This is a genomic window from Ihubacter massiliensis (genome assembly GCF_024125305.1).
Taxonomy (GTDB): Bacteria; Bacillota; Clostridia; order Peptostreptococcales; family Anaerovoracaceae; genus Hominibacterium; species Hominibacterium faecale.
Genome location: NZ_JAMXVH010000001.1, coordinates 114,564 through 172,234 on the forward strand (window position 1 = coordinate 114,564; position 57,671 = coordinate 172,234).

General features: G+C 46.2%; 47 protein-coding genes (2 of these 47 cut by a window edge). 42 read left to right on the forward strand and 5 right to left on the reverse strand.

The window, feature by feature from the left end:
* From NIA71_RS00565 to NIA71_RS00640, 16 genes are all read left to right on the forward strand, one after another.
* Positions 1–56: the 3' end of an ABC transporter ATP-binding protein gene (locus tag NIA71_RS00565; RefSeq protein ID WP_148396702.1), read on the forward strand. It extends 712 nt beyond the left edge of the window; only the last 56 of its 768 coding nucleotides appear in the window; the start codon falls outside the window, past its left edge; it ends in the stop codon at positions 54–56.
* Complete coding sequence (locus NIA71_RS00570; protein ID WP_227754863.1) at positions 46–2,088, forward strand: FtsX-like permease family protein; 2,043 nt, start codon at positions 46–48, stop codon at positions 2,086–2,088. The genes NIA71_RS00565 and NIA71_RS00570 overlap by 11 nt, the downstream gene beginning before the upstream one ends.
* Positions 2,089–2,144: 56 nt before the next feature.
* Positions 2,145–3,515, forward strand: coding sequence for a YjiH family protein (locus NIA71_RS00575; RefSeq protein ID WP_253019361.1), 1,371 nt, complete (start codon positions 2,145–2,147; stop codon positions 3,513–3,515).
* A gap of 144 nt (positions 3,516–3,659) precedes the next feature.
* Positions 3,660–4,949 (forward strand): O-acetylhomoserine aminocarboxypropyltransferase/cysteine synthase family protein, encoded by a 1,290-nt coding sequence (locus NIA71_RS00580; protein ID WP_148396699.1) that lies wholly within the window; start codon positions 3,660–3,662, stop codon positions 4,947–4,949.
* A 397-nt stretch (positions 4,950–5,346) separates the two neighbouring features.
* Positions 5,347–6,264, forward strand: coding sequence for a homoserine O-acetyltransferase MetA (gene metA / locus NIA71_RS00585; protein ID WP_148396698.1), 918 nt, complete (start codon positions 5,347–5,349; stop codon positions 6,262–6,264).
* A 187-nt stretch (positions 6,265–6,451) separates the two neighbouring features.
* Positions 6,452–7,366, forward strand: coding sequence for a hypothetical protein (locus NIA71_RS00590; RefSeq protein WP_253019362.1), 915 nt, complete (start codon positions 6,452–6,454; stop codon positions 7,364–7,366).
* Between the two features lie 540 nt (positions 7,367–7,906).
* Complete coding sequence (locus NIA71_RS00595) at positions 7,907–8,710, forward strand: MBL fold metallo-hydrolase (RefSeq protein WP_148396697.1); 804 nt, start codon at positions 7,907–7,909, stop codon at positions 8,708–8,710.
* 435 nt (positions 8,711–9,145) lie between these two features.
* Positions 9,146–9,598 carry an isochorismatase family cysteine hydrolase gene (locus NIA71_RS00600; protein WP_148396696.1) on the forward strand — a complete coding sequence of 151 codons (453 nt, stop codon included), beginning with the start codon at positions 9,146–9,148 and terminating at the stop codon, positions 9,596–9,598.
* A 125-nt stretch (positions 9,599–9,723) separates the two neighbouring features.
* Entirely contained in the window at positions 9,724–10,164 is a 441-nt protein-coding gene (locus NIA71_RS00605; RefSeq protein ID WP_148396695.1) for a GNAT family N-acetyltransferase, read from the forward strand.
* Position 10,165: 1 nt separating this feature from the next.
* Positions 10,166–10,762 (forward strand): DUF6434 domain-containing protein, encoded by a 597-nt coding sequence (locus NIA71_RS00610; protein WP_367177827.1) that lies wholly within the window; start codon positions 10,166–10,168, stop codon positions 10,760–10,762.
* Positions 10,763–11,238: 476 nt separating this feature from the next.
* Positions 11,239–11,571 carry a DUF3795 domain-containing protein gene (locus NIA71_RS00615; protein ID WP_148396694.1) on the forward strand — a complete coding sequence of 111 codons (333 nt, stop codon included), beginning with the start codon at positions 11,239–11,241 and terminating at the stop codon, positions 11,569–11,571.
* 387 nt (positions 11,572–11,958) lie between these two features.
* Entirely contained in the window at positions 11,959–13,908 is a 1,950-nt protein-coding gene (locus tag NIA71_RS00620) for a fructose-1,6-bisphosphatase (protein ID WP_148396693.1), read from the forward strand.
* Between the two features lie 16 nt (positions 13,909–13,924).
* Positions 13,925–14,512, forward strand: a complete 588-nt coding sequence (locus tag NIA71_RS00625; protein ID WP_148396692.1) for a hypothetical protein — start codon at positions 13,925–13,927, stop codon at positions 14,510–14,512.
* On the forward strand, positions 14,509–16,149 hold the full coding sequence (locus tag NIA71_RS00630; RefSeq protein ID WP_148396691.1) for a GH3 family domain-containing protein: 1,641 nt from the start codon (positions 14,509–14,511) through the stop codon (positions 16,147–16,149). Before NIA71_RS00625 ends, NIA71_RS00630 begins: the two co-directional genes overlap by 4 nt.
* Entirely contained in the window at positions 16,142–18,703 is a 2,562-nt protein-coding gene (locus NIA71_RS00635) for a diguanylate cyclase domain-containing protein (protein ID WP_253019363.1), read from the forward strand. Before NIA71_RS00630 ends, NIA71_RS00635 begins: the two co-directional genes overlap by 8 nt.
* Before the next feature lie 79 nt (positions 18,704–18,782).
* Positions 18,783–21,242: a DsrE/DsrF/DrsH-like family protein gene (locus NIA71_RS00640; RefSeq protein ID WP_253019364.1), complete on the forward strand. Its 2,460-nt coding sequence runs from the start codon at positions 18,783–18,785 to the stop codon at positions 21,240–21,242.
* 142 nt (positions 21,243–21,384) lie between these two features.
* Here NIA71_RS00640 and NIA71_RS00645 read toward each other — a convergent pair whose 3' ends face one another.
* Together NIA71_RS00645 and NIA71_RS00650 are read right to left on the reverse strand one after the other, a co-directional pair.
* Positions 21,385–22,056 carry a Crp/Fnr family transcriptional regulator gene (locus NIA71_RS00645; RefSeq protein ID WP_148396688.1) on the reverse strand — a complete coding sequence of 224 codons (672 nt, stop codon included), beginning with the start codon at positions 22,054–22,056 and terminating at the stop codon, positions 21,385–21,387.
* A gap of 107 nt (positions 22,057–22,163) precedes the next feature.
* Positions 22,164–22,814 (reverse strand): hypothetical protein, encoded by a 651-nt coding sequence (locus tag NIA71_RS00650; protein ID WP_148396687.1) that lies wholly within the window; start codon positions 22,812–22,814, stop codon positions 22,164–22,166.
* A gap of 285 nt (positions 22,815–23,099) precedes the next feature.
* Between NIA71_RS00650 and NIA71_RS00655 the strand changes: the two genes are divergently transcribed.
* From NIA71_RS00655 to NIA71_RS00750, 20 genes are all read left to right on the forward strand, one after another.
* Positions 23,100–24,242 (forward strand): acyl-CoA dehydrogenase, encoded by a 1,143-nt coding sequence (locus NIA71_RS00655; protein ID WP_148396686.1) that lies wholly within the window; start codon positions 23,100–23,102, stop codon positions 24,240–24,242.
* Positions 24,243–24,262: 20 nt separating this feature from the next.
* Positions 24,263–25,060: an electron transfer flavoprotein subunit beta gene (etfB, locus tag NIA71_RS00660; RefSeq protein WP_148396685.1), complete on the forward strand. Its 798-nt coding sequence runs from the start codon at positions 24,263–24,265 to the stop codon at positions 25,058–25,060.
* 19 nt (positions 25,061–25,079) lie between these two features.
* Complete coding sequence (locus tag NIA71_RS00665; protein WP_148396684.1) at positions 25,080–26,360, forward strand: electron transfer flavoprotein subunit alpha; 1,281 nt, start codon at positions 25,080–25,082, stop codon at positions 26,358–26,360.
* A gap of 130 nt (positions 26,361–26,490) precedes the next feature.
* Entirely contained in the window at positions 26,491–28,407 is a 1,917-nt protein-coding gene (locus tag NIA71_RS00670) for a leucine-rich repeat protein (RefSeq protein ID WP_253019365.1), read from the forward strand.
* 19 nt (positions 28,408–28,426) lie between these two features.
* Positions 28,427–29,884, forward strand: a complete 1,458-nt coding sequence (locus NIA71_RS00675; protein WP_253019366.1) for a 4Fe-4S dicluster domain-containing protein — start codon at positions 28,427–28,429, stop codon at positions 29,882–29,884.
* Positions 29,885–29,990: 106 nt separating this feature from the next.
* Entirely contained in the window at positions 29,991–30,446 is a 456-nt protein-coding gene (locus tag NIA71_RS00680) for a MarR family winged helix-turn-helix transcriptional regulator (RefSeq protein WP_253019367.1), read from the forward strand.
* A gap of 15 nt (positions 30,447–30,461) precedes the next feature.
* Positions 30,462–31,889: an MDR family MFS transporter gene (locus NIA71_RS00685; protein WP_227754873.1), complete on the forward strand. Its 1,428-nt coding sequence runs from the start codon at positions 30,462–30,464 to the stop codon at positions 31,887–31,889.
* 21 nt (positions 31,890–31,910) lie between these two features.
* The gene (locus tag NIA71_RS00690; RefSeq protein ID WP_148396680.1) at positions 31,911–32,393 is read left to right on the forward strand and encodes a CBS domain-containing protein; all 483 of its coding nucleotides are present in this window, start codon (positions 31,911–31,913) and stop codon (positions 32,391–32,393) included.
* 260 nt (positions 32,394–32,653) lie between these two features.
* A complete protein-coding gene (gene speB, locus NIA71_RS00695; protein ID WP_148396679.1) occupies positions 32,654–33,577 on the forward strand; it encodes an agmatinase in 924 nt (307 codons plus the stop codon).
* Positions 33,578–33,760: 183 nt separating this feature from the next.
* Positions 33,761–35,134, forward strand: a complete 1,374-nt coding sequence (locus NIA71_RS00700; protein ID WP_227754874.1) for a sigma-54 interaction domain-containing protein — start codon at positions 33,761–33,763, stop codon at positions 35,132–35,134.
* A 257-nt stretch (positions 35,135–35,391) separates the two neighbouring features.
* Positions 35,392–36,912: a BCCT family transporter gene (locus NIA71_RS00705; RefSeq protein WP_227754875.1), complete on the forward strand. Its 1,521-nt coding sequence runs from the start codon at positions 35,392–35,394 to the stop codon at positions 36,910–36,912.
* Between the two features lie 29 nt (positions 36,913–36,941).
* Positions 36,942–37,862 (forward strand): agmatinase, encoded by a 921-nt coding sequence (speB, locus tag NIA71_RS00710; RefSeq protein ID WP_148396676.1) that lies wholly within the window; start codon positions 36,942–36,944, stop codon positions 37,860–37,862.
* A gap of 203 nt (positions 37,863–38,065) precedes the next feature.
* Positions 38,066–38,521 (forward strand): hypothetical protein, encoded by a 456-nt coding sequence (locus tag NIA71_RS00715; protein ID WP_227754876.1) that lies wholly within the window; start codon positions 38,066–38,068, stop codon positions 38,519–38,521.
* A 116-nt stretch (positions 38,522–38,637) separates the two neighbouring features.
* Positions 38,638–39,663, forward strand: a complete 1,026-nt coding sequence (locus NIA71_RS00720) for a carbon-nitrogen hydrolase family protein (RefSeq protein WP_253019368.1) — start codon at positions 38,638–38,640, stop codon at positions 39,661–39,663.
* 288 nt (positions 39,664–39,951) lie between these two features.
* The gene (locus NIA71_RS00725) at positions 39,952–41,361 is read left to right on the forward strand and encodes an MFS transporter (RefSeq protein ID WP_148396673.1); all 1,410 of its coding nucleotides are present in this window, start codon (positions 39,952–39,954) and stop codon (positions 41,359–41,361) included.
* Between the two features lie 42 nt (positions 41,362–41,403).
* Complete coding sequence (locus NIA71_RS00730) at positions 41,404–43,023, forward strand: amidohydrolase (RefSeq protein ID WP_148396672.1); 1,620 nt, start codon at positions 41,404–41,406, stop codon at positions 43,021–43,023.
* 231 nt (positions 43,024–43,254) lie between these two features.
* The gene (locus NIA71_RS00735) at positions 43,255–44,010 is read left to right on the forward strand and encodes a helix-turn-helix domain-containing protein (protein WP_148396671.1); all 756 of its coding nucleotides are present in this window, start codon (positions 43,255–43,257) and stop codon (positions 44,008–44,010) included.
* A gap of 212 nt (positions 44,011–44,222) precedes the next feature.
* On the forward strand, positions 44,223–45,644 hold the full coding sequence (locus NIA71_RS00740; protein WP_227754878.1) for an MFS transporter: 1,422 nt from the start codon (positions 44,223–44,225) through the stop codon (positions 45,642–45,644).
* 42 nt (positions 45,645–45,686) lie between these two features.
* The gene (locus tag NIA71_RS00745) at positions 45,687–46,976 is read left to right on the forward strand and encodes a M28 family peptidase (RefSeq protein ID WP_253019369.1); all 1,290 of its coding nucleotides are present in this window, start codon (positions 45,687–45,689) and stop codon (positions 46,974–46,976) included.
* A gap of 175 nt (positions 46,977–47,151) precedes the next feature.
* The gene (locus tag NIA71_RS00750; protein WP_148396668.1) at positions 47,152–48,723 is read left to right on the forward strand and encodes a Na+/H+ antiporter NhaC family protein; all 1,572 of its coding nucleotides are present in this window, start codon (positions 47,152–47,154) and stop codon (positions 48,721–48,723) included.
* 128 nt (positions 48,724–48,851) lie between these two features.
* Here the strand turns inward: NIA71_RS00750 and NIA71_RS00755 are convergent, their stop codons facing one another.
* A complete protein-coding gene (locus NIA71_RS00755; RefSeq protein ID WP_253019370.1) occupies positions 48,852–49,988 on the reverse strand; it encodes a DUF1002 domain-containing protein in 1,137 nt (378 codons plus the stop codon).
* A 497-nt stretch (positions 49,989–50,485) separates the two neighbouring features.
* Between NIA71_RS00755 and NIA71_RS00760 the strand changes: the two genes are divergently transcribed.
* From NIA71_RS00760 to NIA71_RS00770, 3 genes are all read left to right on the forward strand, one after another.
* Positions 50,486–51,487, forward strand: coding sequence for a reverse transcriptase family protein (locus NIA71_RS00760; protein WP_253019371.1), 1,002 nt, complete (start codon positions 50,486–50,488; stop codon positions 51,485–51,487).
* The gene (locus tag NIA71_RS00765) at positions 51,474–51,914 is read left to right on the forward strand and encodes a GNAT family N-acetyltransferase (protein WP_253019372.1); all 441 of its coding nucleotides are present in this window, start codon (positions 51,474–51,476) and stop codon (positions 51,912–51,914) included. Before NIA71_RS00760 ends, NIA71_RS00765 begins: the two co-directional genes overlap by 14 nt.
* 229 nt (positions 51,915–52,143) lie before the next feature.
* Complete coding sequence (locus NIA71_RS00770; protein ID WP_253019373.1) at positions 52,144–54,504, forward strand: S8 family serine peptidase; 2,361 nt, start codon at positions 52,144–52,146, stop codon at positions 54,502–54,504.
* A 17-nt stretch (positions 54,505–54,521) separates the two neighbouring features.
* Here NIA71_RS00770 and NIA71_RS00775 read toward each other — a convergent pair whose 3' ends face one another.
* Complete coding sequence (locus NIA71_RS00775) at positions 54,522–55,121, reverse strand: Maf family protein (RefSeq protein WP_332108600.1); 600 nt, start codon at positions 55,119–55,121, stop codon at positions 54,522–54,524.
* Positions 55,122–55,323: 202 nt separating this feature from the next.
* Between NIA71_RS00775 and spoVAC the strand changes: the two genes are divergently transcribed.
* The 3 genes from spoVAC to spoVAE are packed head-to-tail and all read left to right on the forward strand — an operon-like array spanning position 55,324 to position 57,247.
* A complete protein-coding gene (gene spoVAC, locus NIA71_RS00780; RefSeq protein ID WP_148396661.1) occupies positions 55,324–55,800 on the forward strand; it encodes a stage V sporulation protein AC in 477 nt (158 codons plus the stop codon).
* A 9-nt stretch (positions 55,801–55,809) separates the two neighbouring features.
* The gene (spoVAD, locus tag NIA71_RS00785) at positions 55,810–56,892 is read left to right on the forward strand and encodes a stage V sporulation protein AD (protein ID WP_148396660.1); all 1,083 of its coding nucleotides are present in this window, start codon (positions 55,810–55,812) and stop codon (positions 56,890–56,892) included.
* Position 56,893: 1 nt separating this feature from the next.
* The gene (gene spoVAE, locus NIA71_RS00790; RefSeq protein ID WP_148396659.1) at positions 56,894–57,247 is read left to right on the forward strand and encodes a stage V sporulation protein AE; all 354 of its coding nucleotides are present in this window, start codon (positions 56,894–56,896) and stop codon (positions 57,245–57,247) included.
* 51 nt (positions 57,248–57,298) lie between these two features.
* Here the strand turns inward: spoVAE and NIA71_RS00795 are convergent, their stop codons facing one another.
* Positions 57,299–57,671 carry the final stretch of a transglycosylase domain-containing protein gene (locus NIA71_RS00795; protein ID WP_253019375.1) on the reverse strand. It continues 2,600 nt past the right edge of the window, so only the last 373 of its 2,973 coding nucleotides appear in the window; its start codon lies beyond the right edge, outside the window; its stop codon occupies positions 57,299–57,301.

Consider the following 57,671-nt stretch of genomic DNA (forward strand, 5'->3'; position numbering starts at 1 on the left):
GTCAAATCCTGGATGTTTTGTCCCTTACGGGAGGTGACCTTTCCCATGTTGAATAAACTAGCTGTTCGCAACGCCCGCCGCTCCATGGGGGACTATCTCATCTATCTGGTTACCATGGCGGTGATTGCCGCATTGATGTTCGCCTTTGACTCCATGATTTTTTCCAAGGATTTGGTAAAACTCTACCGGGAAGGCGGAGCGATGATGGCCGTTATGCTCAGTTTGGCGACGTTCTTTATTATTTTTATCATCGCCTGGCTGATTCACTATATCATCCGTTTTATGCTGGAGAAACGGAGCCGGGAACTGGGGACCTACATGCTCCTGGGAATGACCAAAAAGCAGATCAGCCGTCTGTTCATGCGGGAAAACGGGGTTTTGGGAACCGCGGCTTTTCTGCTGGGACTTTTGCCGGGTCTCTTTTTCCAGCAGGTTCTGACCTCGATCATTTACAGCCTTTTCGATAAGCCGTACCACTTATCCCTTGATTTCAGCGGCTGGGGCCTGCTCATGACCGTGTGTCTGTATTTCCTGGTTTATTTTTTTGCCCTTTTAAAAAATAAAAAGCAATTTAAAAAGATGAACATCCACGATTTGATTTATCTGGATAAACAGAATGAGAAGCTTCACAAAAAGACGCGCAAGCTCTCCGGGATCTGGCTGATCGTTTCCCTGGTCTATTTTGCAATCTTTGCTGTCTGTCTCTTTACAGGAGCAATTACATTGGCCGCTGCGCTGCCCATGGTCCTGGGATTGATCGTCTGCATCTATCTGTTTTACATTGGTCTTTCCGGTATGCTGGCCGCTTACATCCATAGAAAAGGCAAGCGGATTTATAAAGGAGCCGGCCTGTTCCTTCTCCGCCAGATGGCTTCCAAGATCAAGACCATGAGCTTTACCATGGGTTCTCTGACCATCCTTTTCACAGCGGCGATGATCGGCTGTTCCATCGCAATGATGTTCAACGATTTTCAGAAAACGGAGCTGGACGCCCGCCTTCCCTTTGATGTGATCGTGTTCAGCGACAAGACGGATGATGATTTTTCAGCCCAGCGGGATATCCTGAGAAAAGAAAACCAGGTAAAGGAAGAACTGGTCTACCGCATCTATGAGAACGGAAACGATCCGGTAAACCAATATCTCTACGATCATCTGCCCTATTTTGATCATGTGACCCCGATGAAAGAAAAGAAGCCGGAATACGGACAGGGGGAATATTTTGATTATGATACCTACATGAAGCTGTCGGACTACAATAAGCTGCGCCGCATGCTGGGATATGAGGCGGTCCGCTTGAAAGAGGATCAGTATCTGATTCAAACCCAGGACCGGGACCGGGATACGCTGGAAGGCTTTGCTTCTTCCCAGACTCTGGCAGCCGGCGGAAAACACCTGCGCTGCCAGGGAATTTCCACTATTCCCTTTTCCCAGTGCGGAGAAAACGGCGCAGACTATGTGCTGGTGGTTCCCGACAGCGCGGCTGCGGGGATGAAACCCTTTTATTCACTTCTGGCAGCCGACCTTGAGGGAGATGCGCCGCAGGGTCTGCAGGAGAAGCTGAGCGCTCTTCAGGATTATGAAGATGAGGAGACGGGTGATATGAAGATGGACATTACCTGGGGATTTGGCACGAATCAGGTGATCTCCATGGAGGATACGGTTCTGGTCAGAACCAATCTGCTGGAAGAAACCCGGTTCGTCATTACGGCAGTCTCTTATCCGCTCTTATACATCGGCATTGTGTTCTTGTGCGTAGCCATGACCATCCTGTCTGTGCAGCAGCTGGGAGATTCGGCTAAATATAAGTTCCGCTACCGGGTGCTGAGCAAACTGGGGCTTACGGAGCGGGAGATCAACCGGGTAGTGCTAAGGCAGCTTTTGATCTATTATCTGTGTCCGGCTTTGGCGGCGGCCTTTCTCAGCGGAGCGGTTTCTGTGTTTGCCAGCCATAAATTTATCTTTTATACGGGGACCCACACGCCGGTGCTGTATTACTATGGAGTCTCGCTGGTCCTTTTCCTGGCGGTATACCTGCTGTATTTCCTAGCAACTTATATTGAGTTTAAAAAGAACATAACCCAGGATTGATCTGGGTGAATAGTATGCTATAATATAGGTGTATGGTTATACGAAAGGAGGTATCTATGGAGAACAATAAGAAGAGCAATCGGCTGGTTAAGTTTTTAGTTCCTTCAATTGTCGGCATTATTCTGTTTATGATTCCAGTCAAGTACGACGGAAGCTGGACGATCTTTGTAAAAATCATAGCGGATATGATCGGCAGTGCATTAGGCGGCGTTCTGCCTATTTTATGTGTTATCATTGTAACCGTTTCAGCAATCATGTCATTAATTTCTTTAGGCAAGCCGAAGTTTATCACAGAACATGTGGTTTTGAAGGATACGTTTTCAGTAAGTATTGTTTGGGTAATTGTGAGAATCCTGGGAGCCGTGTTCATCTGGCTGACGTTCCTGGAAATCGGCGCTGGAGAAGGCGAGACCGGGATCCTGCATATGATTACCGACGGCGGAGCCGGAGGCTTTGTACTGGGAGAGCTGCTCACGGTACTGGTTATCATCTTCCTGATTGCGGCACTGCTGCTGCCTTTGCTGCTGGATTTCGGCCTGCTGGAATTTGTCGGCGCCCTTTTGACAAGAATTATGCGGCCGCTATTCAAGATTCCGGGACGTGCGGCAGTAGACTGTATCACCTCCTGGATCGGAGACGGCACCCTGGGCGTTATGCTGACCTGCAATCAATATGAAAGCGGTTACTATTCCACCAGAGAGGCTTCTGTTATCTCAACGACGTTCTCAGCAGTATCCATTACATTCAGTATCGTTGTCCTGGCTCAGGTAGATCTGATGCAGTATTTTGGTCTGTACTATCTGCTCATTTGTCTGGTAGGCGTAATTTGCGCCATTATCGTTCCCAGAATCCCGCCGCTGTCCCTGAAAAAGGATACATATGTGGTGGAAGGCAAGGCTATGCCGGAAACGATTCCATCCCAGTATAAATCAACCAGAGAATATGGACTGGACCTGGCATTAAAGAGAACCGACGAGCAGAAGGGCATCGGCCATTTCTTCCAAAACGGCATGAAGAATGCTGTTGGAATGTGGTTCGGCGTACTGCCCACTGTTATGGCCATCGGTACGGTGGCTCTGGTGCTGGCAAACAACACCCCGATTTTTGAGATTCTGGGCAAGGTGTTCCTGCCGCTTCTGGAAGTATTACAGGTTCCTGAAGCTGTTGAAGCTTCAAAGACGATGATCGTAGGCTTTATCGATATGTTCACGCCTTCGATTATCATCGCAGAAAGTGTTACCGACGCCATGACAAAGTTTATCGTCGCAGTGGTATCCGTAACACAGCTTATCTATCTATCTGAAGTGGGCGGCCTGATTTTGGCTTCCAAGCTCCCTGTAAGACTGTGGGAGTTATTCTTGATCTTCCTGGAAAGAACTATTATCAGCTTGATTATCGTATGCCCAATCGCACACTTAATCTTTTAAGTCGTTATCACAAATAAGATACGAAAAAGTATACCATACATACAGAGAAGGCAGTTTGGAAACGAACTGCCTCCTTCTTGTTTTTTATATGTAAATAGTGTAATATATTCAATATCTATAATAAGGAACAGGAGAAATACAATTATGACAAAGGAACGGAAACCGGCATTTGAAACAAAATGCGTACACGGGGCGTACAAGGCTGGCAGCGGCGAGCCGCAGGTACCTCCGATTGTTCAGAACACCACTTACCGCTATTATAATGCGCAGGACGTTGCGGAGCTCTTTGATCTGGAAAGTCCCAATTTCATGTATACAAGGCTGGCAAGCCCGACCGTTAAAGTTTTAGAAGAGAAAATGGCTCTCCTGGAGGGGGGAACAGCCGGCATCGCGACTTCGTCCGGGCAGGCGGCAACGTTGATTACCGTCCTCAACCTGTGCAATGCGGGCGACCATGTCATTTCCGCCTCCAATATTTATGGGGGAACTCACAACCTGCTGGGCGTTTCCCTGAAAAAGCTGGGCATTGATGTGGATTTCGTGGACCAGGATCTTCCTGCCGAAGAAATCCTCAAGCTGGCAAAGCCCAATACGAAGGCCGTATTCGGCGAATCTCTGGGAAATCCGGCGCTCAGTATCCTGGATTTTGACAAATTTTCCAAAGTCGCAAAGGAGATCGGCGTACCTCTGGTTGTGGACAACACGCTGGCGACTCCGGCTCTGTGCCGGCCGCTGGAGCTGGGCGCGGATATCGTGATTCAGTCCACCACCAAGTATTCGGACGGCCATGCCAGCTGCGTGGGCGGCATGATTGTGGAAGGCGGCAAATTTGACTGGGCGGCTTCCGGTAAATTCCCAGGACTGACTGAGCCGGATGAAAGCTATCACGGCCTGCGGTTTTATGAAAAATTCGGACCGACTGCGTTCTGCACCAGGTTGACGGCTGTTCTGGTGCGCGACTTTGGCTGCGCGATGGCGCCGCTGAACGCATATTTAACCCACCAGGGACTCCAGACTCTCCATTTGAGAATGGAGCGCCACTGCGAAAATGCCATGGCTCTGGCAAAGCACTTGCAGGATCATCCCATGGTAGAGTGGGTGGCTTATCCGGGACTGCCGGGGGACAAGTATTATGAGCTGGGCCAGAAGTATTTGCCCAAGGGAACCAGCGGCGTGCTCTGTTTCGGCGTCAAAGGCGGCAAGGCAGCGGGAGAAAAGTTCCTGGAAAACCTGGATCTGACCAGCATTGTGGTCCACGTGGGTGATATCCGCACTTCTGTGCTCCATCCGGCCAGCACGACCCACAGGCAGCTGTCCGAATCGGAGCAGATCGCAGCGGGAATCAGCCCTTCGCTGATCCGTGTATCCGTGGGACTGGAATCGATCGACGATATTATCTATGATTTCGATCAGGCGCTTGCGCAGGTGAAATAGTTTTGTACGGCCGGGTTAAGGTGTGCTTTGCGGGCAGGGGCCGCTGCGGTGCTTGCTGGTTTATGCCTGGCTGCGCGCCCCGGGAGTCCCGATTTTAAGTTTTTTTGCCGATTTCTATTCGATATGGGCAAAAATCATGGCAATGTCCATAGAAAAATTGCAAATTATTCCTATTTGTTTTTGCGAGAATGACTAATTTGCTAGCTATTGCGGCGATTGATTGCGAAAGTTTGCGCTAACCATTGCGAAAATCCCTGGGACTTGCTCCGTTTTACCCATAAAAGTCCAATTTTATATGGACATTAGGTCCAAATCACCGTATTTCGAACATAAATGGGAATAATTTCCTGAAAAGACACCCATATAAAAAATATCATAGCAGAAGAGAGGGAGATAAATGCCTTTAATCATACCAAATCAATTACCGGCAGCGGAAGCGCTGCAGAATGAAAACATTTTTACAATGGATCGGGCCAGAGCGATGACCCAGGACATTCGTCCTCTGAAAATCGTCATCGTGAACTTGATGCCTACGAAAATTGCAACTGAGACGCAGCTGGCGCGGGTGCTGGCCAACAGTCCGCTGCAAGTGGAAATGACTTTGGTTCAGATGGACTCCCATGAGTCCACCCATATTTCACAAGAGCATATGGATGCTTTTTACAAGACCCTGGACGAGATCAAACATGAATACTTTGACGGTATGATTCTTACTGGCGCGCCGGTGGAACAGATGCCTTACGAACAGGTGGATTACTGGAAGGAGCTGTGCGAAATCTTTGAGTTCTGTAAAACTCATGTCTACAGCAACATGTTCATCTGCTGGGGAGCACAGGCAGCGCTATATTATTATTATGGCATTGACAAACATCTGTTGGATGAGAAGGTTTTCGGTGTATTTGAGCACCGTGTGACCAGAGCCCACAATCCGCTTATGCGGGGGTTCGATTCGATATTCTATGCGCCCCATTCCCGCCATACACAGATACGCAGAGAGGAAGTGCTGGAGCATCCGGAGCTGCGGATCCTGGCCGAATCGCCGGAAGTGGGACCCCATGTGATCTCCACAGAAAACGGCAGACAAATTTTTGTGCTGGGCCACCAGGAATATGATAAGGACACCTTGGCCGGAGAATATTTCCGGGATATCAAGAAAGGGATGGATATTCAGGTCCCGGCGAATTATTTTCGCGACGACGATCCGAAGAAGGAGGTCCTTTTCCGCTGGAGAGCCCACGCCAACCTGCTGTTTTCCAACTGGCTTAATTACTACGTTTACCAGGCGACTCCGTTTGATTTGCATGAAATACGGTAAAATCAACGGGTTTGCAAGGATTCTTTGGCAACCTGGAAATATCCTAAAATAGCGTAGAATTGGGAGTACAAAGGGAGTATAAGACGTAGCGCATGGGAGTACAAAAATCTTAAAAATGAGGTACATAAAAATAGCAGAAAAGACCTATATAAAAATGGCCTGTATCGAGCAATAAGGGAGCTTTCGCATGAGATGCGATTTGCTCCATGAAGCCGCTAGGCGTCTGGGATTACACCAATTTCAGTCAAATTCCCCCGTTTTCATTATGGTAAACCAAAAAGCACAAGCCAGCACTCGAATAAGTCTCCTTTGTGCGGCTAGATGCCAGCAAAGAAGCAGCTACTGGCCGGTGAGACAAATAGTGAGGCTTCAAAATATGCAATTGAGCGATGAGTTAAAACAAAAACAAGTGCATGACATATTGGTAACGTCCATTTCATGTAACAAAAATTACTCGGAGATTGTCTATGAACAGGGCAAAATATTGACCGGGCAAAAATACTACGGAGCTGCTGATGAAGATATGTCAGACTTTGCAGTAGGCTTTTATGAAATCATTTATCAAGACATTTTGGATCAAACGATTTTGGATGAAAAAGGAAAATTTGTCAACAAGGAATTTGCTGGCGACACTATGAATAGCTTTGCTTCAATAGCCAATATCACTTCCAATGCCGGTAAGACCAATCGCAGCAGAACACCAAAAAGTAAATGGCCAATATATTTACAAAATTATTATGAGACGTATCACTGCCTGGCGAACTTCTGGCTTCTTCCTATGAATATTGGAAGAACGAGCAAAAAGTTGAATTATTACGATTCTATGGATCTGTTTTTAAATAGATTGAAGCAAGACTATTCTACTCTATCCGATTATAAAGATTACTTTGAAAAAATCAGCACCTTTGAAGATTATTGCCAAAAGCATTTTGTGAAAACTGGCAGAGGAAAGTCGGAAATTCTAAAGAACTATCAAGAAGGGGACAGCGAAAATCTGGTAAAGTATGCAATGAAAGATATAGAAGAGCGAGCCAGTAGCATCTCCATATCAAAATATGCAGATGATTTATGGGCCTACTTTCATAAGCTGAATCTTTGTTGATAAATTTCGGTTGTGGAGGACATACTGCGCCTTACAGACATACGGACTTTTGGTTCAGATCAGCACTTGGCATTCTTCCCAATGGAATCTTGAATTTGATTGCCGGGCAGTCTTAAAATTACTACCAAATCACGTCTACAAAATCGTCCTATATGGTTCCAGAGCAGGATATCCTTCCGTTTTATCGGAACGTTGCGGGAGAAGGTGTAGCTTTATATGGATAAAAGACGGATGGATTTATCAAGATACCGGCTGGAGATGGGAGAAACGAATACGCAGATATAAAAGCACCCACTCAATTTTGAGGACAGGTGCTTTTTTTAAACTGTTGATAAAGCGGGTTGCCGAAGAATGATTGCGCATTGAGATAATGAAACTTGATAAAAGCATTATATTCTAATAAACCATAATTTAGCATCTTCCTAAAAAATTAAATGGAATGATCGGATATTTTAGTCGCAGCAAAAATATGCTGCAACGCCGCTTGCAAGGTATAATAACAGCAGGCGGCTTGAAACTATGAATTTGGAGGTAAGTGCGATGAATTTAAAAAAGAAACCTGTTTTCACACAACAAACGATACAAAGAATGGAGGATTTCTCATGGTTTACGCATTGTCAAATCTTTGATGACTTACTGGTCGTGGCACAGAAAGAAACCAGTTGTTTCGTTTGGCAGACTGCCGAAGGTCTCGTAGTAATTGACGGAATATGGCCGTCCAAAGCCGTATACGATGCGATTATCTCTGCAATTATCGATGTCGGCTGGAACCCAGAAGATATTTACAAGTATGTGATAACCCATGGACACGTTGACCATACTGGCTGCGGGAAATGGCTGGTTGACCGCCATAAGGCCAAAACCTATCTTTCGAAAGTGGATGATCAGTTCTGGAGGGAGCATCCAACCAAGCCGGACCGCCCGGAAACCTGGAAAGATTTTGAAATTGATTGTTACATTGATGAAGGGGAAACAATTGATGCCGGAGATAAAAAAATCTTTGTATGCGGCACACCTGGACATACGCCCGGCTGCCTAAGTTATCTGTTTCCGGTAATGGAAAACGGAGTCCAACATATGGCTGCTTTGTTTGGCGGGGCCACCCCTCCGTGGAACGATCAAGAAGGAACCAAACAGTATTTGGATTCGATCGATCATTTTATTCGGACTGCAAAAACAATGCATGTGGATGTGGCATTGTCCAATCACACCATATTCGATCAAGGTATTGACCGCATCAACTATTCAAAAAATCGCTGCGCCTATATGCCGAATATTTTTGTTCTTGGGGAAGACGGCTTTGAGCGATTTTGTGAAGTATATAAGGCGCTGGCAGTAGAGTAAGATAGAAAACGACCATTCATTTCCTATTCCGCTTAAACTGCAAGGAAGCGGCCGACCGGCCGGCAGATGAGCTTATAGCAAGGCTGCTGGACTATTTTGAATAGAGATAACTTGGGGGCTGCTTTGGAAGTCCTTTTAAGTTGTGGACAAAGCTAGTTGAAACTTAGAATATTGGATATTGAGATAATGAAGATACAGTGCTATGCTTATGCCGACCATTTTGTTATAATGGAACAAATCGGAATTTGAAAGGAAGAGTTGGTGAAGTACATTTTTATACATGGTTCGGGTCATAAGTCAACAAGTTGGGGTGAAACAATTTCATTTGTAAATGAAGAAAAGCCGAAGATTTTAGCAAAAATATTAAACGAATATTTCAGTGAGACTAAATAAATAATTATAAACTAACTAGGAATTCGATAGGGAGAAATCAGCATGGCAAAAGCATTACTTGTAATCGATTTGCAAGAGGGCTATATAGAAAAATACCCGCCTTTATTACTTGCTTGCGTAAACGAGAGGATTCAAAGAGCAACTGCCGACAAAGAGCTTATTGTATATGTAAAAAATACAAAAAGGCTCAGGAGCGGCAGGAAAACAAATGAGTTGGCTGAGAATTTGAACATCAACTCTGAATATATAATCTGCAAAGAATCAGCCAGTGCTTTTTCTAATCCAGAGCTGCAAGAAATTTTGAGGCAAAATCAGATCACAGAAATTGAAATGGCAGGCATTGATGGAAATTCCTGTATAAAAAGTACTGCAATCGATTCCATGCAAAATGGCTATAAAACGATTTTGCGGTATGAATATATAGGGGTGCAAAATGCCGAACGATTTGAAAAGACGAAGGTATTGCTTTTAGAAAAAGGAATTATTATAAAATAGTCAAACTGTTGGCGAAATTATTGCAGATAATCCTGAAGCAGTGAACAATTTGAAGGGATAAACTACATAGCTTGAAGCAGGTGAATTTGGCAAGCTGGAAAAATATAATATGGAGGTGACCGCTTATGAACATACAAAAAGTCACACACAATAAAAAAGCATATCTCGATTTGTTGCTGTTAGCCGACGAACAGGAAAACATGGTAGACAAGTACCTGGAACGTGGCGAAATGTTTGTTTTAAACGACAATGGAGTAAAGGCCGAATGTGTAATTACGAAAGAAGCAGACGGTGTTTATGAACTGAAAAACATTGCGGTTTTACCAGACTGTCAACGAAAAGGTTATGGCAAAAGAACGATCGATTTTCTGTTTTCCCATTACGCTGACTGTAACACAATGCTGGTTGGAACTGGCGACGTCCCTTCCGCACTTAACTTTTATCACAAATGCGGCTTTGCGGAATCCCATCGCATAAAAAACTTTTTTACGGACAACTATGACCATCCCATGTTTGAGGATGGGAAACAGCTCGTTGATATGGTCTACTTGAAACGGGAGAGATAATTTGGAATTTGAGAAGGGGAACACTATGACGGAAAGACCTGTTTTAGATAAAAATTTAGATAGCAAAACATTTCGTGATTTCTATTATTTGAAAGAAGAATTAGTAGACTTTTGCAGGAAAAACGGCCTGCCTGTTTCTGGTGGAAAGCTGCAAATAACAGATCGAATTGCTTGTTTTCTTGATACCGGTGAAATTCAAGAACCTTCAAAAGTAAAGAGAAACGTAATGACCGTATCCGATATTAGCGAGGATACAATAATCGAAGTTGATTTTGTTTGTTCAGAAAAGCATCGGACATTTTTTAAGGAACATATTGGAAATCGCTTTTCTTTTAATGTGGCTTTTCAAAAATGGTTGAAAAGCAATGCAGGAAAAACTTATAAGGAAGCCATTGCAGCTTATTATCAAATCCTTGAAGATAAGAAAAAAGGAAAGACAAAAATTGATAAACAGTTTGAATATAACACCTATATCCGAGCTTTTTTTGCGGACAACCGAGGAAAAACGTTAGAGGAAGCAATTAAGTGTTGGAACTATAAAAAACAATTGCAGGGGCATAACGGCTATGAACAGTCTGACCTTGTAGCTTTGGATTGATAGATCCTCGTTTGTCGGTTTGATTTGTTTTCTCAAAATATCGACGGGCTGATTGTATTACGCCCTATTCGTAAAAGGCGTATTAGGAGAGTAGGAGATTTTCAAGATGAAAGAAATCATTAACTTCATTGAAAAGAATGTGGATGGCAAAACGCTGTTTACAAAGGGATTGGTTTACGAACTGGAAAACTACACTATGAATACGAAGGTAAGTGTTTTGACGTAAACACAAAAACTATGCGGCGCAGTGATGGCGCTGATACCTTTCCTCCTTTTCTTTCAATCGAGCGGTAAGTATTTCATGCAATACAAATCTCCGCTTAACTAGGAATTTGGCAGGGAGAAAACAGCATGGCAAAAGCATGAATATATAGGGGTGCAAAATGCCGAACGATTTGAAAAGACGAAGGTATTGCTTTTAGAAAAAGGAATTATTATAAAATAGACAAACTTAGAACTTGAGGAGGTATATAACCATGAGAAAGATGATTGCATACTGCGGTTTGGATTGCGAAAAATGTGATGCATATATTGCAACAATCAATGACGATCAAGCGTTACGTGAGAAAACCGCGAGGGAATGGGCAGAGCTGAATAATGCGCCCATTTTGCCTGAACACATCAACTGTCTGGGCTGTCGCACTGAAGGGGTCAAAACCGTATTCTGTGATAATCTTTGCGAAATTCGTCAGTGTGCATTGAAAAAAAGCGTGACGACATGCGGGGATTGTCCAAACATGGATGGCTGTCCGACTGTTGGAGAGATTATTGCAGATAATCCTGAAGCAGCGGACAATTTGAAGGGATAAACTACATATTGACGTTTGTCCTCACGCCGCATCCAAATTCTCCGTCCTGATACTCGATAAACTCACATTCCACTTCCGGTTTAACGGCATATTCAAAAAAATTGTATGCAGTGCCAGCTTTCCATTAAAAAAACGAATGGTTTCGAATATTGAATTCGGTTTTTTTGTATGATTTGAGGTGGGATTTTATGAATACAAAAAACTTAACAACATTTGTCACGATTTTAGAAAACTGAACGAACCAGCGGCGAATTATCAGAACCGACTGGAATCTTATCTGGATCAGAAGGATATCTTCGTTGCGGCAATAATTGACTTATGATAAAATAAAACAGTCTATACAGTTAATTTAGCTTTCTATCATTTTGTAAAGAGAAGGGAACAAGTATGATTGATGAACAATTCTTAAGGCATTTGTCCAAGGATTATCCAAATATTAAAGCGGCTTCCGCTGAGATAATCAACCTGAGTGCAATCCTGGCGCTGCCAAAGGGAACCGAATACTTTTTGAGCGACCTGCACGGTGAACACGAAGCATTTATTCACATGCTGAAAAGCGCTTCCGGCGTCATTCGTTCAAAAGTGGATGAAATCTTTGGCCCGGATTTATCCAGAGAAGAGCGGGAAGGACTGGCATCGCTGGTTTACAACGCAGAAGCGGAACTGAAACGGAGAAAGGCCTCCGAACAGGATTTTGATAAATGGTGCAGATCAGCCATCTACCAGCTGGTTGAGATCTGCAAGTCCGTCTCCACAAAGTACACCCGCTCAAAAGTCCGAAAACGGCTTCCGGAGTATCTATCCTACAGCATGGATGAGCTGCTTCACGCGGATGACGAAGCGAACAAGGCTCACTATTACAGCGAGATCATCAACTCGATCATAGAGTGCAGGGTTGCAGAAGAATTCATTATCAAACTGTCCAATTTAATTAGCAATTTGGCGGTTGACCGGCTCCATATCATTGGAGATATTTGGGACCGAGGGGCCCATCCTGACGAAATCATGGATTTTTTGATGGACTATCATGACGTGGATTTTCAATGGGGAAACCACGACATCGTATGGATGGGAGCGGCCACCGGCAACTGGGCATGCATCACCAACGTTCTCAGAATGAATATCAGCTACAACAATTTCGATATGCTGGAAATCGGTTATGGCATCAATCTCCGGCCCCTGGCGATTTTGGCAACCACTGTTTATGGGGATGACCCCTGCGAGTTTTTCAAACCTAAAATTTTGGATGAAAACGAGTACGATCCGGTAGACGAAGATTTGGCGGCAAAGATGAACAAGGCGATCGCCATCTGCCAGTTCAAGGTAGAAGGTCAGCGGATTATGGCCCATCCGGAATACAAGCTGGAACACAGGATGATGCTGGATAAAGTGGACTATGAGCATGGGACCATTGAGATCAAAGGGGTTACTTATGAACTGCGGGATAAAAATTTTCCCACTATCGACCCGGCCCATCCTTACGAACTGACAAAGGAAGAAAAAGAAACCCTCCAATCCTTGGAGGCGGCCTTCCTCCAGAGTGAAAAACTGCAAAAGCATATACGCTTTATTTACAGCCACGGCAGCCTTTATAAACGCATTAACGGCAACCTTTTGTATCATGGCTGCATCCCCATGACCGAAGACGGGGAATTCAAGGATTGCACGGTTAACGGGGTTACAAAAAAGGGTAAGGAATACATGGATTACCTGGATGAGCAGGTGAGGAAAGCCTATTTCGTGCCCGACGAGTCTGAAGAGATCGGCAGATCCGGGGATATTATGTGGTATCTGTGGCTCAGCAATAATTCGCCGCTGTTCGGAAAAGATCAGATGACCACCTTTGAACGGTGCTTCATTGCTGATAAAAAATCCCACAAAGAACATACGACGGTTTATTACAAGCTGATCAACGACAAAGAGATCTGCGAAAAGATTTTGGAAGAATTCGGACTGGAACCAAAGACTTCCCACATCCTCAACGGACATGTGCCGGTAAAGATTAAAGATGGGGAGAGCCCGGTCAAAGGCGGCGGCAAGCTGATTATCATCGACGGGGGTATTTCCAAGGCGTATCAGAAACAGACGGGAATCGCAGGCTATACCTTTATTTTTAACTCCCGATATATGGCGCTTTCGGAGCACAAGCCTTATGAGCCTTTAAAGGAGGATGGAACACAGGTGTTCCATGCGCCCAAGATCACTACCGTCGAAACGCTGCCAAAGAGAATGACTGTCCGCGACACTGACCAGGGTAAGGAACTGGAACAGGAAGTGGAAGAGCTGAAGGCGTTGGTAAACGCATACCGCACAGGCCAGCTGAAAGAAAGCTTTTAGGACGGGACGCAAAGTTATGAGCGGTGCATGTATCATAACGGGGCTGGGCGCTTTCGTGTTGTTTGTGATTTATGATCTTAATTCTGTAAGGTTTCAAAAAAAACTGATAAAGCCGGCTTTCTTTGTGGGATTTGTGCTGCTGATCATTGCTACGGCGATGATGTTCGCAGCTGGATGGTCGGAAGAAGTCAGCGGCAGGGTCAGGCAGGTGGTGCTCCTGGCTTTGGCGGCAGTGTTTTTGGCGCTGCTTGTCTATACGCTGTTCTTTGCCCTTCCCTTTCAACCCACCTATATTCGGGAGAATAGCCGGCCTAAGGTTTATTCAGAGGGGGTGTATGCCTTGTGCAGACATCCCGGCGTGCTCTGGTTTATCGGCATGTATGCCTGCTTCGCGCTGGCGATGCCGACGGCGCCGATGATCCGGGGCAGTGTAGTTTTTAGTGTATGTAATGTACTGTATGTCATTATGCAGGACATGTGGACGTTTCCGAAGTATTTTGGTGATTATAGCAGTTATAAAGAGGAAGTCCCATTTTTGATCCCTACGGTGAAAAGTGGGAAGCGCTGCTTTAATACAATCGCAGCAGGAAAGAAGCATGTATGAAATTTGAGGAAAAACTTAAGAAGAAACGTTCAGAGGAAATCTGGAATGAATATTGCGGATTCCTGGATCTGAACATCAGCGAGTACATGGGAATGCAGAAGCGTCTCATGGAAGAGCAGCTGTTTCTTTGGGGAAATTCGGAACTGGGAAAAAGGCTTCTGAAGGGCCGGCGGATCCATTCGATTGAAGAACTGCGGGAGAGCTTCCCGCTGACCACTTACGAGGACTACGCGGACGTGCTGCTTCAAAAACAGAGCAGCATGCTGCCCGGCGATCCGATCATTTGGATACAGACCACCTGGGAAGGGGGAAAACACCCGGTTAAGGTTGCCCCTTACACCCAGAGCATGCTCAACACATATAAAAATAATGTACTGGCATGCATGATCTTATCCACAAGTACGGAAAAGAAAAAATTTGATGTCAAAGCGACAGATACCTTTCTTTATGGGCTGGCGCCGCTTCCTTATGCCACGGGACTGTTTCCCCGGGCGCTTCACGATGAAGTCAGCATCGAATTCCTGCCTCCTGTGGAGGAAGCGGAGCGTCTATCCTTTTCGGAGCGGAACAAAAAGGGATTTAAGCTGGGAATGTCAAAAGGAATCGACTATTTCTTCGGCTTGGGAAGCGTTGCCTATTTCGTCAGTCAGACACTTTCCAAGATGACAAGCGGCAGTTCGGGAAAAAAGGGCAGCTCGATCGTTTCCCTTTCCCCCAGAATCCTTCTGCGCTATTTGAAAGCCAAGCGGATTTGCAAGCGAGAGGGCAGAGCGCTGATGCCCAAGGACATTTTCGATTTAAAGGGCTTCATGGTTGCCGGTACGGATAATCATTGCTACAAAGATGAACTGGAAGAATTATGGGGCGTCCGACCCATGGAGCTGTTTGCGGGCACAGAGCCTTCCTGCATTGGTACCGAAACATGGACAAGGGAAGGTATGTACTTTTTTCCGGATACCTGTTTTTATGAATTCATTCCCGAATCGGAAATGCTGAAAAACATGGAGGACAAAGCCTATCAGCCCAAAACTTATTTGATGGATGAGGTGCAGCCAGGAGAAAAGTATGAAATCGTCATTTCTGTATTAAAAGGCGGGGCTTTTATGCGCTATCGGGTCGGCGATGTTTACCGTTGTATGGGCCTGGAAAACAGCGAAGATCAGACGAAAATCCCAAGGTTTCAGTATATTGACCGAGTGTCCGATGTGATCGATATCGCAGGATTTACCAGGATCACAGAAAGCGCCATTCAGACTGTGGTCGATCTGTCGGGGCTGGATATCGCAGGCTGGTTTGCGTCCAAGGAGTACAATGAAAACAAAAAGCCTTTGATGCACGTTTATGTGGAGCTTGCCGCCGATAGCCTGGCCAGCCAGGCTGTAGGGAAAGAAATTCTCAAGGAACATTTGACCGTGTATTTTAAATATGTGGACCATGATTACAAGGATTTGAAAATGATCCTGGGCATGGATCCGCTCCAAATCACCATATTGAAATGCGGCACCTTGGCGGAATACGAGAATCGATACAAAAAGAAAATTAGGAAAATCAATCCTTCCACCTATGAGATCAAGGAGCTTTTGCAGCTCCAGACATCCAGATATGCAGTGCAAAAGGAGGGGATCCGATATGAATAGTTTTGTGTTCATTCCCATCATTGCTCTCTGCTGCTATCTGCTGCTGCTGTTTGCTTTTATTGCAGCAAAAAAGACCAAACTCAACGATGCCTTCATCATGGTTTTGATTTTGGGCGTCCTCTGGGTGGGTGGCTCATTTTGTATGCGCATGCAATTTTGGCCCGGTGAAAAGCTTTGGTATGATGTCTCTATTTTCGGCTTGCTGATGATGCCATTTGCCTTCTTTTGCTTTATGGAAGCATTTGTCGGAGCGAAAAAATCAAAGCTGCGTCCTCTATGGCTAACGCTTTCTCTGGCGGTTAACATCATCAATATCTTTACGGGACTCTTTTTAGAGGCACCTCTGAGCGTAGAGCACCCGGGCGGGCAAGTGCAATTTGTGTATCAAGTTACATGGAGCGTGACGGTTCTATTCCTTGTATGCGGCGCGGTTCTGATCCATATGTTTATCATTATGCTGAGGGGCTATAAGACCGATGAAATTCGCAAGCGCCAGCTGACACCGATTTTGATCGGTATTGTCGGTGTTTTTCTAGGACAGGCCTGCTTGTGCCTTCCCCTATTTGAAGGTTTTCCCATTGATGTGCTGTCGGCGCTTTTGATGGTTTGCTGTATGTTTTATGCAATGTACAGAAGGCGTCTCTTCAAATTGACGCTTCTGGTATCAAAAGGCAGCTGCTATGTGGCTGTGTTTGTAATCGCAATTCTGTTGTTTGCCAATGCGATCAGGCCGCTGGAACGCTTGATCAGGAGAATTCTTGGACAGTATGAGGACAGCTATGTGCTGATTACGGCGATTCTGTTTACCTTATTTACCTTCTTGCTGTACTATATCATGAAAAAATTTGTGGACACGGTTTTTATCAAGGAAGAAATCACCAGATCAGAAACCCTGAAAGAATTCAGCAAAGCGATTTCTTGCAGCCTGGAAATCCATCAAGTACTGGAAAAGGTTACTCGTACGGTCCAGCAGACACTGGATGCTGAAAAAGTCTACATTTTTATTGAGAATGGAGAAGAGGGATCCTATCATATTGCCTACAGCGCCAGCCCCTTGGATGATAAGACCGTGTCATTGGATAAAAGCAATCCAGTGATCGTTTATCTCAGACAACACAATGAATGCCTGCTGATGGAAGAGTTCCAATGCCTGACGGCTTACAAGGCCATGTGGGAGGAGGAAAAGAAGCAAATTCATAATTTGGGTATTCACATGTTTGCGCCGCTCAAGGACGGCGATACATTGATCGGTTTAATAGGAACAGCTGCAAGGGATCCTCACGCCCGGTTTACTTATGACGATATTAGTTTCCTTACTTCTATCAGTTCTATAGGTGCCATTGCAGTGAAAAACTCCAGACTTTATGAAAAGGTGTACCAGGAAGCAAGGACCGATGATTTGACGGGGCTGCTGAATCGGAAATATTTTTATCAGGTTCTGGAAGATGAATTTGAGAAAAACAAAGACCGGTCACTGGCGTTAATCATCCTAAATCTGGATGATTTCAAATTGTACAATCAGTTGTACGGAGACCGGGAAGGAGATCTGGCCCTTCAGCGGGTAGCGAGGATCATTGCGGCCAGCGTGGGTAACAATGGTTACATCTCCAGATACAGCGGAAAGGAATTTGCGATTATTTTGCCGGGATACGATATGCTGTCTGCCAGTAATTTAGCGGAAAACATTCGCAGGCAGATTATGGAGATGAACAAGGCTGAGCAAGACTATGCGCTTAAGGTGCTGACCGTCAGCGGAGGGATCAGCTCATATCCATATGGTGCCGGCAGCGTCAAAGAACTGGTTGAAAATGCGGATATGGCGGTCTATCAGGTCAAACGGCGGGGTAAGAACGCGATTCTCCTTGCTCATGAAAGTATGAGTAATTCTCGTGAAGAGGATAACGTGGACAGCAGCGAATATAAACAGGGGATTTACTCTGAATACGCGCCGACGATTTATGCGCTTACCGCAGCCATCGACACCAAAGATCATTATACTTTCAGTCATTCAAAGAATGTAGCTTACTATGCTTCCCGTCTGGCAGAAGCCTATGATATGGGAGATGATTTTGTGGAACTGATCCGGGAAGCCGGGCTGCTTCATGACATTGGCAAAATCGGCATTCGGGAGGATATTCTCAATAAGCCCGGCAAGCTGAACGATGAAGAGTACGAAATCATGAAAGGTCATGTGGAAAGTTCGGTTGGAATTATCCGCCACCTTCCTTCTCTGGACTATGTTATTCCGGCGGTCATTGGGCATCACGAACGATATGACGGTCAGGGGTATCCGAGAAAGATATCCGGTGAAGACATTCCAATGTCGGCAAGGATTTTATGCATAGCAGATTCTTTTGACGCCATGGTTTCTATGCGTTCTTACAAAGAACCCTACACTGTTGAGTATGCGCTGGAAGAACTGAAGCGTCAAAGAGGCAGACAGTTCGACCCCAGATTGACGGATCGTTTTATCAAGCTGGTGGAGGAAGGAGCGATTGTGCCAAAGCTGGATGCGGAGCTGGCGGTGCAAGAGGCTGATCAGAAAAAAACTTGACTTGTGTGATCCGGTCACAGAAATCAGGTGTAGGAAACGATATAATGACCTCACAAAGAAAGATTGTGAGGTTTTTATTATGGCTAAGAAAACAGTTATTATAGGGGGAGTTGCCGGCGGAGCCACTGCAGCCGCCAGGCTGAGAAGACGGGATGAATCCATGGAGATCGTTATCTTTGAACGTGGAGAATACATCTCTTATGCCAACTGCGGGCTGCCTTACTACATCGGCGGCGCCATCAAAGAACGGGATGTACTGCTGCTGCAAACGCCTCAGGCAATGAAGGAAAAGTTCAATGTTGATGTAAGAATTTCTTCAGAAGTAATTAGAATCATGCCAGAAAAGAAACTGGTAGAGGTAAAGGAATTGCAGGGAGGGAGGACCTACCAAGAGTCTTACGATACTCTGGTCATCGCCGCGGGATCATCGCCGATCAAGCCTCCTATCCCGGGAATCGATGGAGCCAATATCCATACTCTTTGGACGGTTCCGGACACGGATATGATTAAAACCTTGATTCAGGAGAAGAAGCCAAAACGGGCCGCGGTTATCGGCGGAGGGTTTATCGGGCTGGAAATGGCGGAAAACCTCAGTGCCCAGGGGATACATGTAAGCCTGATTGAAATGCAGGATCAGGTCATGGCGCCGCTGGATCGGGAGATGGCCCAGCTCCTGCACGAAAACATGACTATGAATCATGTAGATCTGATTTTGGGCGACGGTGTCCGTTCTTTTGAGGAATCGGAAGGAAGCACAACAATACAGCTGGGCAGCGGCCGGAGCCTTTCTGCGGATTTGATCATTTTGTCCATAGGTGTGCGCCCCAATAGTGAACTGGCAAAAGAGGCCGGCCTTTTGCTCAATGAAAAAGGGGGGATCAAGGTAGATGGAGAACTCCACACCTCCGACCCGAATATTTACGCGGTGGGAGATGTGATCGAAGTGGAGAACTTTACCCTGGGGACACAGACCATGGTGCCCCTTGCCGGTCCGGCCAACAAACAGGCCCGGATCTGCGCCGATAATATCGCCGGAGATCATAAAATTTATGAGGGAACCCAAGGCACGTCGGTAGCTCAAGTTTTTGATCTGACGGCAGCCTGCACGGGCGTCAACGAAAAGACGCTGAAAGCCATGGGAAAGCAAAAGGGCGCGGACTATCACTCGATCATCATTAATCAGAAGTCCCATGCCGCTTATTATCCGGGCGCAGTACCTCTCACATTAAAGCTGATCTTTGGTAAAAACGGGGAGCTATTCGGAGCCCAGGCCGTAGGCCAGGAGGGAGCGGATAAGCGAATCGATGTCATTGCTGCGGCAATGCGCCTTGGGGCAGATGTTTCAGATTTGGAAAAACTGGAGCTGGCCTATGCGCCTCCCTATTCCTCGGCAAAGGATCCGGTTAACATGCTGGGCTTTACGGCTCAAAATGTGCTGGACGGTCTGGTATCTTTCGTAGGCCCGGATGAGCTGGATCATCTTTTGGCAGAACCGGCCGGGGAGGACTATATGATCTTGGACGTGACAGAAGACACGGAGCGAATGGTTTTCCAGATACCAGGCTCTTATCATATTCCGCTTGGTCAGTTGCGCGGCCGTCTGGATGAGCTGGATCAAACAAAACGAATCATCGTTTACTGCTCTGTGGGGGTGCGGTCTTACAACGGAGCTAGAATCTTAATGGAAAAAGGGTTTACCAATGTACAGGTTCTGGAAGGCGGAACGACTTTTTACAAATCCATGCACGATAAAGGGGAGTGGAGAGAAGAACCAGCCAGGGAACAACCGCCTGAAGAGCCGGAGGGCAGAGAGATGAAAATCGTTGATTGCTGCGGTCTTCAGTGTCCTGGCCCCATCATGAAAGTCAATGAAGCTATTGCCCAGATGGAGGATGGGGAGCTTTTGAAGGTTTCGGCTACGGACTTGGGCTTTGCCAGGGATATTGCCGCTTGGTGCGAACGAACGCAGAATACGCTGGTGAAAACGGAGAAGCAGGGCAAGGAAAATCTGGTATATATTCGAAAAGGCGGGGATTGCTGCTGCCCGGCGCCGCAGGAACAAAAAGGCGGCGACGGCAAGACGATGGTGGTGTTCAGCGGGGATCTGGATAAGGCGTTGGCATCCTTCATTATTGCCAACGGTGCAGCAGCTATGGGGCGGCCGGTAACGATGTTCTTCACCTTCTGGGGGCTGAATATCCTGAGAAAACGGGAAAAGCAGCCGGTGAAAAAATCCTTTGTTGAAAAGATGTTCGGTGCGATGATGCCCAGGGGAACAGAAAAACTCAAATTATCGAAAATGAATATGGGCGGTATGGGTACGAAGATGATGCGCAGCGTTATGAAGGAGAAGCATGTGGATTCTTTGGAAACATTGATGCGGCAGGCGATGGACAACGGGGTGAAGCTGGTCGCCTGTACCATGTCCATGGATGTGATGGGGATTCGGGAAGAAGAGCTGATCGATGGGGTAGAACTGGCTGGGGTTGCCAGCTATCTGGGGGATGCGGAAAAGTCCGATGTAAATCTGTTTATATAAAAACGGTGTTTTCCCGATCGTCTGCCTTAAGGCATGACGGTCGGGGAGGGAAATGCACGTTTGGGCTGCCGGGGGAAATGAGCTGTTGGATCGTCGGGGTGATGAATGGCTGGGCCGCCGCCAGCCTGCCCAGTCAATCCGATCAAATTATTTCCATCAGTTTTTCTCGGTCTCGAATTTTTACCATTCCCCGCGAAAGCTCAACCCAGCCCTCCGACGAAAAATACTTCAGCATGCGGGTGACCACTTCTCTGGCGCTGCCCATCATACGGGCAATTTCCTCATGGGTCATCTTGATGGACTCAGAGCCCTGCGCGGCAGATTCATCGATCAAAAAGGTAGCCAGCCGCCGATCAAAACTCATAAAAAGGATTTGCTGCATGGCCCACATTACATCGGAAAACCGTTCCGTTGCCAGCTTATAAGCGAATGCCTCCGCGTAAACGTTTTCTCCCATTACCTTTGAAAAGGCAGCGGAACTGATTTGGATTACGTCACAGTCCGACACGGCATCGATGCACACATCAAAGGTAATCGCCTGCAAGACACAAGCTGCGGAAAGGATGCACACGTCCCCTGAAGAAATGCGGTAAAGGGTGATTTCCTTTCCGTCTTCGGAAAGCATATAGACGCGAAGCGTGCCGCTTTTGACCAGGAGAATCCCGATACATTCAAAATCAGCAGTGTGAATTGCCGTATGTTTATCATAGAGGACAGATACAGCATTCTGAGATAATAGAAGCTTTTCCTCTGAAGATAATCGATTCCAAAATGGTAAACGGTCTTTCAATATGGATATTTCTGTTTCTTTCATAATGTTACCTTCCTTAACAAAAGAGACTGAGCGCGAACCTCGTGCAGCAGTCTCTTTTGATTACTGTTTGCATATGATCTTCTATGATCCTCGACTAGATATAACGTTTATTCTTCAATTTTATTCCACTGATCGGAATCCCGGTTCCACTCAGGAAAGTCGAGAATTTCCGGTGCAGGGTAGTCAACTCCTAGAATTCCAACGATGTTTCCTTCACTGTCATGGAATGGTGCAAATGCGGACCAGCAGAGGTCTTTTCCTTCCTCATCATCTGCCCATGCAGACCGGGCTGCCGCCGGAGAGCCTTTCCAGGCCTCCTGGAATTGAATTTCCCACTCATACTCCTCACCGTAAGGGTCAGGATCCTCCGAACCGTCTACCGTGATCATAAATGGTTTGGAATCCACATTTTCAAGATCCGTTGGATACAGGGCATATATATAATATGCTCCGCTCTCTTCTCTATAGCTGTCAAGAACAGCTTTCATGTCTTTGTAGTCTTTGTACTTTTCTCCTTCCTTTGATTCCAGTAAAGCAACTTGCTGGTCGCCCCAGTCGCCATCTAGTTTCTTTGCGTACTTTTCCGCAAGACCAGTAACTTTGTCTTTGACTGCCTGTACTTCCTCTGGCACGGTTACTGCTGCCGCAGTGGTTTCTTTTGGCTCCTCTTCACTGTTACTGCTGCCGCAACCTGCGAAACAGGCCATCACTAAAGACAATGTTAAAAATGCAACGATCAGTTTTGCTCTTTTTTTCATATAACCCTCCTTAATACATATGGCTATAAAGACTTACATATATTTTACCATGCTAAAGGTTAGAATTGCAAGGAAAATGAGGGAAGAATCTGAATATTCAAAACCGTATTTGAATCCTTGATAAATATTTTACGGAAAGTAAAAAAACCACTTGCAATAATGAACGCAATATGGTCTAATAGGAATGTATGGTCGTTACTTTTGTAACGAAGTTGACTATTAAAACGCGGACAATTTTAATAGACAAAAAACGTACCGTTATTAATAATTTAAGGAGGCATTTACATGAACTTTCAACTCACGAAGGAACAAGAATTCGTAAGAAAAATGGTAAGAGAGTTTGCTACTAACGAAGTTGAACCGTTGGCAGCCGACATCGACCAGGAACACAGATTTCCAGTTGAAACTGTAGAGAAAATGGCAAAATACGGCCTGCTGGGCGTACCGTTCCCTACAGAATACGAAGGAGCTGGTGGAGACCACATCTCCTATGCGATCACAGTTGAGGAACTGTCAAGAGTCTGTGCATCTACAGGCGTTATCTGCTCCGCACACACTTCCCTGTGCTGCTGGCCGATTTTTAACTGGGGAAATGAAGAACAGAAGAAAAAATATCTTCCTGACCTTCTCTCCGGCAGAAAATTAGGCGCATTCGGACTGACTGAACCTGGTGCGGGTACAGATGCTGCAGGACAGCAGACAAGAGCAATCCTGGAAGGCGATCAGTGGGTTCTGAACGGATCCAAAGTATTCATTACAAACGGCGGATACGCTGATACATTTGTAGTAATGGCTATGACTGACAAGTCAAAGGGAACAAGAGGAATTTCCGCGTTTATCGTAGAAAAAGGTGACGAAGGATTCTCCATCGGTAAGACTGAGGACAAACTGGGCATCTGCGCATCCTCCACAACAGAGCTGATTTTCCAGAACTGCAGAATCCCGAAAGACAGACTGCTGGGAGAAATCGGACAGGGCTTCAAAGTTGCCATGTCCACACTGGACGGCGGACGTATCGGTATCGCTTCCCAGGCTCTGGGTATCGCACAGGGCGCGCTGGATGTAACCGTTGATTATATGAAAGCCAGAAAACAGTTCGGCAAAAAGTTATCCGAAATGGAAGCTCTGAGATTTGACATTGCTGAAATGGCAACCAGAATCGAAGCCTCCAGACTTCTGATTTATCAGGCTGCCGACATGAAGGATAAGCACCTGAATTATGGACCGAAATCCGCGATGGCAAAACTGTTTGCTGCTGAAACAGCTATGTATGTAACAACGAAGTGTGTACAGCTGCACGGCGGCTACGGATACACCAAGGATTATCCGGTTGAAAGAATGATGAGAGACGCTAAGATTACAGAGATCTACGAAGGAACTTCAGAAGTTCAGAAGATCGTAATCGCTGCATCCGTTCTGGGCAAATAATAAAGAGGGAGGATTAAAAAATGGCATTTAAAATAATCGTATGCGCAAAACAGGTTCCTGATACAAACGAAATCAGAATCAACCCTGAAACAGGTACGTTGATGAGAGATGGTGTTCCCAGTATCTTAAACCACGACGACGCAAACGCTTTAGAAGAAGCATTAAAGATAAAAGATAAGTTTGATGATGTACATATCACAGTAGTAACAATGGGACCTCCGCAGGCACAGGATCTGCTGATCGAATGTCTGGCTATGGGAGCTGATGAAGGTATCCTGATCAGTGACAGAGCCGTAGGCGGTTCCGACACATGGGCTACTTCCAACGCAATCGCGGCAGCCGTTAAGAAGATCGGCGATTTCGATCTGATTTTCGCCGGACGTCAGGCGATCGACGGAGACACGGCTCAGGTTGGTCCGCAGCTGGCTGAAAAACTGGGTCTGCCTCAGGTTACGTATGTACAGAAATTTGAAATCGCAGACAACAAAAAAGATATCAGAGTTGAAAGAGCTCTGGAAGATGGGTACGAAGTAATCGATATCCAGACTCCTTGCATGCTGACCGCGATCAAAGAACTGAACACTCCAAGATACATGTACATGAAGGGTATCTTCGATAAAGAAAAAGAAATCAAAGTTTGGAACGCAAAGGACATTGAAGTTGACCTGACCACAGTAGGTCTGGATGCTTCCCCGACAAACGTATTCCGTTCCTTTACACCGAAGCCCAAGGGAAAAGGTGTAATCGTTGAAGGAGATACAGAAAAAGATCTTGCCAAGAACCTGCTGATCGGTCTCAAGGGCAAACATGTAATCTAAGAAGGAGGAGGAAATAATAATGGCTATTCAAGTTATAAAAGATAAATGTAAAGGCTGCAAATTATGTCTGAAAGCTTGCCCGTTCGATGCGATCGACATGGAAGGCAAACTTGCTGTAATCAACGATAAGTGTACAGCTTGTAACCAGTGTATCGACGCCTGCCCGTTCAAGGCCATCGAAAAAACTGGCGATGACGAAGTTGTTGACCTTTCCGCTTACAAGAACGTATGGGTATTCGCAGAACAGAGAAACGGCAAACTGATGAACGTTGCTCTGGAACTGATCGGCGAAGGCTACAGACTCGCAAAAGAAATCAGCGAAGATACAAAAATCTGCGCAGTTCTCATCGGTGACGGCATCGGCCACCTGGCTGAAGAATGCTACGCTTACGGCGCAGAAGAAGTTATCCTCATCGAGGATCCGCTTCTCAAGAACTACACAACAGATGCGTACACCAAGGTATTGGTTGACGCTTGCAACGAATACAAACCGGAACTGGTTATCTACGGCGCTACTCACATCGGTAGAGACCTGGCTCCAAGAGTAGCTGCAAGAATGAACACTGGTCTGACTGCTGACTGTACAAGACTGGACATCAGAGTTTCCAGCTACATTGACTACGCGAACAAGAGCACCACTCTGGACACATCCACACTGGATCCGACCGATCCTTCCACTGGAATCAAGCAGACTCGTCCGGCATTCGGCGGTAACCTGATGGCTACCATCATCTGCCCGAAGACAAGACCGCAGATGTCCACAGTAAGACCTGGCGTAATGCAGAAGAGAGATAAGGTTGAAGGCGCAAAAGGCGAACTGACTGTTTACAAACCTCAGATTGCTGAAAGCGACATTCACATCAAGCTGGTTGACATCGTTAAGTCCGCTAAGGAACTGGTTTCCCTGACTGACGCTGAAATCATCTGCTCCGGCGGAAGAGGCCTGGGCGATCCTTCCGGATTCGAACTGATCAAAAAGTTCGCTGACAAGGTTGGCGGAGTTGTTGGTTCTTCCAGAGCAGCTGTTGATGCTGGCTGGATTGATCACTCCCACCAGGTAGGACAGACCGGTACAACCGTTAAGCCGAAAATCTATTTTGCATGTGGTATCTCCGGTGCTATCCAGCATCTGGCAGGTATGCAGACTTCCGACATCATTGTTGCGATCAACAAGGATCCGGATGCTCCGATCTTCGAAGTTGCGGACTACGGAATCGTAGGCGACCTGTACAAGGTAATCCCGCAGATCATCGAAGAGTGGGATAACGCAGAAGCGCTGTATGACGCTTCCACAAAATAAGCTTACATAAATCGTTAAGCATAATAAAAGAGATGTGAGAGATCACATCTCTTTTTTGTTGGCTTTCAGGCGGGGGCCATGGTACAATGTAGATAGCAGTTATGGGCTTTGTGTGTATTGAGGTGTTACAATGAAACGATTAAATGTGAGCTTTATAGGAGTTTTTCTTTTTTCGATTCTGATGTTCTTCGCTCTGGGGACCAGTTCCGCCGACGCGGCTGAGAAAACGCTAATACCGGTTGAAGGAGGAAGTATCTATTTTGACCGGAACAGCGGCGCCATTGTCGATTGCGATAAAGGGGTGACGAAGGCGGTAGTTCCGGCGGAGGTCGAGGGGAGCGCGGTAACTTCCATTGGAGAAAGAGCTTTTTCAGATTGCGCTGCCCTTGAGCAGGTCGAGCTTCCTGACTCTATCACAGCGATCGAATCCGCGGCTTTTATCAGATGCGCCAATTTAAAAACGATTAACTGGCCGCAGAACCTAGAAACCATTGGTAACCATGCCTTTTGGGGTTGCGCCATGGAGACAGAAACGCTTCCGGAAAGCGTTTCTGATATTGGGCGAGGCGCCTTTTACAAATGCAAAAACCTGAAAAAAGTAGTCCTGCCCAGCAATTTGAAAGAAATACCGCCTATGTGTTTTTCCGACTGCGATCTGCTGGCGGAAGTGGTGATTGAAAATGAAGTTCAATCAGTGGGCGAAGGTGCGTTTCAGTTCTGCAAATCCTTAAAAGAAGTTATTCTTCCTGAATCCACAAAGAAACTGGGACGTATCGCTTTTTCCGGTTGCCGTGATTTGGAAAAGATCGTGCTTCCCCAGCAGATGGAACAATGGGATGAAATGGTCTTTCAAGGATGCGAAAGCTTGATGAAAATGAATATACCGGAGGGAATCGAAGCGATCGATCAGTTTTCTTTCTATGGATGTAAAAATCTCACCGAAGTGACGGTTCACGAAGGCGCTAAGTCCATCGCCTATAATGCGTTTGGGTTTTGTGATAAGCTGCGGATCATAACGCTTCCTCAGTCCCTAAGGGAGGTTGACGAGAGTGCTTTCAGCGGCATGGATTACAATGTTTTTACCGTGTACGGCTATCGATGGACACCGGCGGAGATGATTACCTGGAAGTTTGTCAATCTGGGGACCGTCTGGACGGTCAATTCTTTGACTGGATATCAGGATAGGAATGGTACGGTCAACTTGAAATGGGATAAACAGACGGATGCCAAAGGATATGCGGTCTACCGAAAAGAAAAAAACGGCGCTTATGAAAAGGTGGGAGAAACGGTACGGACAAGTTACAATGATCTGAGCATCGCACTGGGCACAATCTACAACTACCAAGTCAGGCCCTATCGGGACAGCGGCACGCGACGTATCGAAGGAGATGACAGTAAAGGGGTAACGGTTGTTGTGAAAGATTTCACCGGCAATCAAATCCCGCCTTGGGAATATACGGCGGCAGAAGCTGAACGCAGCAAATATGCGCCAAAACAAATCCAAATTGATACGCAAGGTGCCAAGGCAGTCAAGCTTGCATGGACATCGGATACAGCGCAAAATCATTTTTATGTATACCGTTCCAGCAGTACCAATGGGAAATACACATATGTGGGACAATATCTTAACGGCTATAAAAATGCCCAATGGACCGATAAGAAGGTAAAGGCGGGCCAGACCTATTATTATCGAATTAAACCCGCGGTTGAATCCAAATGGAGTAAACCGGTTAAGGCGAAGGCGGTACCGAAACGGCCGTTGTTGAAAACAAAGGGGCTTCGCGGAAAGAAAGCTAAGCTAAGCTGGAAGAAAGTAAGCGGCGCCGACGGTTACTTTGTTTATCGAGCGGAAAAGCAAAACGGGAAATATAAAAAGATTAAGACTATAAAAGGAAACAAGACTTCCTTTACCGATTATAAACTAAAAAAGAAACGTTATTACTATAAAGTAAAAGCCTATGATAAAATTGGCAAAAAGAGCTATACTTCGTCGTACAGTAATGTTTGCCAAGTAAAAAGGACTTCAAAAAAAGGAACTTACAAATAGCAGAAAAAGGTGAAAAAGCATGAGAATTTTTGACACAAATGTACAGGAACTAAAGTACAAAGTACTGATGGAGGTGGCCTATCAGACTTGGCTTGGCAACGATTCCTTTGCGGTATTTAATGAAATCGCAAACGAAATTGTGAAAAAAGACCAGCCGCCGATGCGATGCTGCATTTATAAGGATCGGGCCGTAGTAGCCGAGCGCATTCGACTGGCGCTGGGAGGCAATAAAAAGGATAAAAATGTGATACAGGTAATCGACATCGCCTGCGATGAATGTCCGGAAGCCGGCCACACAGTAACGGATCTCTGCCGGGGCTGCATTGCCCACAGATGCGCCGATGCCTGCAAATTGGGAGCAATTACCTTTGACGAGGAGCAAATTGCCCATATTGATAAGAGCAAGTGTGTGGAATGCGGCAAATGCGCAAAAGTTTGTCCTTACAGCGCCATTGCCGATTTTAAGAGACCCTGCGAGCGGGCCTGCAAGCTGGATGCGATCAGCATGGCCGAAGGCGGGGAGGCGCAGATTGATGAAGAAAAATGCGTTGCCTGCGGCGCTTGCGTTTATCAGTGTCCCTTCGGTGCCACAGTGGACGTTTCTAGTATCGTAGATGTGATCAATACGATCATCAGAAGCGAGAACAATACCAAATATAAAGTTTATGCCATGGTAGCGCCGGCGATCGCCAGCCAATTTACATATGCCAAACTGGAACAAGTCATTACGGCTATTCAGGAACTGGGATTCTACAGTGTGGAGGAGGCCGCATTAGGTGCGGACATGGTTGCTTATAACGAGGCTCAGGAATTGATGGAACGGGGATTTCTCACTAGCTCCTGCTGCCCGGCCTTTGTAAAATATATAAAGACAAAATTTCCGGAGTTAAAGGAACATATTTCTCATAATTTATCGCCTATGGCCCAGCTGGGCAAATTTATTAAAGAGCATGATGAGAACGCGAAGATCGTTTTTATCGGACCATGCACGGCTAAAAAAGCAGAGATCAAACAGGAACATGTGAGAGACTATATTGACTACGTTATGACCTTTGAGGAACTTCAGGCTGTGATTGACAGCAGAGATATCATCGTAGAGGATTTGCCGGAAACTGCGCTGGATGAAGCCTCCTATTACGGAAGAATATTTGCCAGAACAGGCGGTGTTACCGATGCGGTGGCCGAGGCTGTCAAAGAGCTTGGCAGGGAAGACTTTGCATTTGATCCCATCGTCTGCGAGGGCATCGATAAGTGTAAACCGGCCTTAATGAGAGCAAAAAAAGGCGTGCTGTCAAGCAACTTTATCGAAGGCATGATCTGCAGCGGAGGCTGTATTGGCGGTGCCGGATGTTTGACCCATGGAGAGGCTAATAAAAAAGAAGTGGACGAATACGGCAAGAGCGCTTCCCATGAAGCAATCAAAACCGCAATCGATGATTATAGCAAAGAATTTACAAAGATCAATCAGATGGATTGACAGATTGAGTGAAAGAGCGTAAAATAGTTAGCACACTAGTAATTAGTGCGCTAACTATTTTGTTTGTAGTCCGTACCAAAGGATGTGGAGAAAGGAACCAGGCAAAATGGGAGAATCAAATTTTTATTGCAGCGATTTGTATAAGAGAATTGCCAATCAGCAGAAGGTGCTGCTCAATAAAGAAATGGATAAACATGGCGTGACTTACGTGCAGTCTCTGGTTGTGCTATATGTACTGGAGCAGGAGAAACAATTCGGCCCGGAACATGAGGTGACGCAAAAAGATGTGGAGCACTATCTCAACCTGAGAAGCTCTACAGTAACGCATATTCTTGCCAGAGCAGAGGAAAACGGGCTTATTACCCGGGAAAAAAGCCTGAAAGATAGCCGTGCCAAGCATCTGTCTGTAACTCCCAAAGGCCAAAATCTGATACCAGTATTTTTCAGCGTATTGGACAGCATCGAAAACAAAATGACAGCAGGAATGAACGAGGAAGAACGGCAGCTTTTAAAGAGACTGCTCTCTCAGGTTGCCGACAACCTCACAGACGAAAAAGGCTAAAAAGGAGATGTTATTTTGAAAGACAAAAGTCAATCTATGGCGGGACATTCCGCGGTTACCAGAAGAGACATTCTGGTGATCGGAATTGTTGTAGCAGGCGCTTTTATTGCCATCCTGAACCAAACAGTTCTGTCACCAGCGCTGCCCAAGTTGATGGAAGATTTTCAGATCACTGCGGGTACAGCCCAATGGGTAACAACCATCTATATGCTTGTAAATGGGATTATGGTTCCAGTTACAGGCTTTTTAATTGACCGTTTTTCTACAAGAAAGCTATTTATCGGTTCTATGTGTATTTTTATGGTCGGTACTTTAGTGTGCGCGGCAGCCCCGTCGTTTGCAGTTCTAACGGCGGCGAGAGTTCTGCAGGCCATGGGCGCCGGAATTCAGCTGCCACTGGTGGCTTATGTGCCCATGCTGGTATTTCCAAGAGAAAAAAGAGGTACAGCAATGGGCATGGCAGGAATCGTCATGAGCTGCGCCCCGGCCATCGGGCCTGTAGCTGCCGGCTGGGTCATCGATTCCTTCGGATGGCGGATGATGTTTGCGGCTATTCTGCCGCTTTCCGTTTTGGTTACCATACTGAGTGGGGTTTTTCTGCGCAACGTGGGAGAATTGAAAAAGCCCCATTTGGATTTACTGTCCGTTCTCTTGTCAACGCTGGCTTTCGGCGGCCTTTTATACGGCTTTTCCAACGCCAGTAACCTGGGCTGGGCCAATCTGCTGGTCATTGTTCCTGCGGTGGTAGGCGCATTGGCGCTGATCTGGTTTATCAGACGGCAGTTTTACCTGCATGAACCCCTTCTGCAGCTTGATGTTCTAAAAACTCCGGTTTTTGCATGTTCTGCTTTTATAGTTACCGTAATCAATTCGGCACTTGCAGTAGGCAGTATTATTCTGCCGATCTATCTGCAGAATGTACTGGGCTGCTCGGCGCTGGTTACCGGTATTTTAATGACACCGGGGGCGGTGGTTTCAATTTTTATGAGTCCAATCAGCGGGCTGCTGTTCGACCGGTTCGGACCGCGGACCATTTCCATCATAGGCCTTACGGCCCTAACAGGGGCACTGGCTGCTTTGACTCTGATTGGTCCTGATACCTCCAAGCTATATTTGATCTGTATCTATATGATTCAATCTTTTGGTCTGACCTTGGCCAATATGCCGATTAATACTTGGGGTATCAATTCCCTGCAGAACCAATTCATCGCCCATGGAAATGCCATTAGTAACACGGGCCGTCAGGTTGGAGGCTCGATCAGTACGGCACTGATCGTCACCATCATGACCATGGTAGCCGGTGCCAGCCATTCCGGATCCGCGCTTATGGATACTTCCAACGGGATTCGGGTAGCTTATGGCGTTTGCGCGTGCGTAGCGGCAGTGGCACTGGCCGCGGCAATCTTAAAAGTTAAAAATGCCCCTGTCAAGGCAGAGGCATAAGTTCAAAGAGGAGGCAACAAAATGAATAAACCCATCGGAAGCATTATGAATAAGGATGTGTATACCTGTCATTACAGCCAGACCCTGGAAGATGTAGTAAAAATACTGGTGGATAAAGAAATCGGCGGTCTGACAATCGTTGATGATGATAAACGAGTTGTGGGTTTTATCAGCGACGGGGATATCATGCGAAGTGTGGCAAAGCAAAAGACTCGGTCTATTTTCGGCGGCGCTGATTCAGTTATGGTCCTGTATGATGATGAAAGTTTTGAACAGAAGGTTGCTGAGTTCAAACAACGCAATGTGATGGAGCTGGCAACGAGGAAAGTTTATTGTGTATCTCCGGACAAAAGTATAGAAGAAGTGGCGGAGATCCTCTCTAAAAAGAAATTTAAAAAAATTCCTATTGTGGATAAAGATGGAACCGTTTTGGGTATCGCGCGGCGTTCAACAATCATACGCTATATCTTTAAAATTCTGTTTGAACTCCCATTGCAGGAATAAAATTATTCATAGTCGAATAGACGATTATTTCTGAATACACGCACAATGTACAACTTCCTACATACAATATAAATCCAGCAGGCCGGTTATTTGTAAATGAATAGCCGGCCTGGCTATATTCCTGTAACATGTTGAAAATAGTGGATTTTGAATTGGCATAGGATTTGCATTAAAGTAAAATGAGAATTAACTCTTTCAATGTGAGCAGACATAGAAAGGATCGTAAAGAAGATTTTGAAAAAAAGAGAGGGGATTTCAAGATGAAATACGAAGTGCAAGAACATTTACATTATGCGGGAATTGCAACCTGGAATCATTGCCCGGTAACACAGGAGGTCGATGATGCGGACATCGTTGTTATGGGAGTGCCATTTGACAGCGGCGTAACCTTTCGGCCGGGCGCACGTTTTGCGCCGAGGGCGATCCGGGAGCAGAGCTTGATTGCATGCTGCTTCAAATATCCCTGGGACTACAAGCTGTGCGATGCTGCCAAGGTGGTGGATTACGGCGATGTCGGTTACTGGGTAGGCGCAAAAGCAACAGAATTCATGGTGGAAGATACCTATAAACATGCAAAGAAAATCTTGGAAGCAGGGTGCAGGCTGATGACCATCGGCGGTGACCATACGATTCCATATGGACCGGTTCGTGCTGCCAGTGAAAAATACGGAAAGCTGGCGCTGCTTCATTTTGACTCTCATCAAGACAGCACCAAGAGCGAAACAAAAGGGGACGGCACAAGAAATCTTTCCCATGCTAATTTTGCCTATGACCTGCAGGAAGAAGGCTGCATTGATCCGGCCCATTCGGCTCAGGTTTATATCCGTACGGAAATGACCGAATGCGGATACAATGTGATCCATTCCATGGATGCCCTCGATATGACACCGCAGCAGCTGGCAGCCAGACTGAAAGAGATTGTAGGTGATATGCCGGTTTACCTGACCTTTGATATCGATGCGCTGGATCCAGCTGCGGCACCGGGCACTGGTACGCCGGTAATCGGAGGACCCACATCCGATCAGGTAAGAAAAGTACTGCAGGGTTTGAAAGGTATCAATGTGGTAGCGGCCGACATGGTGGAAGTGCTGCCGGATAAAGATCCGAGCAATATTACGGCTATTGCCGGAGCAGCCATTACGCAGGACATTATGTATCTGATGTATGAAAGTATGAAAAAATAGGAATTTTGCTGCGGCAGGCTGATCGATATATAAATAAGAGCCTTGAGTTTGACGACTCAGGGCTTTTTCTGTGTTTTAGCGGCAATCCTTATTGGGAGTATGAGAGATTTTCTTTCTAAATCGCTTCATACATGGTAGACTATACCTATGAAATCAAGAAACCTGGAATGGAGTTCAACGCTTATGAAAGAAACAAATTTGGCCAATCATTTCAATGAAATTTTGGATGTGATTCACGAAGACTTGATGATTACAGACGGAGAGGGAGTGGTTTTGAAAGTCAGCCCCACCTTCCAAAAGATGTACAAAATTTCGGCGGATTACGCCATCGGAAAGACAGTCTATCAGCTGGAACAAGAAGGCTACTTCAAGCCGTCCATCGTTGCCCAGGTCATTCGGTCAGGGCAGAAAGTAACGATGAAACAGGCAACAAAAACCAAACGGGATCTGGTTGTCACCGCTACGCCGGTCTTTGCTGAGGACGGAAGCATCGAATTCATTGTCAGCTTTTCCAGAGATATTACAGAACTTCTCCAGCTTCAAAAACAATACTCCAAGCTGGAAAACGAAATTGAAAAGTATACCGCAGAAATCAATCACCTGCGAAAGGATGTGGCCGTCGGAGAAGGAGTTGTGGGTCAGTCCCCTCAAATGATCAAGATTTTGGAAACCATCAAACGGGTGGCTGATTTTGACGCCAACATTCTTCTCCTGGGTCCGTCGGGCGTAGGCAAGACGATGCTGGCAAAAATTGTACATAAAAACAGCAATCGCAGGGATGGTCCTTTTATTGAGATTAACTGCGCCGCGATTCCTGAGAATTTATTGGAATCAGAGCTGTTTGGATACGAAAAAGGCTCTTTTACAGGAGCCAGCACCAGCGGCAAGGTTGGTCTGATCGAACTGGCCAATGGAGGAACGCTGCTCCTGGATGAAATTTCCGAAATGCCTCTGAGCCTGCAGGCTAAACTTTTAAAGACCATACAGGATAAGATCATAACGCGGGTAGGCGGAACAAAAGCGGTAAAAGTCGATTTTCGCCTGATTACCGCATCCAACCGCAATTTGGATGAGTTCTCAGATCAGGGACTATTCCGCAAAGATCTCTATTATCGTCTTAATGTAATTAATATTGATATTCCGCCCCTCTGTGAGAGGCGGGAGGATATTATCCCGCTGGCCGAACATTTTCTTGAAAAGAGCAATGCACATTATGGTCTTCAAAAATCCTTCCATCCCCAGGCAATGGAGGCGATGATGAATTACAGCTGGCCCGGCAATGTTCGGGAGCTGGCCAACGTGGTGGAGCGGGTTTCGATGACCAGCGAGAAAGATATCATTGAAAAGAAGGCTCTGCCCGATGAGGTGAGAAAAGAAAAGAAACAGGCGTCCGGCCCGGTCCACGACCTGGACCAGGCAGTCGAAGAATTTGAAGGAACCATTATACGCGAAGCCTACGAAAAATACAGAACAACCGTTGGTGTGGGAAATGCCTTGAATATCAGCCAATCCACAGCCTTTCGGAAGATAGAAAAATATGTGAAAATAAAAAAATAATTATACAAATTTGAATAGGAGTATTCAATTATGAATAAATTATTCAAAACAGAATACAGTGAAAAGACCAATTGCGCTTGAAGGGTTCAAATAGGCCGGATAGGGCCGATTATTCATTTATGAATAATCGGTTTTTTGGTTTTTGCCGGCAAACGTTGAAAAATGGCGGATTTTGTTTGGCACGAGTCTTGCGATTTATATGGACAAATCGCATGCATGCTACATAAGTTACTACTTATTTGTTAGGAGGATGTTTCATGGAAAAGCCAAATAACGCAATTAAACAAAAAGCGATAATCGATAAGCCGATTTCCATTGTCTGCATTATACTGGTTGCTATTTTTGTATGCTTCATGTGCTTGAAACCGGATGCCACGTTAAATGCAGTTAATACAGTATTTAATGCTGTAACTGCTGTCATGGGCGTTCCAATTTTATGGTTTGTTTTTATCGGATTATTTCTTTGTCTGTATCTTGCTTTGAGCAAGCACGGCAATGTGAAGCTGGGTGAAGGAGAGCCGGAGTTCTCCATGTTCAGCTATATTGCTATGATGATGTGCGCAGCCCTGGCTGCTACGGCCGTCTATTATTCCTTTGTTGAATGGTCCTTTTATTATGCGGATCCGGCCTTCGGCATTGAGCCTTACTCTCAGGAAGCCGCTGAAATTTCGCTGCCGTATGCATTTTTCCACTGGGGGTTCAGCGTACAGGTAATCTTTGTACTTACTGCGGTATCTCTGGCGTACGGATACCATGTCAAAAAAGTGCCAGTGCTGAGAATCAGCGCTGTTTGCGAAAGAATGATGGGTAATTTCAAATACAAAAAGCCCCTCGGAAAACTAATCGATGCTCTGACCATTCTCAGTATCGTAGGAGGCATGGGTGTCTCCTTGGGAGTAGGGGTGCCGCTGATCAGTGCGGGAATTGGAAAAATCTTCGGCGTTGAAGTGACCTTTACGACCAATGTCATCGTACTGGTGCTGGTTGCCGTTGTGTTCTCCATTACATCGGTGGTCGGCATCGAAAAAGGAATGAAGAAACTCAGCGACTGGACCATGTATGCTGCGATCTTCTTGATCGCCTTTATCTTCATCACTGGTCCCACCCAGTTCATTTACAAGAACTTTACTTATAGCGTGGGTAAGATGTTCAGCAACTATGTGGATATGAGCCTCTTTACCGACCCAATCCGCAATTCCGGGTTCCCGGAACTCAATACGATTTTCCTGTTCACGCTGGCCCTCAACTATGCGGCGCTGATGGGAATTTTCATCACCAAGATTTCCAAGGGAAGAACCATCCGAGAAATGATTCTCACCTGCCTGGGCGGAATCAGCGTGGGAACCTGGATCATGTTCGGCATCAACGGCAGCTTTGGAATGAACGCAGAGCTGACCGGACAGTTCGCCCTATCCAAGGCAGAGGATGTTCAGGCTGGATTATTCGATCTGCTGGGAACACTGCCGGGAGGCAGCATGATCATCCCCATCATCTTTACCCTGGTTACTTTGGGATTCCTGGCCACTTCTATGGATTCGGCTTCGTTCACTCTGGCCGCTTCCGCTACCAAAAAGCTGGATGCCAAGGGAAATCCCAATTCCAAATTCAGATTGGTATGGTGCGTGGTTCTGGCTCTGGTACCCCTTTCCATCATGTTTGCCGGAGCGCCCTTCACCGCAATCAAGACCGTTTGTATCGTGCTTTCGGTACCGTTCCTGTTCATCATCATCGGCATGCTCATAGGGCTGTTCAGATGGTTTAAAGAAGATAATAATTAAGTTTTATAAAAAAGAGAGGAGATTTTAACATGAAATACGAAGTACAAGAACATTTACATTATGCAGGGATTCCCAGCTGGAACCATGCTCCGGTTTCACAGGACGTTGAAAATGCGGATATTGTTGTTATGGGGGTACCCTTTGACAGCGGCGTGACTTTCAGACCGGGAGCACGTTTCGCGCCGAGAGCGGTAAGAGAACAGAGTCTGATCGCTTGCTGTTTCAAATATCCGTGGGATTACAAGCTCTCTGATGTGGCAAGGGTAATCGATTACGGCGACGTGGGCTATTGGGTAGGCGCAAAGGCGACAGAATTTATGGTTGCGGATTCCTATAAGCACGCGAAGAAAATTTTGGACGCCGGATGCAGATTGATGACTATCGGCGGCGACCATACGATTCCGTACGGACCGGTACGCGCCGCAAGCGAAAAGTACGGCAAGCTGGCTCTGATCCACTTTGACTCCCATCAGGACAGCACCAGAAGTGAAGAAAATGAAAACGGTACCAGAAATCTTTCCCATGCCAACTTTGCTTATGACCTGCAGGAAGAAGGATGCATCGATCCGGCTCACTCCGCGCAAGTGTATATCCGTACGGAAATGACTGAATGCGGATACAATGTATTCCACGCCATGGATGCCATCGACATGGGACCGGAAGCGCTGGCTAAGAAGATCAAAGAGATCGTAGGCGATATGCCAGTATATCTGACCTTTGACATCGACGCCCTGGATCCAGCCGCGGCTCCGGGAACAGGCACACCGGTTATCGGAGGTCCTACATCGGATCAGGTGAGAAAAGTGCTGCAGGGACTGAAAGGAATCAACGTAGTAGCGGCCGACATGGTAGAAGTGCTGCCGGACAAGGATCCAAGCAACATTACTGCCATCGCAGGAGCAGCCATCACACAGGATATCATGTACCTGATGTATGAAAGCATGAAATAAATTCTGCAATTGAGAAAAAAGCCTTGGAGACGGATTCTGAGGCTTTTTCCCGTTTTGTGTGATATAATATTTTTACCATCTGTACGGCGTTGCCGCAGGGTAAAAAATACTGAAACTTGCTCGACACGGCTCGCAAGCTATACTATTCCAACCATTGGCAGCCAGTGACTGCCGGAGCTGAATGATTTATAGGAGGTCGTAAAATGAAAAAACTTGCCCTTATTTCCCACTGCGTGCTCAACAGTTTCTGTGAACTTCCGGAAGCTTCGGACACATTTCGCAAAGATGTTGTCAATCTCTTGACCGATAAAAAGATCAGCATGATGCAGCTGCCATGCCCGGAGCTCTGTTATCAAGCTTTAGAGCGGGAATCCATTACTCCGGAAGATCCCAAGGCCGGGGAGTACGAACAATATTGCGGGGAGCTTCTTGCTCCTGTTATTAGCAATCTGAAGGAGTATCACAGCCATGGCATAGAAGTGGCGGGGATCATCGGTATCGATACCAGCCCTTCCTGCAGCGTGGCTGACAGCGTCGCCATCATGAGCAAAGTCCTGCTGGAGCGGATGAAGGAAGCCGGTATCCCATGGGGCCAGCTGATCGATATGCCCATCGAAGGAGACGGAAAGACATTTTTCGACCAGCTGAAAGAGTGGTAGAAAGATAACCCTGATCCTTCTTTCTGATCTTATTGGCATATAATTTGCATTAAAATATATGTACCAACAAGAAATAGATCTGGATGAGATCTTAATGACAGAAAGAGGAGGAGAACATGAGCGGAAAGATTTTTAACGGCAGGCAATGTGTAAAAGCTGCCATTGCGCAGATCGCGCCTGTTTTTATGGACAAAGACAAGACCATTGAAAAGGCCATCGACTACATTGGTATGGCAGGGGAACAGAAGGTGGATATCGTGGTATTTCCGGAGTCCTTTATACCAGCGTTCCCATATTGGCAGGAGGGACCCAACGATGCGATGGAGGATTTCGCCAAGGTCAATTTGGATTTTCAGAATAATGCGGTGCTGGTAGGATCAGAGGATACGGACCGGCTGGCACAAGCGGCCTTGAAAGCCAATGTCAATATTGTCATGGGCTGTACGGAGCTGGATGATCGAATCGGCTCGAGAACCCTGTATAATTCCATGCTTTATTTCAGCAGAACCGGTGAATTGGCTGGAAGACATAGAAAAGTAGTGCCGACCAATACAGAAAGGTGCTTCCACGGCATGGGCCAGGGCGGTGAAAATTTAAAGATCAAGAACTTGGACATCGGCAGAGTGGGAGGCCTGGTCTGCTGGGAAAACCATATGATTATGATGCGGGCGCTCCTGGCGTGCCAGGGAGAAGAAATTCATGTGGCCTGCTGGCCGGGAACGTTTTCCGGCATGCCGAACGATTCGATGACAGTGGTTGATTCCGAGCGGAAGAACCCGCAGAATTACAATACCAGCGATATCGAACCGGCGATCCGCTGCCATGCTTTCGAGAGCCAGGGGTTCGTTCTCAGCGCGTGCGCCTATATGCCGGAAGAGGAGGTGCCCGGAGACTTTCCCTACAAAGACCGAACCAATTGGGATTGGGCTTATGGGGGCAGTTCCATCGTGGATCCGTTCGGCTGCTATCTGGTAGAGCCGGTCTATGACCGGGAAGAGTTGATTGTGGCAGAGTTGGATTCCGATCTGATCCGGCTGGCCAAACATTCCTTCGATGTGCTGGGACATTATTCCCGCCCGGATTTGGTAAAACTTGTGTATAAGGATACGGAAGAGGACTATTTGGTGAAAATGAGCGATTAAAGAATCATCCTTATTTCAGTATATTTAGAAATTTTTGCCGATAATATTCGTTTGCAAATACGGTATTTGTGTAAGAATATTTTGAAAATACGCGCAAAACGTTCAAATAAAACGGTGTCAAGAAAATCATGCGCCGAGGCTATTCATAGAGGAATAGCCTCGGCGTTTTATAATTCCAAAAACATTGAAAAATAGCCATTTTTGATTGGTATAATCCTTGCATGTTTATTAATTAATTCTTAGAACTTATGTTTATATTTTTTCGTTTGCGGAAAGGAGGATGAAACCGTGAACAACAAGCTATCATTAGGAGCTAAGACTGGATATGGAATGGGTATGATCGGCGAATGTCTTGCCATGAATACGTTTTATATCTATTTTCTTTTCTTCCTGACAAACGCAGTAGGGATCAACGCCGGCGTCGCCGGGACCGTGGCTATGATTGCAACCTTTTGGGGGGCTTTCACAGATTTAATCGCAGGTACCAGAACGGATAACAGCACCAATCCAAAGGGAAGAAGGAGACCCTTTATCTTTAAGGCTGCCATTCCGTTGGGTATTGTAACTTTTCTGATGTACACGGACTGGTCCATCGTTCCTGATGGGGCAAAACCGGTCTATTTTACCATAGCGGCTATGATTTTCTGGCTGGCATTATCCTTTACGGATATTCCTTATGTATCGTTCGGATCGGAAATCACCGATGATTACGATGAGAGAACATCCATCAGAGGTATTTCTAACATTATCAACTATGCGGGAATGATTCTGGCAAGTTCAGGAACACTGACGGTTGTAGCTATGCTTTCGAAAGACGGAGGTGTGGGAGATACCGCAGCCTGGTCAAAATTAGGCCTGATCTTTGGTATTCTTACGCTTGCTGCTTACTGGATTGTTGTAGGAACTTCCAAGGGCAGAGAAAAACCGTATGTACGTCCGGCCGAAGATGCGAATGTGAAGCAGCCGGGCTATTTCAAAACCTGCCTGGAAGTGATTAAGATCAAGCCTTATAGACATATCCTGATCTATACCATTTGCGCCTATGGCGGAGTGCTGCTCTTTACCAGTATGTACATCTATTACTTATCGTACAATGTAGGCATGACTGAAGGTCAGTCGGCGACGGTTATGCTCGTTTATTGCTTCATGGTTATGGGCGTGTCAGCCATATACGGCAAAATCCGCATAGAGAAGAAAAATATTGTAATCGGAGCGACCATGATTTGCGGCATCGCCTTATGCGCAGGCAAATTCCTGCCTGTGGGCACAGTAGGCGTGTATGTGCTGTTCTTCTTGTTTGCTCTTGCAATTTCGGCATATTTTGTACAGATTTATTCCATGGTATACGATGTATGCGACATCGATGAATTTAAATCTGGCGGAGGAAGAGACGGCGTAATTGTTTCTCTGTTCTACTTTATCGGCAAGTTTATCGGCGGTATCGCCATGGCAGCGGTAGGCTGGATTCTCGAGTTCAGCAAATATGACGCCGCAAGTCTGGAACAGACGCCGCAAACACTGTCGGGCATCGCCTCCGGAGCATTGCTGCTGCCGGGAATTCTGATGATTATCGGCGCTTTGGTCATGGTGAAATACCCTGTCAACTCCAAGAACTTCAATGCGCTCAGAGGTGCCATCGATGCCAGACATGAAGGAAAAGAATATTCAACGGAGGACTTCGAAGAGCTGCTGAAATAATGCAGGAGAAGGATTTCTGCTGGAGGGAAAAGGAGGTACTATATGAGCTATCCCTCAATGATCATCAAGGGCAATGCCATCTTTGACGGCACAGGCCGGGAGCCTTTTTCAGGCGCAGTCATCATCGAAGATCATAAAATAAAAGCGGTGATGGAAGGCGGTGACATTGGTTCTTATGCAGGCCCTGATACAAAAATTTTAGAATACAACGACAAATTGATCATGCCCGGCTTTAATGATTGTCATACTCATATGTCGTCAGGTGCTTTTTTAGAAGATGAGGACTTTTGCTTCAATGTTCTTTCTGCCAAAAGCAAAGAAGAGGCATTGCAGATGACAAAAACTTTTGCCGACGCCCATCCTGAAAATGAGTGGATCGTGGGCTATATGATGAACAATCTGGCTTGGGAAGATCAAACATTACCCACCCGCTATGATCTGGATCAGGTGATTTCCGACCGACCGGTAGCGCTGCAGCTTGCCGATATGCATACGATTATCGCCAATACCTGTGCCATTAAGAAAGTTGGTTATACCAATGATACACCGGATCCCGATGACGGGGTTTTGGAAAAGGATGAAAAGGGCGTTTTGAACGGCCGGTTTTTCGACGGCGCAGGCTTTGCCTTTACAGAAGCATTCTATAATGCGGATGATGAGGTTTACATGAACGCCTATCGGAAATTCTTTCAGAAATTAAGCAAGCTGGGAATTACGGCGACAAGCCTGTTGTCGCCTTTCGGGGTGCCCAGGGATCCGGTACAGTTTTATGAAAAGCTGGAAGAAGAAGGATCGCTGACAGCCCGTGTATGTTTATATCCCAACCTGGCGGAATATGACAAAGAGCGTTATGATGCCTTATATGCCAAACACCATGACGGTAAGATCAGGCTCAGAGGCTTAAAACAGCTCATTGACGGCGTTACTTCCGTATACACCGCCTACTTGCTGGAACCGTACACCAATAACCCTGAAACCTGCGGCACCACGTCCATCGAGCTGGATGTTTTCCATGAGCAGATGATGAAAGCCATCGCAGACGGAAGAGCGGTTCGTATCCATACCATCGGTGATAAAGCAATCCGGGTTGTTTTGGATTACTTTGAAGAGGCGAAAGAAAAATATGGCGACCAGGGACTGCGCCACGTGCAGGAACATATTGAAAATGTTCATCCCGATGATCTGAGTCGTTTTGCAGAGCTGGGCATTGCCTGCGGCATGCAGCCGCTGCACATGCTGTTTGATCTGGAAGGAGACGATAAGGAGAAAGCTATTGGACATGAACGGTGTAAACATGCCTGGCCAATGCGTGAACTGCTGGATGCCGGTACAGTGATCGGGCTGAGTTCCGACTTCCCAGTGGTGGAAATCGAGCCGATGCATGAGGTTTACGGAGCTGTGACCCGTCAGACCTTTTCCGGAAAACCGGAAGGCGGATGGTTCCCTGAGCAGAGAATTACCATGGCTGAGGCCCTGAAGGCCTATACCTGGGGTTCTGCGTATGTAGAAGGCTGTGAGGACGACTACGGAACCCTGGCGGAAGGGAAGCTGGCAGATTTAATTGTACTGGATCGGAATTTGTTTACTGCTGACCCGTCTGAGATCATTGACTCTGAGGTGGAGCTTACAGTATTTGACGGTCAGGTTGTTTACCAGAAATAAGAATAATAGTTAGCGCCCCCTTTCTTTAGAGATGTGCTTTTGGCAACGACCATTCCTTTTTTCACATTGCGGGGGCAAAGCGTTTTCGGAAAGGCCGGCACGCGGTTTTGATTGTGGCCGCTGTGCAAAAGGCCTTTCGCCCGGAAAACGAATCGTGAAGGAGCGGCGGGCTTGGCCCGCCGTTTTGCTGCATAAGACGCGTTAAGGAAAATATTACTAAGGGGGAATGTTATGTCCACATTAAAAGATAACGAACTTCAGATTATCAGCGATATTTTGCTGAAACTGTATTATATGGAAGATATTAAAGAGCTGGAGCGAACCTTTCTGACTCTGATTCGGACGCTGATTCCATATAATCAGAGCAACTTTCGTGTGATCGATCCTAAGACCAGAGAAATTCTTCGTAAGGAAGCGATTTTCATCGATACCGATGAAACTATGATTCCGGTTTTTTTCGCCAATATTGAACCGGAAAAGAATTATTTGAAAAACTTATTCAATTACACCCAATCGGTGGTATATGTGGATTCGGATATTCTCGGCGATGATGTTCGTAAAAAGACGGAGTTCTACCGGGATTTTCTCGAACCTCAGGGGATTCCCTATGGGTGCGGTATTATTCTCATCAAGGACGGCGATCTGATCGGCGTCATCAGCCTCTTCCGCAGCGAAGAATGGGGCGATTTTACCAGCAAAGAAGTGTTTGTCCTCGATTTGTTCAAGGCGCATATCACCAAGATCGTCGATCAATGTCTCTCGGCCAACCGAAATCACCGCATTTCTTACCAGGGGCTTGAGGAAGAATCGCTGACTCAGCGGGAGAGGGAAATCGCCGCGCTCATCATCGAAGGGTATTCCAACGAGGAAATTGCGGACAAGCTCTGTATTACCGTTTCCACGACTAAAAAGCATGTTTACAATATATTCAGCAAATACGGAGTCAAGAACCGTATGGGCCTGATCAAACTGTTTCATTCCCGATAGAACTGGAGTGGTAGGTATACACAACTAGTTCTAATTTTCAGATTCTTTTTCGAACCTGAGGACAATAGGAAAGACGGGCGAAAAAAGATATACTTTATATCGATAAGAGGTATATCTTTTTTTTATGTACAAAGGCCTTTCTTTTTTAAGGGATGGAGCGTGCCGTTTCGAAACTGGACATCCCCGTGAACCCACAGCGCAAGGAGGAAATTATGGAACAAAAGTTAGTTTTACAAAGGCAGCAGAATAGCAAATTGCCATTGAAAGTGAAACTGGCATATGGATTATCGGGTTATTCAAGCTTTATCACCTGGACCATATTCAGCTTATACGGCTTATATTTTTTTACCGATGTGGTCGGCATGTCAGCGGCTTTTGCCGGTGCGATCATATCTCTGGGCACAATTTGGGATGCGATTACCGATCCTATTATCGGAAGTGTTTCCGATAACTTGAAGTGCAAGAAAGGAAGGAGAAGACCGCTGATTATCGGAGTGGCGGTACCCTTTGTATTGATCAGCATACTGCTATTCACCAATTTCGGCTTCAGCGAAACAATATCCAAGCTCTATTTTGTCATTGTAATTCTCTTATACTATACGGCGCAGACGGTTTTGGACATCGCAAGCTCGGCCCTGGGCTCGGAAATGACGCTGGATTATGATGAACGTTCCAGCCTGGCCACATATAAGAATTTTTTCTGCATGGTGGTTGTGATTATCGTCAGCCCTACGCTGATGCTCGCTACATACTTCGGCAAGTTCTTTGAAAACTCCAGTTTTGGGTGGAGCTGCACGCTGGCCGTCTATATGGTCATCGCTCTGGCCTGTATCCTGATTCTCTGGAAAGCAACCAAAGGCTATGAACGATACAGCGAGGACAGTAACAATAAGATCGGATTTAAGGATATTAAGGAATTGTTAAAAAACAAGTCAGTGAGAATCGTCATGGCTATATTTGCCCTTGCGGTATTTGGAAATACGATCAACCTTTCGCTGCAAGTTTATTACTACAGCTATTATGTACAAATGACGGAAGCGCAAATTGCCAGTGTAACCATGGTAGTGGGAATCATTTCCTGCATAGCGGCCTTTGGCGTCGACTTTTTATGCAAGAAATTTTCCAAAAAAGCGGCCTGGATTATCGCTGTCGGCGTAGAAGCACTCTCTATGATTGTGTTTATCGGGCTGATCATTCATCCGGGACAAGTGGGACTCATCTATGTATTGGTAATTTTAATGGCGCTGGGATTGGCCTCAGTTTATCAGGTCCCTTGGAGCATGATTCCCGACTGTGTGGATGTTCACCAGTTGGTAACCCAGAAGAGAACCGACGGCATCATATTCGGGTTTATCGCCTTTCTCCAGAAGGTAGCCGGTGCCGTTGCCATTGCCGCCGTTGGATCGACCCTTACAGCCATCGGGTATGTAGCGGCCGCTGAACAGACGGCGGAGACGCTCCAGTCGATGAAATATGTATACGGCTTTGGATGCGGAGGGATTTTCCTGATTACCGTATTGATCATACTCTTATACCCGCTCTCAAAGAAACGCCATGACGATGTTCTGGAGGCTATTGACGCCAGAGAGCAGGGAGAAGCAGTCGATATGAGCCAGTTTAAAGATTTATTTTAGAAAAGCCCTGTAGAGCTTTGCAGGCATAACAAACAGGAGGATATGATGTATAAAGAAGCATACGAACATACGAGATTTTTTGCGGAAGAATGCGGTAAGCGAATTGCGGGAACCGATGCGCTGATGAAGGCCAGCGATTATATTGTTGATTTCTACAAGCAGAAGGGGATCGAGGTTGAAACGCACGATTTTGAGGTTCCCGTCTGCAGTATTAAACATTCCAGCTTAAAGGCTAATTTCGGCGGTACCTGGAAAGAACTGAACCATACTGCTGCTCTATTTTCAAAGGAAACGCCTGCCGGCGGCCTGACCCTTCCCTTGGTTTATGCGGAGAACGGAAGTATCGCCAATTTGAAAGAAAAGGATGTAAAAGGAAAGGCAGTACTTATCTGCCGGGATGTCTACATGGTCTACCCGGATATCTGGATGTATAAAAGGCTGGCCCAGTTCGGTGCTGCGGCGGTCATCTATACCACCGGGGACGGACATAAAGATGTCCCCTATGTATACGCCAATTACGAAACGATGGAAGAAGACTTCACTATTCCTACTGCCGTCGTGCATTACGATACGGCTCTGGAGCTGGTGAATAGCGGCGCGGAGGAAATTTTTTATGAGGCCCAGTTTGAAGTGACCATGGGCAAAACCAGGAATACGGCAGGCGTGATACCTGGATGCGGCAAAGAGGACGAAACGATCTTTGTCTGCGCCCACCTGGATTCGGCCATGGGCAGCGTGGGGGCTACCGATGATGTGGCTGGCGTGGGAATGATCATGGAGCTGGCGGCCTACTATCATCATCAGGCTTTAAAAGGAAAGAAGCCGGAGCGGACGATTCGCTTTATGGCATGGTCCGGCCATGAGTGCGGGTTGCACGGAAGCAAATACTATCTGCTCAATCACAAAGAGGTCTTTGAAAAAACCAGGTTTGTCCTCAACTACGATGTTGTGGGGAATGCCCTCAGCAACTATAGCATGTGGACCGGCGGCAGCGATGAAATTGAGAAGCAGCTCAATGACATAACCGCTTCCCTGGAGCTGGATTGGCCGGTGAATATGGGGCCTATGGTGGTGGACACCCTGAGCTTTGCAGCAAAGCAGATTCCTCATTTAACGTTGACGGCCGGTGCCTATGGCGGCAACCATACGGTTTACGATAATATGGATTTGATTTCGGAAGAAGGGTTCATAATGCCGATCCGTTTTTCCAAAGCAGTGATCGATTGGGCGGCCTGGACGAAAACTATCAGCCAGGGTTATCCTGCGCAGATGGATGAAGCGATGCGCGCCACAGCCGATATGTACGGGTGGGGACTTTTTGACAAATGCTAAAAAGATAGCTCTTGGGGCGGCGTGATCAAGCCTGCGAGACAAAAAAATAGAATAAAATATAAAAAACGACAGAAATCCCGCATATGATGGAAGAAACTTCTTTACAACTCCATATGTATATTGATACAATAATAAATACGTATGAATTAATTTATTTTAGAGGAGGTTTTACATTATGGAATGGGAAGCAGTAAGTGTAGGAATTCTTTCTATACTGCCCCCGGTAGTGGCAATCGCACTTGCCCTGATCACAAAGGAAGTTGTATTCTCTCTGGTATTGGGAATCCTTTCTGGGACTGTGATTTATTCGTTTGCCCATGGAGATGGGGTTGTAGGCATCTTTGATACCACATCCACTCTGATGGCGGACAAGCTGGCCGGAAATACGAGCATGATTTTATTCTTATGTTTTTTAGGAATTCTAGTTGCGCTCATCAATAAAGCAGGAGGTTCGAAAGCTTACGGCGACTGGGCCGTAGAAAGACTGAAAAGCAGGCGCAGTGCCTCGGTGGCAACAAGCGGTCTGGGTATTCTGATCTTTATTGACGACTATTTTAACTGCCTTACGGTTGGTACGGTTATGCGGCCGGTTACAGATCGATTCAATATTTCCAGAGAAAAGCTGGCATATTTGATCGATGCTACGGCAGCGCCGATTTGTATCATTGCGCCGATTTCGTCATGGGCGGCATCGGTAATGTCCTATTATCCCGAATCAGCGGACATGAGCGGTATGACTGCTTTTCTCCGTTCGATTCCCATGAACCTGTACGCGATCCTGACGATTGTGATGGTGTTCTACATAGCCATTAAAAAGAACGCGGATTACGGCCCTATGCTAAAAGCAGAACTGCTGGCAGAAAAGGGCATTCAGGAAGGAAAAGAAGAAATTGAAGATATGGAAGAGGAGTTCCTGAGACAGAAGACCAATAATAAAGGAAGAATCTACGATCTGGTAGTTCCCATTTTGGTTTTGATCGTTCTCTGCATCTTGTCCATGCTCTATGTGGGCGGATACTGGTCTGAGGAGGGCTCAACGCTGTTCGACGCCTTCGGAAATACCGACGCGGGTCCGGCGCTGTCACTGGGAGCCTTCGGCGCTCTGCTCTTCAGCTTTATCTACTTCATGTGCAGAAAAGTGCTTTCTTTCAGAGATTTCTTCGATTGTATCGGACCTGGAGTAAAATCCATGGTACCGGCTTGCATCATTTTGACTTTGGCCTGGGCGATCAGCGGCGTGTGCCGTGATCTTCTGGGAACAGGACCGTACGTGGCCCATTTGGTAGAAGTTTCGGGAGTACCGGTTCAGATTCTGCCGGCCCTGATCTTTGTAGTAGCCTGCCTGCTGGCGTTCTCGACGGGAACCGCTTGGGGAACCTTCGGTATTTTGATCCCGATTATTATCGCCATCTGCGAAGCGGCTGCTCCGGAGCTGTTGATTACAACTTTGTCAGCCACACTGGCTGGTTCCGTATTCGGAGATCATACTTCACCGATTTCCGATACCACGATTTTGGCGTCCACAGGAGCTCAGTGCAACCACTTGAAGCATGTGGGCACGCAGGTGCCATATGCGGTGACGGTAGCAGGATGCTGCTTTATCGGGTACATTGTGGCAGGAATTACCGGAAAGCTTGGTTTCGGATTGAGCACGATCATTACTCTGGGCGTATCCCTTGTACTGCTGTTCATAGTTCTTAATATTCTGCCGAAAATCTTTGGTAAGAAACGGTATCAGATTGACTAATTTCATATAGACGATAAAAAACGCCTTTTCCTTTGCTAGAGGAAAAGGCGTTTTTTTATGTTTTATCCTCTCCTGATTTTGCTCATCAAAAAGCAATAATTCACGTGCAGAGCATGTGCAGGCCAATCTTACTGAGGCTGTCCTTCCTGTGAAGCTCCTGTGCCGTCAGTGTCCGAGCTGCTGCTCGTTTCATCTGTCGGGGACTTGTCTTCTTTGGGCTGGGGACTTGTGCTTTCGTTACTGGTGCTTTTGCTGTCCTTAGAGCTTTCGCTGGCTTGAGTGCTGTCCTTCTGATCGGAACTGCCGTCTGTGCTTTCGTCATCTGAACCGAAGAGGCCTTTAAAGAAGTTGACAATTTTGTCCCACAGGCCTTCGTCTTCGGCAGCGGACTTGATGTCATCCAAAGTGCTGTTGATTACCGCATCATCTCCCAGAACGGTATCCTTGGTATCGTTGATAATCCCGCCGTCGCTGCCGCCGCCGAAGAATCCCTTGATGGAATTCCAGATGCCGGCGAAAAAGCCTTCGCCTTTTCCTTCTAAATTGTCAAGGGTGTTCTTTAAGGCTTTGACATCATAGTCATACTGGGAAATGGTTTTCATGAGAGCGACGATTTTGTCCATCTGCTCTTTAGTGAGTGTGACGCCTTGATTACTGGCCGCCTCATCCACAACCTTTTGGATTTCTGAAGCGTCTGTCAGGTTATCTTCAATGACCTGCTCTTTAACATCGTTGACCAGCGCCGATGCCTGTTCTTGTCCGACTGAATCGGCGATTTCTCCAGTGGTTACCAGTTCTTCTACCGCAGCTTCCTTTTGGCCTTCATTCAAATCCTGGCCGCTGGCAGTTTCGTAAGCCATCATAATACCTGTTAGAGCACCGGTTCCCGACACAGCGATGGGCGCTGCGGCTACTACGTTGCAGTTTTCAATCCCGGATGTGGCCAGGGTGCTGGCGATCATGGAACTGGTGACAAAGGTGAGATTGGCTGTTTTCACTTGAACGCCGCCGCTGTCAGTGGGCTCTATGTAGGAACAGCTGAAGGTTTTGCGGCCGATCTGCTGCTCGGTTGCGATGCCTTCCATGTATTTGCGTTCGTCGCTGTTGTTGACCTCGATGGTCTGGACTTGCTCCGGCGTGGTGCCGAAGTACTCGTACATATCAGCCCTCTGCTGTTTGGAAATATTGGCTCCCAGAGTGACAACCTTGGAGCTGTCCGCTGAGACAGTCAGCGTAGAGAGCTGAAACATAACTGTAAAAATCAAAAGAAATGAGATTGCTTTTTTTAACGTTTTCATAATCTAAGGTGTAAGAACACCATACCTCCTTTATTTTTTAATGATTCCTCAGTTATCATACCATATTAGGCTGCGGGAACAAAGGAAAATCTGATTAACAATTTATGAAGATTTTCTGATTTTTGCAGGGATCGGACAGCTTTCTTGCATTGTAACCAAGGATGGGAAGAACTGCTTTATGTGGAGATACGGCTGTCATCGTATACTCTTTTCCCAAAAACAAAAGAAAATATGTTAGAATAGAAACAAACAGAGACAATAGCGAAGCCGGACTTTGTTTCGGACGGGCGGCGAGTCGCTGTCTGTATGGTGAGTATGAGCAGATCAGACCGAATCCGGCTGAGATGTACTTCTGCACATTTCATGTGCAGACCTTGCGGTCTTAGGTGTACATCGGCGCAGATTCGGAATTTTCATTTTGTATTGTCTCTGTTTTATAAAGTGTGTCTAAAAGGGAGGAAACTATGAGATATACCAACCTTTGGAAGTATTGTGACATTCAGCAATGTCAGGATTTTTTGCTTTCTTTGGAGCTTTTCGATGAAAGCCGATTAACAAGGCAAGAACGGTTAAAATGCTTATATGCGGTGAGCCGTCATGCAGAAAAGCACTATCGTAAAACCTTTCGCAAGAAAGCAGACGGTTCGCTGCGTCCTTTGCTTGAGCCGGATTACCTTTTAAAACAGATTCAAAGAAACTTGCTTTGCAATGTTCTGGAGCGGGTTCCTGTTTCCGAGTATGCAACAGCTTACCGAAAGGGCGTCTCAGTACGGGATAATGCCGCCCCACATGTGGCAAGCCCTCAAATACTGAAACTGGATATTGAAAACTTTTTTGGCAGTATTACCGATTCCATGGTTTTTACGAAGGCTTTTCCCAGAGAATACTTCCCTTATCCAGCAGCGTCTCTCTTGACTGCAATTTGTTGTTATGAGGGATATCTGCCGCAGGGCGCACCGACTTCGGCTGCTATTTCCAATCTGATCATGAAAGACTTTGACCGGTACATAGGCAACTGGTGCAGAGAAAAGGGTGTTAATTATACCAGATATTGCGATGATTTGACCTTTTCCGGTGATTTCGATTGGGTCGAGGTCAAGAATAAGGTACGAGCTTTTCTCAATGCCATGGGTTTTGAGATGAATAAAAAGAAAACAAAGCTTTTGACCGCTGGACAGAGGCAGATCGTCACAGGGGTTGTTGTAAACGAAAAATTACAGACGCCCAGAGCTTACCGCCGGGAGCTTCGTCAAATCTATTTTTACATGAAAAAATATGGAATGCGGTCTCATTTACATAATAAGCTGGGGCGTGAGGCTGCGAATGAAGAAATGGCTTCTTATTTGGAACATATTCTGGGACGGGTAAATTTTGTTCTGCAGATTAAACCGGAAGACGGCTGTTTTAAAGAAATGAAAGCTTGGATACTGGAGAAAAAGAAGGAGGAAGCGCATGAATGCTTATAAAACCATTGAAACGGACGATTATCCCGGACTAGCCCGCATGTTTTTCGAAAACGGCCTGGAAGTCGAGCCGGATGCGCCGCAGCCTGAAGGTTTGATTGGCTGCTGGGAAGTCTTAGACAGCAGCGGCAGCCGTGTGGCGGGGATAGAGCTGGAAATGCGGGCAGGCGAATATGTCATTGGCGGGATTACGGTACTCAAGCCCTACCGTAAGTCTGGTATCGGTGAGCTTATGCTGCAGACTGTAGTGGATAAGGTAAGGAAACTGGGCGGACCACGGGTTATGCTAGTGGCAAAAGTACCTGCGTTCTTTGAAAAAGCAGGATTTTACCGTATCGCCCGGGAAGATTCGCCGGAAATATCCAAGTGCTTTACCTGTGATCAGTTCCAGATCAGCTGCTCGCCGGAGATCATGGAAAGGAAGCTGTAATCTTCTATGGAAAATATAGTTCTGTAAAATCCAAAAAACTATAAATTATGTGGATTTTATGATTATTTTTTCCCGCTGCTTGAGCGCCGATAAAAACTGGGATATAATGTATAAAATGTGAAATCAGTTTAATATCTTTTGGCATTGCGATCGGCGAGTTTAACTTTGGCTTCACCGATTCAATTGTGGAATACAGCCTTGTATTCTGGTAACAAAGGAGAACTACGAAATGGAAACTAAAAAAACGAAAAATCGGATTATAAGCCTTTTCGTCATTTTATGCATGGTCGTTTCTGTCTGCAGCGTTGGACTGGAAGGAACTGCAGTCTTTGGGGCGGAAAAGCAGAGTCAGGAGATCAGAGGCGATTATGCAGAAGATCAGATCATCGTCGTGTTTGAGGATGATGTTAATAAAAAAGAAGCCGCTAAAATCGTCGATAAAAAAGATGGCGAAGATTTAACGTTGCTGGATACGCCGCAGGATGAAATTACGGCTGTCGTGGAGCTTCCAAAGGCGCAGACGGTGGAAGAGGCAGTGAAAACCTATGAGAAGGATTCCGAGGTTGCTTATGCTCAGCCCAACTATCGATATAGCTTGATCGAAGATGAAGAATCGGCTCAGCCCACAGCTAAAACAAATGCGGCGACTGCAGCTTTGAATGATACCTATGCAAAGGACCTCTGGCATTTGGATACGATCCAGGCAGAAGGGGCATGGGAATTGTTGAATGGGGCTCTTCATCAGAAAACAAGAGTTGCGGTACTGGATACGGGGGTGGATACTAGCCATTCGGATTTGCAGGAAAATTTGAACAAGTCCTTATGTAGAGATACTTCCTATGGAGATGAACGTTCGCTGAGCGGCGATGACGATGGCCATGGGACTCATGTCGCCGGGATCATTGGTGCTGCTGCCAATAATAAAACTGGCGTAGCGGGAGTTGCCAGCGGAAAAGATAACAGCGCTGTGGAACTTTTTGCAGTTGATGTATTTAAGGGTAAAAACGCTTTTACCAGCGCGATTGTCGCAGGTATTCAGTATGCGTCAAAAACCCAGGCAAAAGTAATCAATATGAGCTTGGGATATGCCAACGGAGGAGCCTTGAATTGGGAAGACGATCTGCTGAAAGATGCAGTCGATGAGGTTACTGCCAAAGGGACCACGGTAGTCTGTGCTGCAGGAAACGACAACAATCAAGTGCCCAATTATCCGGCGGATTTTGACTCCTGTATCAGTGTGATTTCAACGAACCAATCGAATCAGAAATCAAATTTTTCCAATTATGGAGCTGCCAAAGATTTATCCGCCCCGGGAGGAGAAACCCAATTGTATTCCAATGGACAAGAAAAGCTCAGAGAGGGAATTCTCAGTTCCTATCCCGGCGGATATGCTTGGAGTGCGGGTACATCCATGGCATCGCCTGTAGTAGCCGGCGTGGCTTCCATGCTTTATTCGATCGATCCTGCATTTTCGACCGACCAAATAAAGGAGCTCTTGTACAGTACGGCTACCGATATTGGAGCTTCGGGCCGTGATGATCAAAGCGGCTATGGTATTGTGAATGCAGAGAAAGCGGTGATCAAAGCATTAGAACAGCTGAGAGTGCCCACAGGATTGAAATTATCCGCATCTCATGTACTAAGCTGGAATCCGGTGGCAAAAGCGACAAGTTATATCGTTACTATAACTGACGAAAATGGAGATAAAACAAAATTTGATAACATCCGTACTCCCCAATATGACTTAGCCGGCCAATTAGCTGTAAGGAACCGGTGTACGATTTCCGTTCAGGCAGTCAACGAAACGAGCGTGAGCCCAGAGGGAATCCTGCAATTTTATGGTAATAAAGTTACACAGCTCAGGCTTTCCAATCGCTATCTTACCATAGGAAAGGGATACAGCACAAAATTATCCGCATCAGTTGTCCCCGGTAGTGCCAGCAATAAAACGTTAAAATGGGAATCTTCGCGGCCAGGGGTTGCAATGATTTCTCAGAGCGGGGTCCTTTATGCAATTGATTACGGAACGACTACCATCACGGTATCCACAAAGGATGGGAGCGGCCTTTCCGCATCCTGTCAAATAACCGTTCCATACACCATCAGCTATATATTAAACGGAGGCAAAAACAGCGCATCCAACCCGTCCACCTACTACGGCAGCCGGGTATCATTGAAAAATCCTACAAGAAAGGGATATACCTTTGCGGGCTGGTATACCAGCAGCAGTTATAGAACCAAAGTGACAGCTCTAACATCCGGCAGCTACACTCTTTATGCCAAATGGAAAAAGGTCAGTGTCAAGCGGGTCTCTATCAAAAACTTGAAGCGGGTATCGAAGACCAAACTGAAAGTTACTTATAAAAAAATCAGCGGGGCAAAAGGCTATCAAATTACTTATTCAACAAACAAAAAATACAAGAAAAAGAAAACAAAATCCGTGACAGCGTCTTCTACTAAAAAAACACTGAAAAAGCTTAAGAAGGGCAAGACCTATTACGTAAAGGTACGTGCGTATAAAAAGGATTCCCGAGGAGGAAAGGTTTACGGAAAATACAGCAAAACGAAAAAAATCAAATTAAAGAAATAAAGGAAAAAGAGCCGGTATTACAAAGATGCCAGCTCTTTTTCAATGCGGCTCCAGGGAAAGCCGATCACATTTTCATAATCGCCTTCGATATGGTCCACATATCTGCCGAAGGTGCCTTGGATGGCGTAACCACCGGCTTTATCATAAGGTTCGTCCGTATTTATATAGGCCTCCAGCGCTTCCTGGGAAAAATCCTTAAAAAACACTTTGGTTATTTCACAAAAGAGTTTTCTCACCGGCAGTTCTGGTTTCAGCAGACAGACGCCGGTGGCCACATAATGCGCGCTTTTTCTCAGAGAAGCAAGGATTTCTCTGGCCTGGTCCGGATCTGCGGGCTTGCCGATGATGCGGTCTTTATACACCACTGTGTCGGCAGCGACCAAGATTGGCGAATTTATTTTCTGCTCTTGGGGAAGATGTTGTTCCGCCCATAAAGCCTTTTTGCACGCCAGGTACATGACCGCGCTTTCCATTCCCATGGTAATGGGAATGGTTTCATCAACTTGAGCCGGAAAAATGTACGGTTCATAGCCTTTTGCTCTCATCATTTGAATTCTCCTGGGTGAACTGGATGCCAGGACCAGATTGTTTATTGCCATAACCATTCCTTTCTTCATATTTCAGAACATAAATCGTTAGATGGAAGTAAGCTGATATTGATTTTGATTATAGCACAAAGCAGAGCCTTTTTTAATAGGCCAACCGATAGTTATTATGACATAAAACGATTAATCAAATGAAAATAGCGGGATCTTTCTTCCAATGGCATAATTTTTTAGAATTGGGAATAATAAAAAGGAAATCTGAAAGGAGGACTTTATGGCGGATAAAGAGAAACAAGAAAAAAAGCAGAAAAAGCAGGTGGCAAAAGCGTATGAACAATATGCAAGTCAATTTACGCCCAAGCCGAATTATTTCCTCAATTGCCTGAAGGCCTTTCTTGTAGGAGGGCTCATTTGTGTATGCGCGCTTTTACTTGAAAAGGCCCTGGTAGGGTATGGGCTGGACCAAAAAAATGCTGGAATCTATGTGACGGTGATCCTGGTCATGATCGCCCAGCTGCTGACAGGGCTGGGGCTTTTCGACTCCATCGGCAAGTTCGCAGGGGCTGGTGTGATTGTTCCGATTACAGGCTTTGCCAATTCTATGGTGGCGCCTGCTATTGAATATAAACAGGAAGGAATTGTTCTTGGCGTTGGGGCCAAATTATTCAGTTTGGCAGGGCCAGTGCTGGTATGCGGAATTTCAGTCGCAACCGTCATAGGTATCATTTACTGGATTGCAGGGCAGTTTTAGGAGAGGAATATGATAAAAAATAAAATGGGAAATCAGACTTTAGATTTTTCCAGAAGGCCGGTCATTCTCGGCGCGGCCTCCGTGGTAGGTAAAAAAGAGGGGGAGGGGCCGCTTTCACAATGGTTTGATACGGTTCTTGAAGAGGACACATTCGGCGAGAAAACCTGGGAAAAATCAGAAAGCAAAATGCTTAAGACAGCAATGATGGAAGCCCTTCAAAAATCAGGCAGGTCCAAAGAGGATATTGGGGCTATGCTCAGCGGAGATTTACTAAATCAACTGATGTCATCTTCATTTATGGCCAGAGATTTGCACATTCCATTTTTAGGTATGTATGGAGCCTGTTCGACGATGACTGAATCCCTCATGCTGGGCTCTGTTTTGACAGATGGACAATACAGCGATAATGTAATTATCGGAGCATCCAGCCATTATTGTACGGCAGAACGGCAATTTCGAATGCCTCTGGAACATGGAAACCAAAGGCCTCCGTCCGCGCAGTGGACTGCAACGGCTGCCGGTGCTATGGTTATCTCTTCTGGAAAAAAAGAGGAAGAGGCGATGATCGCGGATGATGAAGGCAATACAAAGACACCAGCAGTGGTAAAAGTATGCTGCGGAACGATCGGCAAAGTGATCGACGCAGGAATAAAGGATGCAAATCAGATGGGAGCGGCCATGGCACCGGCAGCGGTAGATACGCTGCTCAATCATTTTGCCGATACAGGAAGAAAAATCAATTATTATGATTTGATTCTAACCGGAGACTTGGGTTATATCGGTAAAGATATTGCTAAAGATTTGCTGGTGGATGCTGGTTTGCCGAAGAAAGAAGTGGAGAGCCGTTATGATGACTGCGGAGCTATGATCTATGCGAAAGAACAAGATGTGCATGGAGGCGGAAGCGGCTGCGGCTGTTCGGCCAGTGTTTTTTCCAGCTATATTTATAAAAGAATGCAGAGAGGTGAACTGCACAAAGTTCTGATCGTTTCAACAGGAGCACTGCTTTCAACGATCAGTCCGTTTCAGGGGGAATCTATCCCAGGAATCGCACATGCTATTTCGCTTGAGATTGGACAGGAGGAACGCTAATATGGAGTATGTATATACATTTTTAATAGGCGGCGCTATCTGCGTCATCGGGCAGATCCTAATGGATGTGACCAAGCTGACAGCGCCGCGGGTTTTAGTTTTGTTAGTGGTGGCAGGGGCAGTCCTGCAGGGATTGCATCTATATGAACCTCTGGTTCAGTTGGCACAGACAGGGGCGAGAGTCCCGCTGCCCGGCTTTGGCTATGCGCTTGCAAAGGGCGCAATGGAAGGCGCTAAGGAAAGTTTTCTAGGAGCGATCACAGGCGGCGTGAAAGCAGCGTCCGGCGGCATAACGATCGCTATTGCATGGGGATATTTGATCGCCCTGATCTTCAATCCAAAGTCAATTCGATAACGGATTACAATAGAAAAGACTCCGCGCTGTGCGCGGAGTCTTGCTGTTCTTTTAATCTCCGTTGTTTTCGGTATTCGTCGTCGGAGCTTTGGTTGTTGGAGCTTGTGTTGTCGGTGCTTTCGTCGTCGGCGCCTGAGTTGCAGGCGGCTGAGTCGTGGCTCTCTCAACTTGTTTAGTAGTGCCTTTTTTCTTATCGGAGCTGGATGAAGATTCGCTCTCATCTGAGGTGGATTTTGGCTTTGCAACTCGGGAATAGGTGCCATCCGTATAGTATTCACCGCCAATCTTGCTTACATCATCCGGCTGGCTCGGGTATTTACCGCGAGGCTCTCCTGCGCATACCTGGCTCATAATCGTTCTCCACAGACGGGCCGCTGCTGCGGAGCCTTCCGCCAGTTCAATGTTAACATCGTTTCCAATCCAG

What these genes read in the sequence shown, in the direction of transcription:
- NIA71_RS00570 (WP_227754863.1), top strand. Translation starts at nt 46, where the DNA reads ATGTTGAATAAACTAGCTGTTCGCAACGCCCGCCGCTCCATGGGGGAC.
- NIA71_RS00575 (WP_253019361.1), top strand. Translation starts at nt 2,145, where the DNA reads ATGGAGAACAATAAGAAGAGCAATCGGCTGGTTAAGTTTTTAGTTCCT.
- NIA71_RS00580 (WP_148396699.1), top strand. Translation starts at nt 3,660, where the DNA reads ATGACAAAGGAACGGAAACCGGCATTTGAAACAAAATGCGTACACGGG.
- metA (WP_148396698.1), top strand. Translation starts at nt 5,347, where the DNA reads ATGCCTTTAATCATACCAAATCAATTACCGGCAGCGGAAGCGCTGCAG.
- NIA71_RS00590 (WP_253019362.1), top strand. Translation starts at nt 6,452, where the DNA reads ATGAGATGCGATTTGCTCCATGAAGCCGCTAGGCGTCTGGGATTACAC.
- NIA71_RS00595 (WP_148396697.1), top strand. Translation starts at nt 7,907, where the DNA reads ATGAATTTAAAAAAGAAACCTGTTTTCACACAACAAACGATACAAAGA.
- NIA71_RS00600 (WP_148396696.1), top strand. Translation starts at nt 9,146, where the DNA reads ATGGCAAAAGCATTACTTGTAATCGATTTGCAAGAGGGCTATATAGAA.
- NIA71_RS00605 (WP_148396695.1), top strand. Translation starts at nt 9,724, where the DNA reads ATGAACATACAAAAAGTCACACACAATAAAAAAGCATATCTCGATTTG.
- NIA71_RS00615 (WP_148396694.1), top strand. Translation starts at nt 11,239, where the DNA reads ATGAGAAAGATGATTGCATACTGCGGTTTGGATTGCGAAAAATGTGAT.
- NIA71_RS00620 (WP_148396693.1), top strand. Translation starts at nt 11,959, where the DNA reads ATGATTGATGAACAATTCTTAAGGCATTTGTCCAAGGATTATCCAAAT.
- NIA71_RS00625 (WP_148396692.1), top strand. Translation starts at nt 13,925, where the DNA reads ATGAGCGGTGCATGTATCATAACGGGGCTGGGCGCTTTCGTGTTGTTT.
- NIA71_RS00630 (WP_148396691.1), top strand. Translation starts at nt 14,509, where the DNA reads ATGAAATTTGAGGAAAAACTTAAGAAGAAACGTTCAGAGGAAATCTGG.
- NIA71_RS00635 (WP_253019363.1), top strand. Translation starts at nt 16,142, where the DNA reads ATGAATAGTTTTGTGTTCATTCCCATCATTGCTCTCTGCTGCTATCTG.
- NIA71_RS00640 (WP_253019364.1), top strand. Translation starts at nt 18,783, where the DNA reads ATGGCTAAGAAAACAGTTATTATAGGGGGAGTTGCCGGCGGAGCCACT.
- NIA71_RS00645 (WP_148396688.1), bottom strand. Translation starts at nt 22,056, where the DNA reads ATGAAAGAAACAGAAATATCCATATTGAAAGACCGTTTACCATTTTGG.
- NIA71_RS00650 (WP_148396687.1), bottom strand. Translation starts at nt 22,814, where the DNA reads ATGAAAAAAAGAGCAAAACTGATCGTTGCATTTTTAACATTGTCTTTA.
- NIA71_RS00655 (WP_148396686.1), top strand. Translation starts at nt 23,100, where the DNA reads ATGAACTTTCAACTCACGAAGGAACAAGAATTCGTAAGAAAAATGGTA.
- etfB (WP_148396685.1), top strand. Translation starts at nt 24,263, where the DNA reads ATGGCATTTAAAATAATCGTATGCGCAAAACAGGTTCCTGATACAAAC.
- NIA71_RS00665 (WP_148396684.1), top strand. Translation starts at nt 25,080, where the DNA reads ATGGCTATTCAAGTTATAAAAGATAAATGTAAAGGCTGCAAATTATGT.
- NIA71_RS00670 (WP_253019365.1), top strand. Translation starts at nt 26,491, where the DNA reads ATGAAACGATTAAATGTGAGCTTTATAGGAGTTTTTCTTTTTTCGATT.
- NIA71_RS00675 (WP_253019366.1), top strand. Translation starts at nt 28,427, where the DNA reads ATGAGAATTTTTGACACAAATGTACAGGAACTAAAGTACAAAGTACTG.
- NIA71_RS00680 (WP_253019367.1), top strand. Translation starts at nt 29,991, where the DNA reads ATGGGAGAATCAAATTTTTATTGCAGCGATTTGTATAAGAGAATTGCC.
- NIA71_RS00690 (WP_148396680.1), top strand. Translation starts at nt 31,911, where the DNA reads ATGAATAAACCCATCGGAAGCATTATGAATAAGGATGTGTATACCTGT.
- speB (WP_148396679.1), top strand. Translation starts at nt 32,654, where the DNA reads ATGAAATACGAAGTGCAAGAACATTTACATTATGCGGGAATTGCAACC.
- NIA71_RS00700 (WP_227754874.1), top strand. Translation starts at nt 33,761, where the DNA reads ATGAAAGAAACAAATTTGGCCAATCATTTCAATGAAATTTTGGATGTG.
- NIA71_RS00705 (WP_227754875.1), top strand. Translation starts at nt 35,392, where the DNA reads ATGGAAAAGCCAAATAACGCAATTAAACAAAAAGCGATAATCGATAAG.
- speB (WP_148396676.1), top strand. Translation starts at nt 36,942, where the DNA reads ATGAAATACGAAGTACAAGAACATTTACATTATGCAGGGATTCCCAGC.
- NIA71_RS00715 (WP_227754876.1), top strand. Translation starts at nt 38,066, where the DNA reads ATGAAAAAACTTGCCCTTATTTCCCACTGCGTGCTCAACAGTTTCTGT.
- NIA71_RS00720 (WP_253019368.1), top strand. Translation starts at nt 38,638, where the DNA reads ATGAGCGGAAAGATTTTTAACGGCAGGCAATGTGTAAAAGCTGCCATT.
- NIA71_RS00730 (WP_148396672.1), top strand. Translation starts at nt 41,404, where the DNA reads ATGAGCTATCCCTCAATGATCATCAAGGGCAATGCCATCTTTGACGGC.
- NIA71_RS00735 (WP_148396671.1), top strand. Translation starts at nt 43,255, where the DNA reads ATGTCCACATTAAAAGATAACGAACTTCAGATTATCAGCGATATTTTG.
- NIA71_RS00740 (WP_227754878.1), top strand. Translation starts at nt 44,223, where the DNA reads ATGGAACAAAAGTTAGTTTTACAAAGGCAGCAGAATAGCAAATTGCCA.
- NIA71_RS00745 (WP_253019369.1), top strand. Translation starts at nt 45,687, where the DNA reads ATGATGTATAAAGAAGCATACGAACATACGAGATTTTTTGCGGAAGAA.
- NIA71_RS00750 (WP_148396668.1), top strand. Translation starts at nt 47,152, where the DNA reads ATGGAATGGGAAGCAGTAAGTGTAGGAATTCTTTCTATACTGCCCCCG.
- NIA71_RS00760 (WP_253019371.1), top strand. Translation starts at nt 50,486, where the DNA reads ATGAGATATACCAACCTTTGGAAGTATTGTGACATTCAGCAATGTCAG.
- NIA71_RS00765 (WP_253019372.1), top strand. Translation starts at nt 51,474, where the DNA reads ATGAATGCTTATAAAACCATTGAAACGGACGATTATCCCGGACTAGCC.
- NIA71_RS00770 (WP_253019373.1), top strand. Translation starts at nt 52,144, where the DNA reads ATGGAAACTAAAAAAACGAAAAATCGGATTATAAGCCTTTTCGTCATT.
- NIA71_RS00775 (WP_332108600.1), bottom strand. Translation starts at nt 55,121, where the DNA reads ATGAAGAAAGGAATGGTTATGGCAATAAACAATCTGGTCCTGGCATCC.
- spoVAC (WP_148396661.1), top strand. Translation starts at nt 55,324, where the DNA reads ATGGCGGATAAAGAGAAACAAGAAAAAAAGCAGAAAAAGCAGGTGGCA.
- spoVAD (WP_148396660.1), top strand. Translation starts at nt 55,810, where the DNA reads ATGATAAAAAATAAAATGGGAAATCAGACTTTAGATTTTTCCAGAAGG.
- spoVAE (WP_148396659.1), top strand. Translation starts at nt 56,894, where the DNA reads ATGGAGTATGTATATACATTTTTAATAGGCGGCGCTATCTGCGTCATC.